Origin of the sequence: Bacillus sp. AFS073361, from assembly GCF_002567005.1 — a bacterium.
In the GTDB taxonomy this organism is placed as follows: domain Bacteria; phylum Bacillota; class Bacilli; order Bacillales; family Cytobacillaceae; genus Neobacillus.
Map to the genome: position 1 here is coordinate 1 of NZ_NUZU01000009.1, position 42,655 is coordinate 42,655.

Here is a 42,655-nt window from a genome sequence, read left to right on the forward strand (position 1 = left end):
TGGAGAGGAAATCAACAGACCATTTTATACACGAAACCTAAATTCAGGGACTTTTTCAGTGTCCTCGTTTCTTCGGGGTTATTTTTTATTTGTTTTTCATGATAAAATAGCAAGGGTGAAAGTAGGTGTTCGAGAAAATGAAAAACCAAATGATAGAACCAACAGAAAATTATGTCCGCAATGAATTAGGGGAAGATGCTACTGGCCATGATTGGTTTCATGTGGACCGTGTTCGAAGAAATGCCCTACATATTTGCAAGGAAGAAACGGCAGGAAATCCGTTCATTATTGAAATGGCGGCCCTCCTCCATGACATATCAGATGAAAAGCTTAATGAAAGCTGTGAAAAAGGGGAAGAAAAACTGGAATCCTTTTTACAAACCTTACCGCTGACAGATAATGATAAAAGACATATAAAACAAATTATCGCAACGATTTCCTTTAAGGGTGGACAAACGACAACACTGTCCACGATTGAAGCAAAAATTGTTCAGGATGCTGACCGTTTAGATGCGATTGGAGCCATTGGGATTGCTAGGGCGTTTGCCTACGGCGGCAAAAAAGGGCAATCCATCTATGACCCGAGCATTTCAGTAAGAAATGAAATGACGGTAGAAGAGTATCGAAAAGGGAAATCAACAAGTGTTCATCATTTTTACGAAAAATTGCTTAAATTGAAAGACTTACTAAATACAGATACGGCACGAAAAATGGCAGAAAGTCGTCAACAAATGATGGTCACATTTTTAGGACAATTTTACCAAGAATGGGATGGACAAGTATGAAAATGCTCACAGTTGAAAATGTTTCAAAAACATATGGGGAAAAACAACTCTTTAATTCTATTTCCTTTACAATTGGGGAAAAAGAACGCGTCGGTTTAATCGGGGTCAATGGGACCGGTAAATCATCACTTTTAAAAATTATTGCGGGACTAGATACACCGGACGAAGGCAAACTCATCACGAGCAAAGATTATTCAATCACATTTTTAAACCAGCAACCGGAATTAGATGGGGATAAAACCGTCCTTGAACAAGTCTTTGCCGGGGAAGCACCCATTTTAAAACTGATGCGCTCCTATGAAAAAACTTTATTGGACCTTTCCGCTTCACCAAATGACACAAAAGTGCAAGAAGACCTTTTTCGTTTGCAAAAGCAGATGGATGCACTAAATGCCTGGGATGCGAGCACGAATGCCAAATCAATATTAATGAAATTAGGAATAGAAGATTTTACAAAAAGAATTGGTGAGATGTCCGGTGGTCAGAAGAAGCGTGTCGCATTAGCACAAGTTTTGATTGCTGAACCAGATTTACTTATTTTAGATGAACCAACCAACCATCTAGATTTTGATTCAGTGAAGTGGCTGGAAGAGTACTTAAGCAGATATAGCGGGTCGATTTTGCTTGTCACACATGACCGTTACTTTCTGGACCGAGTGGCCAATCGAATGTTTGAATTAGATGGCGGGCAAATATATAGTTATAAAGGCAATTATGCGGCCTTTCTAGAGGCAAAAGCGATTCGTGAAGAGAATGAAGCTGCGACTTTTGAAAAAAGAAAAAATCTTTTCAGAAGAGAACTTGAGTGGATCAGGCGCGGTGCAAAAGCAAGAACAACAAAACAAAAGGCCAGAATTCAACGATTCGAAGAGCTCGATGATAAGGTTTCAAGTGGAAAGCCAACCGCTGAGAAACTTGATATCACTTTAAATGGCAGCCGATTAGGCAAACAGGTTTTCGAACTGAAGGATGCATCCAAGCGATTTGGACCAAAAACGATCTTACATCACTTTGATTTGCTTGTGAAGCCTGGGGATCGAATAGGTATTATCGGGAAAAATGGGACAGGTAAATCAACATTGTTAAATGTTCTTGCCAAACAAATCCCGCTTGATGAAGGGGAATTCATCATGGGTCAGACCGTGAAAATTGCTTATTATACCCAGGAAAGCGAAGACATGGATGAAAATAAGCGGATGATTGAATACATTAAGGAGACAGCCGAAGTGGTAAACACATCGGATGGGAAAACAATCTCAGCGGCCCAAATGCTCGAACGCTTTTTGTTTCCGCCATTTACGCACGGAACACCAATCCGCAAGTTATCGGGTGGAGAAAAACGACGTTTGTACTTATTGAAAATACTAATGACAGCACCAAATGTGCTTCTATTGGACGAACCTACAAATGATCTTGATACACAGACACTGACCGTTCTCGAAGATTATTTAGAGGATTTTCCAGGAGTGGTGATTACAGTTTCCCACGACCGCTATTTCTTAGATAAGGTAGCTGAGCAGCTTCTCGTTCTACAAGGGGAAGGGGCAATCGAATCCTTTTATGGAAATTATACAGAGTATCTTGAAAAGGAAGCAGCATTAGAGGCACAAAAAACAGTCACTGTTACCGCTAAGCCAACAAAACCAATTGAAAAAGAAAAAAAGAAAAGAATGACCTATTCAGAGAAAAAAGAATGGGAATCCATTGATGAAGACATCGAGACAACCGAAGCCCGCTTGGAAGAAATAGCTTCTGAAATGGCAAAGACAGGCAGTGATTTTACCAAGGCACAAGATTTAATGAAGCAAGAAACTGAATTGAACGAGAAACTCGAGCATTTAATTGAGCGCTGGTCATACTTGGCCGAACTTGCGGAAAAGGAATGAGGTGGTCGTGTTGAGAATTAAGGCGATTGAACCAACGCCAAGTCCAAATACAATGAAAATCATACTAGATGAAGAACTTCCCATGGGGAAAAGCCATAATTATAAAAAAGAAACTGCTGCCGATGCACCAGCTAGGATTCAAACCATCCTTCAAATTGATGGTATAAAAGGTGTTTATCATGTAGCAGATTTCCTTGCCATTGAACGAAATGCGAAATATGATTGGAAGGAATTATTGCCGCAAGTACGCCAAGCATTTGGAGAAAAAGCTGAGGAAATTAAACGAAACAATCAGATCAACGAACATTTTGGTGAGATCAAAGTTGAAATCCAAATGTTTAAAGATATACCTATCCAAGTAAAGTTGACGGACGGCACAACTGAAAAGCGGTTTGGCATGCCGGAATACTTTTTAAACGCTAGAGAACGGGCACAGCTGCCTGATGACCATTATCTTTTACTTAGAAAGTGGCAAAATCAAGGCGTCCGCTATGGAGATTTTGATCAGATCGGCCAGGAAGTGGTGGACGAACTAATTGCCGCCTATCCTGAGGTACGGCTTGAAGAATTGGTTGCAAAAGCTCAATCAACGGATCCTAAGCCGGAACAAAAATATAGTAAAAAACGCAAAAAAGTATCGGTAGAAGAGTTAAATCATCCGGATTGGCAAATTCGCTATCAGGTTCTGGAACAAATGGATGACCCTGAATTAGAGGATTTACCTGTCCTTGAAAAAGCATTATCCGACGAAAAGGCTTCGATCCGAAGGTTAGCAACCGTTTACCTCGGTATGATCAAGGAAAAGAAAGTACTGCCATTACTATATAAGGCACTGAAAGATAAAACGGTGACTGTTCGCAGGACGGCAGGTGATTGTCTATCAGATTTAGGCTTTTCGGAAGCCACAGACGAAATGATGCAGGCATTACAGGATAGAAGCAAGCTTGTCCGCTGGCGGGCAGCTATGTTTTTATATGAAGCAGGCGATGCAAAAGCACTTCCAGCATTAAAAGCTGCCGAAAATGATTCGGAGTTTGAAGTCAGTTTGCAAATAAAAATGGCAATCGAAAGAATAGAAGGCGGCTCAGAAGCAAAGGGTTCTGTTTGGAAGCAGATGACGGAAGCCAGGAAGAGCGTTGAATAAAATTGCAAATAAGCAGTAGATTAGGTATTCTAAAGTGTATGAACCGAAACGGAGTGATTAAAATTGTCAAATGCATATGAAGAATATATGAAACAAATGGTTTTACCGATGCGTGAAGAATTAACAAGAGCTGGTTTTGAAGAGCTCTCAACAGCACAAGAGGTAGAACAATTTATGGAAAATGTGAGTGGTACAACGCTTGTTGTCGTAAATTCCGTATGCGGTTGTGCGGCTGGGTTGGCTCGTCCTGCGGCAACTCAAGCTGTCCTAAATAGCGAGAAAAAACCGAATCATATCGTAACCGTGTTTGCTGGACAGGATAAAGAAGCAACCGCAAAAATGCGTGAGTATTTTGAAGGAATTGAACCATCATCTCCTTCAATGGCATTATTAAAAGATAAACAAGTTGTTCATTTTATTCCAAGACATGATATTGAAGGAATGCCGATGGAATCAGTAATGCATAATTTACTTGGGGCATTCGAAGCCCATTGTTAATTATTAATTAGGATGTCAGCCGACATCCTCTTTTTTTTTTGTGTTGAAGACGGAAATTTTTCCAATTATATGAAAAAAGCAGTATAATATTTTTATAGTAACTAATTTGAAATAATAATAGAAAATTGATAAAGAATAAGGTGATTAATAATGAATAATTGGGTCCGTAAAACGTTATTTGTACTAGTATCCGTTTTAACATTTGGACTTGTTACACCAACACAATTAATGGACCATATAAAAGCAGAGAATTTCACCGATCTTGATACGTTTGAATCGCCGTCAACAGAAAATGCATATGGACAACTGAACAATTTTGAGGAAGAATCCGAGTTTAATAGAGACAAATTTATAGAAGATCTGATGAAACAAGCAGAAATCCAGTCTTATCAGAAATTTGGTACCAAAATAAAACCTGTCATCGAAAATGAATTCAAAGAAATTATTTTACCGAATATCGAAAGTGCGCTTGAGGATATGGCCATTCAATTTCCTGAAGAAGATTTAAAAAATCTCACTATTACAGAACAACCCGGAGCAGGCCATTCGGAGAAAATATTTAATATTAAAAATCGAGGTACTGATAAAGATGTCCTTCGTTTCCATGTGAGACGGGATAATCCGCCACAAGAAGGCTACTGGTTTAATTTTCATTATCACACCTATCACGATGATTTTCAGAACCACCATGAATTGGGCGCCATTTATTGGGCTAAAAATACACCACCCAAATGGATGAGTTAAGTGATTTGCTAATAAGCACAAAAAAAATTTATTATAATAATTGAAACCTTTTTATGACAAACTCGTAAATAGACTATTACTTAAATTGGAGGAATGAAAAATGGCAGTAAGTTTATCAAAAGGTCAGAAAGTTGATTTAACAAAAACCAATCCAGGATTAACAAATGTGGTCGTTGGACTAGGTTGGGACACGAACAAATATGATGGCGGCAATGATTTTGACCTAGATTCTTCCGTTTTCTTATTGGGGGAAAATGGGAAAGTAACGAATGAAACTGACTTTATTTTCTATAATAATCCTCAAGGGGCAAATGGTGCTGTAGTACATACTGGTGATAATCGAACAGGCGCTGGCGATGGTGATGACGAGGGTGTAAAAGTAAATCTTACAACGATTCCTGCTAATATTCAACGCATTGCTTTTACTATTACAATTCATGATGCCGATAGCAGAAACCAAAACTTTGGACAGGTTTCAAATGCCTATGCCCGTATCTATAATGAAGCTAATGGGGAAGAATTGATTCGCTATGATTTAGGTGAGGACTTCTCGATTGAAACAGCCATTGTTGTCGGTGAATTATATCGCCACAATGGTGAATGGAAGTTCAGTGCCATTGGCAGCGGTTATCAAGGCGGATTAGCAGCACTTGCTACAGACTTCGGCTTACAAATTGGTTAATTATTAATTGTAAAAGATCCAGTTTGATACTGGGTCTTTTTACAAAAACTTTCTTAACAACTTGGGAGGAATTATTCTAAATGTCAGTTATTAATCATATCTTGGACACATATGCACAATTTTTTGATTTAGATATGTGGGGTAAGATATTAGTAGATCCGGTCAGCTGGGGACTTATTGGAACACTTATTATTTTAGAAGGTTTGCTTTCTGCAGATAATGCTCTTGTTTTAGCCGTAATGGTGAAACACTTGGAGCCTCAAAAGCGGAAAAGAGCTTTGTTTTACGGTTTATTAGGAGCATATATATTCCGATTTATCGCAATTGGAATTGGAGTATACTTAATCAAGTTTTGGGTCATCAAAGCTCTTGGGGCTGCGTATCTTGCTTGGTTAGCGATTAAGTATTTCATCGATAAGCGAAAAGGCGATACTGGTCATGATGAAGAGGAAGCAGAAGGAATTAATCAAGGTGGCTTACTAATCCGTTTATTTGGTACTTTCTGGGGAACCGTAGCAGCTGTTGAATTAATGGATATTGCTTTCTCCGTCGATAGCGTTCTTGCTGCATTTGGGGTCAGCAACCAAGTTTGGATTCTGTTTGTAGGTGGTATCCTCGGTGTGTTAATGATGCGAGGTGTCGCTGGTGTATTCCTTACCTTAATTGACAGAATTCCAGAACTTGAAACCACTGCTTATATCTTAATCCTGATTATTTCTATTAAGATGGCATTAACTTTACCGTTATTTAACATTCATATTGAATCATTACATTTCTTTATCATTCTCGCTATAACATTTGGCGCTACCTTTATTGTTCACTTCATGAATAAAAAGAAAGAAGCCAGTAAACAAAACCAATCATAAACTATTGATTAAAAAGGGGAGCTGACGAGAGTCCGTCTCCTCTATTTTTTAGCTTTAAAAGAGGAGAAATTGGTTATGGAATTTTTTACATACTTTTACGAGGATGAAATTAAACGCTTCTTCTATCAAAAACCGCAGACATTTACTAAATATTCTAACCTCGAACTCCTATCCTATGGTTTGGGAGCTACTCTTTATATGCCAGCAACACGCCCTAATATTCATCAAGAAATATTATCTAAAAAGCATGAAGGATTAACCTCTCTTGTCATCGACTTGGAAGATGCCGTAGGGGATCACGAGGTAATGGATGCGGAGGCAATGCTCATCCATGAGTTGGTAATGTTACATGCAGAAATGAATAAGGGATTCCTAAGCTATAGGGATCTCCCACTAATGTTTATCAGAATTCGAAATCTCGAGCAGTTTAAAAGGGTAACCGCTCAATTAACTGATGCCATTCATCTTCTAACAGGGGTAGTGCTTCCAAAATTCAGCGCCGAAACAGGTGAAGAACTATTATTAGAGGTAAGTCGAATTCATACTAAGCAGCATCCATTTTATGCTATGCCGGTTTTGGAGACAGCTAAGGTCATCCAAAAAGAATCAAGAATGGAAGAATTAATAAGTATAAAAAACCTGCTTGATCGCTTCAAGGAACATATTCTAAATGTCCGGATTGGGGCGACCGATTTTAGTGGATTATATGGAATACGCCGAAGTGCAGATACAACGGTGTATGATATTGCTGTTTTGAGAGATTGCATTTCTGACATAATCAATGTCTTTCAACGTTTTGACAGTCCTTACGTTGTTTCTGGTCCTGTCTGGGAGTATTTTTCTTCGAAAAAAAGAATGCTCAAGCCACAGTTAAGGCAAACCCCTTTTCGTGAAAGGTATGGCGATGAAGGGCTGAAATGGCGGGCGAGGTTAATTGATGATCATATGGATGGATTAATTCAGGAAATCCTCATGGATATCGCAAACGGGCTAACTGGAAAAACGATCATCCATCCCACACATATCAAAGTCGTTCAAGCCCTTAATGTGGTTTCCTACGAAGAATTCATTGATGCCAGCAATATCATTGCAGCAGCAACAGGGGAAATTGGTGTAATGAAAAGTAATTTTGAAAATAAAATGAATGAGATTAAACCTCACTATTATTGGGCTAAGAAAACCATCTTAAAATCAAAGTTATACGGGGTGCTGCATGAAGAATTCACAACCATCGACCTTATCAAAAAAGAAGTATACGTATAATATTTTAGAATCGATTGAAACCGAGATAGAAGTGACTAAAAATCCGTATGAGTTATCCATCCAAGAGTTATTTACCATGGCGGCAAGGATAAATAAGAAGCGTTCGTTCCTTTTCGTAAGTAAGGTGCTTGGTAAACATATCCCGATAAATCCCCATAAAGGGCTGTTGACTGCTGCCCTCCTAGGTGCCAGATATTTAGAAATGGTTCAGGGAATCAAATATGTAGAAACGGAGAAACTATTAACCTCATTTTATAGAGAAGAAATATACAAGAGTAGGGCGTTTATTCCTACACATGTTAGTCCAGTTGTGATTGGCTTTGCTGAAACGGCCACAGCGCTGGGGCATGCCTTCTTTGATTGTTTTCAAAACGCCGAATATTTCCATACCACTCGGGAAGAAATCAACCAGATGAGACCGGAAATTACCTTTGAAGAAGAGCATTCTCATGCAACATCCCACCGCTGCTATATTCCGTTAGAGATGATTCAAAATGAACGAGAAATAATCCTTGTTGATGATGAATTGACCACTGGTAAAACGGCCTTAAATATTATCAAATCCATTCATAATAAATTCCCGAGACGTGTTTATACGATCGTTTCCATTTTGGATTGGCGTTCAGAACAAGATCGAAAAAGATTTCAACAGTTTCAACAGGAACTTGGTATAAAAATTAATGTCGTAAGTTTGATAACGGGTAAGGTACAGGTGAAGCAGATGCGAGAAATAGCAAACCACTCGCCAATCACCGAAAGGAAAAAGTATGCCAAGGCAACCGTAGAATGGGTTGACATATCTTCTTTTTTTTCGAAAACAACCTTATCAGTGGATAACCCAATGAATCAATCAGCATTTATTTACGAAACAGGTCGATTTGGTCTGAGTAGTTCAGAAAATAATAATCTTCACCATATAGCCTCTCTAGCTGCGGCGAAATTGAATCAAAAAAGATCGGGGAATAAGACTCTTTGCTTAGGAACGGGAGAGTTTATGTATCTTCCCATGAAACTCGCATCTCTCATGGGCAATGGGGTTTTTTATCAATCGACCACCCGCAGCCCTATCTTCATCGAAAACAAAGTGGGTTATGGGGCAAGGTTCGGTGTATCTTTTCCAAATCCGGAAGCCCTATCGATTACACACTTTGTTTACAACATCCCTCCAGGATTCTACGATGAATTATTTGTTTTCATGGAAAGAAAAGTAGAATTAGAGAGTTTACAGCCGCTTCTGAAAGAACTAGAGAAATTACAAATAAAGATGATTAGGCTCGTCTATTTTTCTAATAATCGAGGGGAACAAAATGAAAAGCACAACCAATAAACCAGCAAGCATCGGAAGTTATAAAGCGGAGGACGTTCAATTTCTATTAAAGGATTTAAGTGAGATTTCTCTAGAGGATACCACAGAGAATCGAGAAATGAAGGTTCAATCAGGTGTTCACTACAGTGAATCGTTACCTATCGAGTACCAGCCGCCAAATGCCTATGTGGAATTATTCTGGTCCACTCTCAAGGAGTATAAGAAAAAAGTGGCCTTATGCATTGGGATTGTGGCCGAACGAATCTATCAATCGAAAGGTGATAAGACTGTGCTCGTGTCCCTTGCACGTGCAGGAACACCGGTTGGAATTTTGATAAAAAGATATATACACTTGAACTACCATGTTTCAGTGCCGCATTATAGTATATCTATCATTCGTGATAGAGGGATCGATGAAAATGCCTTGAATTACATTTTAACTCAACACCCTAATGCTGAAATTCAGTTTGTTGATGGATGGACAGGTAAGGGGGCCATTTCGAAAGAATTGACAAAAGCCTGTCACGAGTACAAAAAAAAATACGGGGTCTCACTGGATGACACATTGGCAGTTATTGCTGATCCCGGCTACTGCACGACATTGTTTGGAACAAGGGAAGATTTTTTAATCCCAAGCGCTTGTCTTAACTCAACCGTATCTGGGTTGGTAAGCAGAACCGTTTTAAATGATCTATATATCGGCAAGGATGATTTCCATGGAGCTAAGTATTACCAGGAATTGATTCCCATCGATGTTTCCAATCAATATATTGATTTGATTAGTAAGGAATTTGGAACCATTTCTGTGGAAGCTGCTGAGGTCGCTCGAAACATGGTTGACGAAAGAATAGAAACGGGATTCCTAGGGATGGAGGACGTCAAACGAATTCAAACTGAATTTGGAATTGGGAGCCCTCATTTTATTAAACCAGGGGTTGGCGAAACAACGAGAGTATTACTTCGCAGGGTTCCATGGAAAATTCTGATGCGTGATCCTTCAAGTCCATTCGTCAAACATATTCTTATGCTCGCAGAAGAAAAGGGAGTAGAAGTCGTACCATATCCAAACTTAAAGTATTTATGCTGCGGCTTAATTAAATCGGTTAAGGAGAGTAATGTATGATTTTTGCATCTGACCTTGACCGTACATTGGTTTATTCAAACCGGGCGATTGAGGATCTAGGTAACGATGATCCAAGCCTTCTTAAACCAGTTGAAAGAAAAGACGATAACTGGGTTGCCTATATGACTGAAACATCCTTTTCAGCATTAAAAGAGTTAGCAATGAATAGTTTATTTATTCCAGTTACCACAAGGACAACGGAACAATTTAACCGTTTTCATATTTTTAAGGATGACATTGCAATTAAATATGCAATCACTTCAAATGGGGCCAATATCATTTATCAGGGTATGTTGTTGAAAGAGTGGTCAGCACATATTATCAACCGTATGACGGAGGAATCAGTTACCCAAAAGGAACTGCTTGCTAAGTTAAAAAAGGAAAGTTTTCAATTTGATGGGCAAATGAAGCAGGCAGAAAATTTATTTTTCTATTTCATCTTAAACAGTCTTCCACCTGCTTCTGATCTCCAAGTGATTCATAAAGTGGCAGTTCTAAATGGATGGAGAATCTCCTTACAAGGGAGAAAACTCTACTTTATCCCTCGAGCAATTAGCAAAGGAGACGCACTTGAATATATCTCAAAACGAGAAGGAATGAAAGTAATTGCTGGTGCGGGGGACTCCATACTAGATTGGGACTTTCTGAAAAACTGCCACTATCGTTTTGTCCCGGCCCATGGGGAACTGGCAAGGGTGTCAGGCACCAATGATTATACTCTGACAAAAAATAAGGGGATCGGTGCAGGGGAGGAGATTATCCTACAATTTCTACAACTGCTTCGTCTTACAGTTTAATTTTTTTCTCTTTTCGGGTAATAACGAAAAAATAAACACAGGAAAATAAACTATACGTTCCTAAGCAGAATAGGACTGACAAGGCTAATGATTGCAATATTGGAGATAGTAGAAACGTAAAGATGAAACTGAAAACAAATAAATCTAGATAAACAAAAACATCTGAAACCATTACATCCATAACGGTATCCAATTCCTCTTGTATCTGCTCCATCCGCGGCCGCTTATATAAAAAACGCATTTGAGTCACCTACTTTAGTGTGAGTACTCAATAGTATGTAAGGACAAGGAAAAAGGTGAAGAATTAGGGAAATACATGTTGTATGAAACATTTTTTAAGGAGTTTCGTATAAACAAATGAACCAATTAAATAACTGTGATATGATGTTATGGAAACCTTACATAATTTTCTAAACGCTTGAAAAAAAAGCTTTCGCTTCTAGAGGGAAGGGATTATGAATGAATCCATCATATAATCAGTTAAAGGCCCAACCTGTTGCCCTTTCATATGAAAATTGGCAGGCTTTGCTGAAGAAATCATTGCCAGAGCGGCCAAATTATTCATTAGAAAATGGCACTATTCACATTGGGCAAGTAATTGGGAAGTTCCTTGGAATACCTATCGACCAGGACCACTATTATAACGAGCTCTTTGATTATGTGAATAATCCGGAATGGGATTTGCATTTATTAAGTGAAGAATCACTGGATAAAACGATTAATAACCATCACTTTCAATCCATTCAAAAGGTCATCAATATCCATCGAGAACAAAAGCTGTCCATCAACCGATTTACCGCTTTTCTTGAAGGGGAACAGCTATTGTTGAAATCAAGGAACCCAGTTATACATCGGAAACTGCGCGAAGCGATGATTGCAACATTAGAGATGTTCGCTAAGAGTGAAAAAGACGGGTTAGTTAACCATGATTTAAGGCGGGTCCTGGTTGATCTTGTGAAATGGTCTATCAATCATTTAGAGCCAGTTTTGGAAAAGTGCGATCCACAAAAAGAAATGCCCAAATTTTTGTGGTATGGCGATTTTAAGAAAAGTCACCAATATTTTATATATTATTTAATAAAGCTAGGCTGTGATCTGGTCATTTTTCATCCTGAAGGTAAGGATATCTTGGAAGGGATGATTCAAGAGGCGGTATTCTCTCATGAATACCCTAATCGCATCCTTGCAGAACCATTCCCTAGGGCAAAGCGGACTCGTAAAGCAACGGTTGCTTACCGTGCTTCCAAAGAAATTGAGACCATTTTAAACCAAGAGGGTTCTGGCCTTTACAAGCCATGGCAATTAAGGGATTACACACCGTCTTCAATTACGTTAAAAACCACGTATGATGAACTTTTTATCCTTGGCAAAGAAATAGCAATGATTCGGCCTGATTTTGAGGTGCGGAACGGACAAGTTAAAATTCCTTCCATCTTTGCTAAGATTCAGGGAGTGAGTAAGAATCGTAAAGAGTACTGGGACCGCTTGCAATCACTGAGTGAATTAGAACATAGTTTACTGATTCGACGTTTGCCAATCACGATGGAAAGCACGAGTGACTTTCGCTTTCATTATCGAAATGCCCACGGTAAGGACGGCTTGATTAACCCTGAAATCATGATGAAGTCACATTATTGGCCCTACTCATTCCTTTCCACCGGCTTACAAAAAGGAATTGCTAACGCAGTCAGAAGAATATGTGATAAACCAGGTTTAAAGCCCCTGCCAACGGAAACGATAGAAGACGTAAAAATGTATTTATTTACCCAGGCCTTGTTTATGCCTAAACCGATTATTCAGTTGATTGAGAAATTTGACTACTCCCAACATGTTCCGAAGTTAATCATTTTCAATAATGAAATGGCCGGTATGCTGTCAAGATCCGATGCAGCTCTGCTTTTACTCTTAAATCAATTTGGGATTGATATCATCCTGTATAATCCTCCTGGCCATAATGATATTGAAAATTTTCTTGACGAACGGTTATTTGATAAGCATTGGCTCGAAGATGTTGTTTTTGAATTGGAGTTTAAGGAACCGTCCATTTTCAAAAAAGGGCTTTTCCAAGGAATCTTAAAAAATTTAAGGGGAGATTAATAAGTGAATCTTACGCCTAATCCATCAAGCAGCTTAACGCCAGCAGGTGCAGATGACATCCTTACAGAAACAAAAGTCTCTGACATTAAACTTGCGCTTCGAAAAGAACCTGAAATTCAAAATTTGGCCCGGACGATTGATGAACGTGACCAAATTCAAGTGTTAGAGTTTGGGAAGGAACCTGCTGTACAAATTTCCCGTTTTTCTGACCAGATATTAAATAATATGCGGACAACGAAAGTAGAGGACTCAGGGGAACTTCTTAAACAACTGGGCCGCATCATGGATAAGTTTGATGCAAAGGACTTTCAAAAGACGTCAGGCGGACTTTTTGGAAAGCTTTTCAAAAAGGGTGAAAAGATGGTCGAAAAACTGTTCGGCAAGTACCAAACGATGGGGTCTGAAATTGATAAGGTATACATAGAAATATCCAAATATCAGCATGAAATGGTTGATTCAACCAATATGCTCGAACAAATGTATGAGCAAAACTATCAATACTATTTGACCCTTGAAAAATATATTGTTGCGGGTGAAATAAAAGTAGAGGAATTAAAGAATGATCAACTTCCACAGCTTGAAGCCCGGACAGCTGCTGGTGATCAGATGGCTTCCATGCAATTGGACTCGCTCAAAAATGTTATTGAGTTATTGGAACAGCGCATCTATGATCTGGAAATGGCAAAAATGGTTGCTCTGCAAACTGCTCCTCAGATTCGTCTTTTACAAAGAGGAAATACGAAACTGATTGGCAAAATTAATTCGGCATTTGTCACGACCATTCCGATTTTTAAGAATGGGTTAATTCAAGCGATGGCAGCAAAAAGACAAAAGCTAGTGGCTGATTCGATGAGTGAATTAGACCGCAGGACAAACGAAATGCTTCTTAAGAATGCGCAGAACATTTCGCAGCAAAGTACCGATATTGCGAGATTAGCTGGTGGTCCAAGTATTAAAATTGAGACGATTGAAGAATCGTGGAACATTATCATAAAGGGTATGCAGGAGACCAAGGCTATTGAAGAAGAAAATAAACGAATGCGGGCTGAAGGCACCAAACGTTTAGAGCAGCTGCAAGATAACTTTAAAAAATTGAAACAATCTTAATATAAAAATTGCTAATAGGAGTGATTAAATTGGCTATCAATTTACAAAAAGGTCAGCGTGTGGATTTAACAAAAAGCAATCCGGGATTATCTAAAATCATGGTCGGTTTAGGATGGGATCCAGTTCAAAGCGGCGGTGGCGGCGGCTTATTCGGAGGTTTGTTTGGCGGTGGCAGTGCAGCTAATGTAGACTGTGATGCCTCAGTAATTATGCTGGGCGCAAACGATAAGCTTCAAAACAACAAGGATGTTGTATACTTTGGAAACTTGCGAAGCAACGATGGCAGTGTACAACACTCAGGAGATAATCTAACAGGCGATGGTGACGGTGATGACGAGCAGGTAATGATCGATTTAAGCCGTGTTCCGGCCAATATTCAGAAACTTGTTTTCGTTGTAAATATTTATGACTGTGTTAAGAGGAAGCAGCATTTTGGAATGATTAAAAATGCATTTATCAGGGTCGTAAATCCAGGAAATAATCAAGAGTTACTTCACTACAACCTAACAGACAATTACAGCGGTTTAACATGCCTGGTGACAGGAGAAATTTATCGTCACGGCAATGAATGGAAGTTTGCAGCTATTGGAAGTGGGACAAATGCAGCAAGCCTTAGTGAAGTCGTTCGTTCCTTTAGTTAAGTAAGGTAAAAAGTTCAAATTGAGGTGATTCCTTTTGGGTATTAACTTGTCAAAGGGGCAAAGAATTGATTTAACAAAAACAAACCCAGGCTTAACGAAAGTAGTTTGTGGTCTGGGCTGGGATACGAATCGTTATCATGGCGGAAATGACTTTGACTTGGATGCATCGGCGTTTTTAGCTGATGCGAATGGAAGAGTCGTTAACGATTCGGACTTTATTTTTTACAATCAACTCGTTCACCCTTCTGGTTCAGTGGAACATACAGGAGATAATCGAACAGGTGAAGGTGACGGCGATGATGAACAGATCAAGATTGACTTCAGTAAAGTTCCATCACATATACAGCGAATCGCCATTACCGTAACCATTCATGATGCGGATGCAAGATTTCAGAATTTCGGTCAAGTTTCTAACGCTTTTGTCCGTCTTGTTGATGAAGAAACGGAGAATGAGGTATTGCGCTTTGATCTTGGCGAGGACTTTTCCGTCGAAACAGCTGTGGTATTTTGTGAACTTTATCGTCATAATGGTGATTGGAAATTTAACGCAATTGGCAGTGGTTTTGCTGGTGGATTAGCAGCCCTTTGCCGAAATTATGGTTTAGAAGTGTAACTTGAAGAAGCTGCCGTTATGGCAGCTTCTTCCCTTTTTTTATCCAGTAATTCCATATAATTTTCTGAAACCGCATTCGTGTTCCCATGTTATAATTCAAGTAATCTATGAATGACAAGGGGATGATAGGGTGCGAAAAACTATCGTTTCAGTATTAATCGCTGGTTTGTTTCTATCATCAATCACTACTTCGCAGGCTTCTGGTGTCGGTGTTTTGCTTGGTGATTATTCTACGAATTCTCTGCTCTACCAATCACTTAAAGTCAATCAATCATTATCACTCCTCGATCAAATTATTGTCTTACCTAAGCAAAGTTTTGATCAAAAAGAAGCAGCAGAAATAATTAACCGAATTGACTCGATTCCTGACTCTATATTAGAAAAAATAATTAATAACGGAATCAGCATGAAATTATTTACTGGAAAACTTACGGATAATCCAACGGCAAGTCACCTGAAAGGGAAAATTCCTAGGGGGTATACCAATAATGTAACCTGGGATGATGTCCCTGGAATTGGTGGTTCTAAAGTGGTATTAGTTAAAATCGGTGCGAGCGATAAAGGACAAGGACACGGTTCGATAAATTTAGAATTACATGAACTGGCGCATTCCATCGATCACTATGTGTTCAATGAAATTAGTGGTTCGAAAGAATTTATGAATTTGGTGGAAAATGAACATGAACAATTATTTCCAGGAAACAGCTATTTTCAATATCCAGAGGAATATTTTGCAGAGTCATTCGCGCTGTACTTTTTAAATTCTGATTCAAAAGAACTATTACGGATGAAAGCACCGAAAACATTTCAATTTATGAAACAGCTATCGCTTCACTAATTAGATTTTGATTGTTAAAATAGATGAATATGTGCGATAAGGGAGTTGTCCGGGATGAAGCAATATTTAGATTTATGTAAGCATGTCCTTGAAAATGGAAACGAAAAGGGCGACCGAACAGGTACGGGCACGATTAGCACCTTCGGTTACCAAATGAGATTTAATTTAGCGGAAGGCTTTCCGCTCATGACTACGAAAAAACTGCATTTAAAATCAATAATCTATGAACTACTTTGGTTTTTAAACGGAGATACCAACGTTGGATATTTACAGGAGAATGGCGTCCGTATTTGGAATGAGTGGGCCGATGAAAACGGTGAATTGGGTCCGGTCTATGGCCACCAATGGCGGTCATGGACAGGGGCTGACGGTAAAACTGTTGATCAAATTAGCGAACTCATCGACCAAATCAAAACAAATCCTAATTCCAGAAGACTTCTGGTTAATGCTTGGAATGTGGCGGAAATTGACAACATGGCGCTGCCACCGTGCCACTGCATGTTCCAATTTTACGTGGCAGACGGTAAATTGTCCTGTCAGCTGTACCAACGGTCAGCAGATGTCTTTCTTGGCGTTCCGTTTAACATTGCATCCTATGCGCTTCTAACAATGATGATCGCCCAAGTATGTGACCTAGAACCAGGCGAATTTATCCATACATTCGGTGATGTTCATATTTATCAAAATCATCTCGAACAAGTAAAGTTACAAATGGGGAGAGAGCCTCGTGCTTTGCCTGTCCTGAAAATAAATCCGTCCGTTAAAGATATCTACTCTTTTGAGTATGAAGACTTTACACTTGAAGGCTATGACCCACATCCACATATAAAAGGAGTGGTGAGTGTATGATTTCCTTTATCGTCGCAATGGACGAAAATAGAGTGATTGGGAAAGATAATCAACTTCCTTGGCATTTACCTGAGGATTTAAAGTTCTTTAAGCGGGTTACAATGGGCCACCCCATTGCGATGGGAAGAAAAACGCATGAATCCATTGGCCGTGTTCTTCCAGGCAGAGAGAATATTGTGATTACCCGCCAGGCTGATTACCGCAGTGAAGATTGTACGGTTATTACCTCCGTTGAGGAGTTTGTCAAGTATTGCCAGAAGCAAAACGATGAAATCTTTGTGATTGGCGGAGCAGAAATATTCAAAGAGACATTCAGTGCTGCTGACCGGCTCTACATTACGCTTATTCATGATAAATTTCCAGGCGATACATTTTTTCCTGAGTTTGATTCAAGCGAATGGGAATTAGCTTCTCTTGAAAAAGGCCTAAGAGATGATAAAAATCCGTATGATTATGAGTTTAGAATATATAATCGAAAGTCTAATGTGTAAATAACAATTAAATGATTGACTTCATTAGTTGTAATTGTTAAATTGTCAGTAGTAATTTATAATGTGATAAGAAACACTAAATATTACAATGATGTTTAGTTGATATTGTGAAATTACTATGAATTATTGATGATAACTTACCTAAATTGAATTTTAGGTAATATAATCATAGTAGCAATAACATAACAATTAAAGGGGCTGTACATCCATGTTTTCAAATATCGGAGTACCCGGATTGATTTTGATTTTAACACTTGCATTAATTATTTTCGGACCTAAGAAACTTCCAGAAATCGGACGTGCTTTCGGACAAACCTTAAAGGAATTTAAAAAGTCTACTCGTGAACTCACAGATGATGTAATGAGCGACATTGATGAAGAAAAGAAAAACTTGACTAAATAAGGTGTGAGATTTCCGTCTTACGCCTTTTCTTCTTTATAAATATCCTTTTGACTAAGGAATTTCATGGTACATTTCGTATATAATCATAACTGAAGTTGTTTTACCTAGAGTACAAGCACGTGCTCTTTTTTAATCTTTTGATAATGGCAGGGGAAGTACATGGATGATAGAGAATTAAATTTAGTGGATCATTTAGAAGAACTGCGCAAACGGATTATTATTTCTGCACTTGCCTTTGTAGTTTTTTTTATTGTCGGTTTTATTTATGTTGATGATATCTATAAATGGTTTGTTGGAAATGAAAAATTACTAGTTCTCGGCCCTAGTGATATTATGTGGATCTATTTTATGCTGGCAACCGTAATTGCCGTGGCAGGAACCATTCCTGTCCTCGCCTTACAAATTTGGCTGTTTGTCAGACCAGCATTGAAACCGAATGAAAGAAGAATAACCCTTTCCTATGTTCCAGCTTTATTTTTCTTATTTATTATTGGACTAGCCTTTGGATATTTTGTCATTTTCCCTATGGTGTTAGACTTTTTAGTGAACATAGGTAAAGATATGTTTGTCACAAACTTCACAGCCGAAAGATATTTTAGTTTTATCTTAAACATGACGCTGCCATTCGGGGTATTATTTGAACTTCCAGTTGTTGTTATGTTTTTAACTTCGCTGGGTATTATCAATCCGTTTGTTCTTTCAAAAATTCGTAAATATGCTTACTTCGTGCTTATTATTATCGCGATCGTCATCACGCCACCAGACTTTATGTCTGATTTTGTGGTAACCGTACCACTTTTATTGCTTTATGAAATCAGCATTAATCTATCAAAATTTGTTTACCGTAAACGGTTGAAAAAGCAGCAAGAAGAGGAAACAGAAGAAATGGTTGAAGCGTAAATAAGCTGGAATAGCAAAAAGTGAGCCCTCATTTCAATAGGAATGGGGGCAATTTTTTAGCAATTGTTCAGTTCTTTCATCCAGGACTGAAATTTAAAGTAGTTACGGTTTTCATGAAAGTCTTCTATTTTAACCAACCTTGATGAGAAAACCAGCCCATCATATTGACCTGTTTTTATTATTGGGTAATAACTAATGACTATTAAAAAATTCATAAATATTTCTCATTCCAAGCAGAATAAGACACATTTCGAACCGCATTGGGTGTATAATATACACAAACGGGTGAAAAAGAGGATTGATATTTTGTTATTCAAGAGCCTAGAGTTCAAAAATGATATTGGACAGAAGGTTAAAATTATTGAAATTCCTGTATTGGAGGAAGATAGCGCTTATAAATTTATGATCCAAGTCCGTTTACAGACGTATGTTACGTCGCTCTACGAGGAAAAAAGCTTGAAAAAATGCTATTCCTTTAAAGATTATTTGAAAAAGATCATGAAATGGCCTGATTATGAACGCTTGTTTAAAATAGGAGAATTAAAGAATAACGCTTAATGCATTCAGAGCATCGCAGGGATTCCCCCAGCGGTGCTTTTTAATTTTAGGCTGTGTTAAAGGTTAATGTTGATTTTNNGGCACGCCCGCGGAAAGCGATGTGCCTGGAATGGAAATCAACAGACAAGTTTAACACAGCCTAATTTTAAAAAATCATCAAAAGTGATGTATGTTATTCCTTTCCACTGCACTTAACTGTATAATACAAAGCAGTACTGGTAGGGAAGTGACTTTTTTGAGCAAAATTAAAATTGTAACCGATTCAACAATGGACATGCCATTAGATATAGCAGAAAAACTTGGTATTGTAGTAGTACCATTGTCCGTAACTATAAATGGAGAATCATACTTAGATAGAGTAGACATAGATGTGGCTGAATATATTCAAGTGATGAACCAATCTAACGAATTACCTAAAAGTTCGCAGCCGTCGGCTGGAACCTTCCTTGAAGTGTACGACCGGCTCGGAGATGAAGGATATGAGGTTTTATCGATCCACATGACAGGCAAAATGAGCGGTACCGTTCGTTCAGCTGAAAGCGCTGCACAGATGACAAAAACTAAAGTCACCGTTGTTGACTCGAAGTTTATTTCGTTGGCGCTCCAGTTCCAGGTTAAGGAAGCAGCGGAAATGGCGAAGCAGGGAAAGAGTATGGAGGAAATTCTATCACGCCTAGACAAGATACGTGAAAATACTAAACTTTATATTATGGTCGATACACTTGAAAACATGGTGAAGGGCGGCCGAATTGGAAAAGGGAAGGCATTTATTGGCTCGTTATTAAATATCAAGCCGATTGCCTCCCTTGAAGGGGCTGAATACAACCCCGTTGCCAAGGTTCGAAGTCATTCGCAGGTGGTTAAATACTTGGCTAAACAATTTACGGAAGATGTGAAAGAGAAAACCATTCTTGGTGCAGGCATTGTTCATGCCGAAGCGATTGAACTATCTTCTAAACTAAAAGCAGCAATCTCAGAATTAACAGGCTATCAGGATCTTTCAATTGATTATACAGGTCCTACCATTAGTACCCATACTGGGCCTGGTACAATCGCTTTAATGTATTATTTTGAATAAATTTATCAAACGAAGGGTGTCAGGCACCATGTGAATTTTTTCGCATGGTGCCTGACACCCTTCTGTTTTTTCTTTTGGATAATATTAGTTGTTCTGGTAAAGATAAAAAAAATTGAATGGTTAAGGTGTTGCTTATGTTTAAGCGGAAATCGGAAAATAAACGATCAGAGGATAAGAAACCGCATAGTTTAAATGTGGATGATCTTAAGAAAGAATTGGAAACAGCGATAGGCGATTGTTCAGATCTGAATTTTCGAACCTTAAATAAAAATGGGAAGAAAATTGTCTATTGCTTTTTAAGCAGCCTCATTGATAAAACAAGCTTTGATGAATTTCTCTTGTCACCTGTCCAGCAAAGTACACAAAATGAATGGACAACGGAAAGTCTTGCACAGATTCTCCCGATTGCTGAACTTTCGGTTGCTAATCAATTAAAAGAAGTTGTTTCCTCCTTAATAGAAGGAAAATCGTACATTTATATCGATGGTGAACCATATGGGATACTTGCCAATGTCGGTTCAACTGTGGAAAGATCCCTTGAAAAGGCAGAAACCGAGTCACTTGTTTATGGGCCAAAGATTTCTTTTACCGAATCTCTAATTGGTAATTTAAATATTATTAGGAGTAATTTAAAAGATCCACAATTGTGTATGGAAGATATCACAATTGGAAAAAGGGTTAAGACCCCTGGAAAACTTGTCTATGTTAAGGATATCGCAGATGAAGAAAATGTGAATACCTTTCGGCAGAGGGTTACGGATTTAGAATATGATTACATACCGGATACGACGGTCTTAGGGCAGTTAATCGAGGATAATAGCTGGACGATTTTCCCGCAAATTATGTCAACCGAACTGCCAGACCGGGTCACTCTTTCCTTGATGAGGGGGCGAGTGGCAGTATTAATGGACCGGTCCCCGTCGGCTATTTATGGTCCAACACCCTTCCTTAGTTTCTTTGAATCAACCGAAGATGTCTATATGCGTTGGAATATGGGCTTTTTCTTACGGATGCTGCGGATTATTTCAATTTTTCTTTCAGTCTTATTGACTCCAGCTTATGTGGCTGTTTTGACCTATCATTATGAGGTTATTCCATCAGCACTGCTCATTTCTCTTGGTCAATCAAGGGCAAATGTTCCATTTCCACCAGTCCTCGAAGCCCTTCTCTTAGAATTTGTCATCGAACTTTTAAGGGAGGCGGGCGCAAGACTCCCTACTAAAGTAGGTCAAACAATGGGTATTGTTGGCGGTATCGTCATCGGACAGGCAGCGGTACAAGCAGGATTTACAAGTAATATCTTAATTATCATTATTGCACTTAGTGCCCTTGGGTCTTTTACATCACCTAGCTATTTAATGGGTACTGCCATTCGGATGGTTCGATTTCCAATCATAATTTTAGCCGGTTTTTGGGGGGGGATTGGGATTATGTTTTCGTTTTGTTTTATTCTAGTTCACCTATTAAGATTAACCACCATTGGGAGGCCATACCTTACCCCTATCTATCCCTTTAGGTGGAAGGACTTAGGGTACAGTATTATCAAATTTCCGACTCAATATTTATCCTACAGGCCGTTAACAAACCGTCCTGTGGACAAACAGCTTTTTCCTAAACATAAAGGTGTTGAAAAAAAGGATGTAGATGAATAGGAGCGGTCAGGATGAAAATAAATGTGAAGCCAAAAGAAGGATTATTGGTTAATGCATTCCTGGTCATGTTTTTTATACACTCTGCACAAACAGGCGTAGGAATTGTTGGATTACCTAGAATTGTCTATATAGCAGCAAAACACGATGCGTGGATCTCTGTTTTTCTCGGAGGACTATTTTCAGCTTTTGTCTTAGCGATGATAGTTCTCATGCTTAAAAAATATGAAAGTGCAGATTTATATGGAATTCAAGTAGATGTGTTTGGAAAATGGCTTGGGAATGCATTGAATGTTTTTTATATGATGTATATGACCATAAGTTTTTTTGTGATCTTGATGAATTATATTGAAATTATCCAAGTGTGGATTTTTCCCGAAATGCCCACATGGCAAATATCGCTTGCTCTGATCCTCCTTACCATTTATGCAGTGAATGGCGGTATTCGTATCATTGTCGGTGTAGCTTTTATGTCTGTCTTAGGGACTCTTTGGATGGTTTTTATTCTAGTTGTACCAATGCAGTATGCTGATCCTAAAAATTTGCTGCCTCTTTTAAACACAGATCTGAAGCACATTATCAATGGGGTCTATAAAACCTCTTTATCACTTATGGGCTTTGAACTAATTATGTTCCTATATCCATATGTAAAAGATAAAAAAAAGATATTTATGTACACACAAATAGCGAATTTATATACAACGGTATTTTTCACGGCTGTGACAATGGTGTGCATTACATTCTTCGCTGAAAACGGGTTGGCTCGGACTATTTGGCCTGTTTTATCAATGTTTAAAATTGTTAGGTTACCAAACTTAGAACGGTTTGAATTTATTGCCGTATCTTTTTGGATGTTAGTCATCTTGCCAAACATGTGCGCCTATTTGTGGGCGGCATCTAAGGGGTTTAATCGAATTATTAATTGGAAACAAAAAAAGGGGATTTGGATTATCGGTATCCTCGTATGGGGTGGCTCGTTTTTTATTAAAGCAAGGTATCAAATGAATGAATTGTCTGATTTTGTTGCGCAACTCGGATTTTTATCTGCCTTCTGTTATCCTGTACTCCTTTCAATGCTGGTATTGATGAAAAAATGGTTCCTAAGGAGGAAGAAATCAAGTGCAGAAGCTTCCTAAATGCAATCTAATTCTTTGGACAATATGTTTGATGACGATGATTCTCTGTGCTGGTTGTATACAGCAAAAGCCACTTGAAAAATTGGGATTAATTACGACCTCAGGTTATGATTTAGCAGGAAAAAATAAAATTAAAGGAACTGCGGTTGTTCAGAAATTTGATCCGATGACGCGAGCGGCAACGAAAGTAATTACATCTTATGCTAAAACAACCAAAGGTTTAAGACAACAAGAAAATCTTCAATCCAATCAGAAGCTTGTTTCAGGACAACTTCGTTCGGTTACCTATAGTCGAGAACTGGCAAAAAAAGGTATTATTCAACTGGTGGACACGTTAAATCGAGATGCCGCAATTGGAAATATGGTCTATTTAACAATAGCTGATCAAACGGCTTCAGAAATTATGCAAATTGAAAATAGAAATAAAGGGAATTTAAACCTAGGGACATATATGTACAATTTAATCAAACAAAATGTTGAGGGCGAACAAGTTATTTCTCCGACACTGCATGAGTTTAACCATAATTATTATGATATTGGCAGGGATCCTGTGCTGCCTATCCTAAAAGTTAAGGGAAAAGATGTGATTATTTCTGGGGTCGGCCTTTTTCAAGATGACCGTTTAGTGGATGAATTAAAGCAAGGTGATCTTTTTTATTTAAAAATATTAGTGGATAAATATAAAGCCGGAACAAAAGAAATGGGATTCAAGCCGGAACAATTAGAAAAACTTATCCTAAAAAATGAAAATTACACCAGGAAACCTATATTTAGTAAAATCTATGTTACTGTTGATAATATTCGGAGTAAGACTAAAATTAAGTTAGTCAATAAAAAAAAACTCCACTTTCGAGTAGATGTTAAATTGGATTCAAGGGTATTAGAAATGACTCAAGCCTTGGATTTAGGTAAACCTGCTTCCGTAAAATTTCTTCAAAAAAAGTTTGACCAACAGATGAAAAAGAAGGTTGAAGAATTACTGCTTCGTTTTAAGGAATTAGGAATTGATCCCGTTGGACTTGGAAATGAATATGAAGCACATCTCAGAGGAAAAACAATCACAAAGGAAGAGTGGGACAGGGTATATAAGGATGTAACATTTGATGTGCACGTCAAAAATACAATAGAACGAACCGGTGTAATTGATTAACAAACCAAATCCTTTCTTCTTTTTAAATTCTTTGTTAAACTAATCACGAAATGGAATAGAATAAAGGTTGCAGGTGATCGTATGAAAGCAAGGTTTTTATTAATTATCGTGGTTCTATCTACTTTGATCATGACGGCATGTGGACAAAAAGAAATAGAAAATGCAGTCGATTGGCCTGTAAAGGAGTTTACAGCTACTAATCAAGACAATAAATCCTTTGGTTTAAAGGATTTAAAGGGAAAAGTATGGATATCAGACTTTATTTTCACCAGCTGTGCAGATGTCTGTCCACCGATGACAGCGAATCTGACGAAATTACAAAAAATGGTCAAGGATGAAGGATTGAAGAATATTGAATTTGTTTCATTCAGTGTCGATCCAACGGTAGATACGCCGGAAGTAATGACACGTTATGCCGAGCAATTTCAAGTCGATTTTAATAATTGGACCTTCCTGACAGGGTACTCACAGGCATATATTGAAAACTTTGCTTTGAAAAATTATAAAGCATTGGTTAAAAAGCCTCAAGAGGGAAATCAGGTCATCCATGGGACTTCCCTTTATTTAGTAGACCAGGAAGGACATATTCGAAAATCTTATGATGGGTACAAGGATGTTCCATTTGATGAAATAATTGAAGATATGAAAACATTACAATAGACCTTTGGACGGGTCTATTTTTTTTGGCAGGAATAGGATATAGTACATATTGTTTTGAATGATTAAAGCCGTGCTATAATAAAAATAATTTAGAAGGTAGGTGAAATGAAGATGAAAAAGTTGTTCCCCCTTCTAATTCTCTCGGTATTATTCCTATGTTCATGTAATCCAGTTGACCAGTTGACACTACATTCTGAAAAGAAAACTGCTGCACAAGCCTTTGCACAAGTTCCCGCTGATTTTGTTCCCCGTAAATTAACTGTCTTAGCTGCGGGCGATTCACTTACCCAAGGGGTAGGCGATAGTACTAACAAAGGCGGCTACTTGCCATATTTAGAAACGATGCTTGAAAAAGAAAAGGGAATCAAGGAAGTTAATTTCTATAATTATGGTGTGAAAGGCAATCGAACAACTCAACTGTTAAAAAGATTGAAAACATCAGAACTGAAAGGTGCGCTTAAAAAGGCAGATTTGGTTATCTTAACAATTGGCGGAAACGATATCATGAAAGTAGTTAAGGATAATATTGCAAACCTTCAACTATCTAAGTTTACTGCTGAAAAAGAATCCTATTATAATCATTTAACGCAAATTTTGGACCTTATTCATCAGGAGAATCCCCATGCACAGGTGGTTTTAGTGGGATTGTACAATCCATTTTCTAAGTGGTTTTCAGAAATAAAAGAGTTGGATGAGATTGTAGCTGACTGGAATAAAACGGGGCAATTGGTCATTTCCAATTATCCAAATGCCTATTTTGTTCCAATTGAAGATATGTTTTTAAATGCAACAGAAGACCTTTTATTTACTGATAATTTCCATCCAAATGACAAAGGCTATGAGTTGATTGCACAAAGGTTGAATGAGACCTTAGAAGAACAAGTATTACCTGGATTGGATAAGCCCCCATATATGGTTAATACAGAGGAGAATTAGATGAAAAACAAATGGAAAATTGGATTCCTCATCTTGCTGGGAATCAACCTTTTGTTCGCTATTATTATTTTGTCCCTGATGATGTTCCCATCGGAAGGCCCGGAAACCAGCAAATCGAAGGGGCTGGTGGGTGAACATGTTTCCTTTCATGTTAAATCCAACAAGAATGATTTAAATCAGTTAATTAATCATTATCTTAAAGAAGAGGCTTTGGGATCGATTGACTATCAAGTCGTTCTGGGGGATGATGTAGAACTGTATGGTACTTTACCGTTTTTTAGTGAAGAATTAAATATGAAATTAACGTTTAAACCGAATGCCCTTGAAAATGGTGATTTGGTATTAAAGCAAAAATCAATGACAATCGGGAGTTTACACCTTCCCATTTCATATGTCCTAAATTTTATTAGTAATAATTATAAAATCCCAAAAGGTGTTGAGATCAGACCTAAAGATCGATTGATTTATATTAATATGCAACAATTGAAATTAAAAAGTGATATTAAGCTAAAAGCGGACAAATTTGACCTGAAAAAGGATGACATTAGGTTTACGATATTAGTACCAGTGAAATAGGTGCCTCGTTATACTAGAGGCACCTATATTTAATCCTTAATTTTGATGAATTGGAATGCTGGTTCATTGTTAGTAAGTCCAACGAACACAATCGTATAGCTTTCATTTGGTAAAAATTGAACTCTGGACATCGGTAAGAGTACGTTTTTTGTGTCTGCCTCCCTAATCTCCAAATCTACTGTCATTGGTGTTAATCCTAAATAATCAGTAGCCTGCTTATAAGAAACTTTTGGGAAAACCACATCCCTGTCTTTCACTGCAATATCTAATGGCGGGGTATCTGGTGATAAGTTGATAAAGCGAACTTTTGATTCATTTGCTGGGACTGCTGGTTTATTCTGAAAAACTAACAAACGCATTTTCTTCACAGTGTCAATGGTTGCAAGTGTGTACGAGTTTCCAGGTTCAACGGTAATCTTTTTATTTAAAACACTGTCGACCATATTTCCCGCTGGGTAAATATCAATATGATGTTTTCCTGCTTTTAATGATAGGTAACTACTTACATTATTAAATGGTAAGCCCCTTATCACTCGGTGCCCATCAATATAAATATCAACGTTTGGGGAGTCAGGAGAGGTATGAAGAACGCGAATAGTCGCTTCTCCTTGGACTGGTTGGGGATTTGTTCTCATGAAGTTCATCGCTTTATTCATATATTGGATGTGCTTTAGGTAGTAATGCATGTGTAAATTTGGAAACGAATATTTATAAAATTGAGCCAACAAGTCATACATAGCTGCTTTTTGAAGATAATCGGGATAAGTTCTTTCCTCGGACATATTATCAACTCCTATCTAATGGATTACATCATAATTTATTCAAGCTTAAATAGGTAGGTGTCTAACTTCTTTTGCACAAATTTGAGATTTTTTTCCTCTTTATATTTACAAATGGAAATATTACACATATACTTAAAACAAATATATTTGAAAGTGGGTGACGTGCAATGTTAGATGAAACAATGAAAGCAATCAGTCAGTTGAATATTGTTAGTTGCACAGCCCAATGTCTACCTCGTTAGGGTTCCTTTGTACATTTATTCCAATAGTGAATAAACCATGGGCTGTGTGTGCCTATGGTTTTTTATTATGTAAAAATAATGATTCGCTGGAGGAAAATAAATGAATTTAGTAGCAATGGGGTTAACTGAAACGGTAAAACAACATTTTGATCATTTAAATACAAATGAAGAAATAATTCTAGGTCGTGTCGCACTTGAACATAAACATATGTATCGGGTCTGGACAGAGCAGGGGGAATTATTGTGTGAGGTATCCGGGAGATTTAGTTTTAATGCCCTTAACCGAGAGGACTTCCCAGCTGTTGGTGATTGGGTTGCACTAAAGCCGAGGTGCAACGAAGGTAAAGGAACGATTTTAGCCATCATGCCGCGGAATAGTAAGTTCTCAAGAAAGTCAGCAGGCTTAACATCAGAAGAGCAAATAGTGGCCACCAACGTCGACACAGTGTTTCTGGTCAATTCATTAAATGATGATTTGAATTTAAGGAGAATTGAACGCTATCTATTGCTTGCATGGGAAAGTGGGGCAAATCCTGTAATTGTTTTGAGTAAAGCAGACCTTTGTCAGGATCTTGATCGTAAGTTAGCTGAGGTTGAAGCAGTAAGTATGGGAGTTCCTGTGCTTGCTGTGAGTGCAGAAACGGAGAGTGGTTTAGAGAAATTAGAACCATTCTTGCAGCCGGGAAAAACAATTGCTTTGCTTGGATCCTCAGGTGTAGGAAAATCAACATTAACGAATCGCCTATTAGGTGAGGAAAAACAAGTGGTTCAGGATATCCGCTCGGCAGATGGTAAAGGACGTCATACTACGACGCACCGTGAACTAATCCCTCTTCCCAATGGCTGTGTCTTGATTGATACGCCAGGAATGAGGGAATTGCAGCTTTGGGAAAGCACGGACGGTTTATCGGAAACCTTTTCAGACATAGAAGAACTAGCCACCTCGTGCCGCTACCGGGATTGTCATCATATGAATGAGCCTGGCTGTGCGGTGGTGAGGGCGATTGAAGAAGGATTGGTAGCAGCTGAACGGTTAACAAGCTACAATAAACTGCAAAAAGAATTAGCATTTATTGAACGAAAGGCGGATAAACGGGCCCAAGCTGAAGTTAAAAGGCAATGGAAAAGTTTGAACAAACAAATGAAACAGCAACGAAAAAGCTATTAAAGGAAAGCTGAACAAGTTAGTCGAAATTGACCATGACTTGCTCAGCTTTTTTATGGTCCTTGAAATTGTATTTTTACTAAATCTTTCTGTATACTTTTAATCAAGAAAATATAGTTAAAGGGGTGGGACCTTGGAAAAGTCATTTCAAGTTGCAACATTTGCTGGCGGTTGTTTTTGGTGTATGGTGAAACCATTTGATGAACAGCCAGGAATTAAAAGTGTTATTTCTGGCTACACAGGGGGAACGGTTGAAAACCCGACATACCAACAAGTATGCTCAGATACAACCGGCCACTTTGAAGCAGTCCAGATTACGTATGATCCAGAGATATTTCCCTATCAGAAATTACTGGAGTTATTTTGGCAGCAAATCGACCCGACCGACCCAGGCGGGCAATTCTATGATCGTGGGCAGTCATATCAAACGGCGATTTTCTATCATGATGAGAACCAAAAAGAACTTGCTGAACAGTCCAAACAAGCATTACAAGAAAGCGGTCGTTTTAGTAAGCCGATTGTTACACCAATTTTGCCTGCAAAGACCTTCTATCCAGCTGAAGACTATCATCAGCTGTATTATAAGAAAAATCGGGCCCATTATGAGTCCTATCATGTAGGCTCGGGACGTGCGGGCTTTATTCAAAGTCATTGGGGGGAGAAATATGAAAAGTAAAGACCAATTGAAAAAGGAATTAACTCCAATTCAATATGAAGTTACGCAAAACAATGGCACCGAACCACCATTCCGAAATGAATATTGGAACGAAACGCGAGAGGGCATCTATGTGGATCTTGTTTCGGGGAAACCGTTATTTAGTTCATTGGATAAATTCGATGCTGGCTGTGGGTGGCCGAGCTTTACAAAACCGATTCAAGATGAAGAAGTGATTGAAAAAGCTGACTTTAGTCATTTTATGACACGGACCGAAGTAAGAAGTAAAGAAGCCGATTCCCATTTAGGACATGTATTTAACGACGGACCAGCGCCAACTGGGTTGAGGTATTGTATTAATTCTGCCGCTTTGCGGTTTATTCCAAGTGATAAACTCGAAGAGGAAGGGTACGGAGAGTTCGCAAAGCTATTCGAATCAAAATAAAAAGCCGCGCTATGCGGCTTTTTTCAATTTTACTGGCTGATGACCTATTTTGACTTTTGTTTAGAAGTTGATGTCATCCCGCCTGAAAGAATGAATTTCATCGCATCCTCGGGCTTAACGTCAATAATTTCGACTTGTTCCTTGGGAATTAAAAACGTGAACCCGGCCACTTGAAAGGTTTGTGGAATATAAACGGCCACATGGTCTTTTAAAGGAGAATAAAAGTCCTCTAATTGTTCAGAAGTAATAAAACCGAGACTGCGCATTTCGGTTCCTGGAATCACAACTAAGGCCACTTTAGAAAAAGATTTTTTCTCACCAAGAAAGGATTGCACGGTGTCCTTAATAACGGAATAGATTGTTTTAACAACTGGAATTTTATCGAGAAGCCGATCAATTAACCTGATGATCTTTCCTGAGATATATTTTGTGGATAGCCAGCCCAATATTGTAATTAAAATAAGGGTCGACAGTAAGCCAATGCCAGGGATGTAATCCTCTTTTAAATACGGCCTCAGTGTATTTCCCAATAAACCGTCTAAAAATAGAAAGGTTTTGTAAATGACATAGACCACGAGGATAATAGGGACAATCGTTAAAATACCGTTAATAAAGTTTTTCACTATCGATTTCATCGTTTCACCTACAATTTTTATCATTGTCTAACATAATATAGGCGAATGCACATGCGGGTCAAGTACCTACTACATATTGTATCAGTGTTAAGAAACAATTTTGCGAGGAGTGAATGTGCATGTTTTACGGACATGGTGGTTTTGGTGGTTGTGGTTGTGGATACCCTGCATATCCAGTAGGAGGCTGCGGAATCGGCGGTGGGTTTGCGTTAATTGTCGTTCTCTTTATCCTATTGATCATTATCGGAGCAAGCTGGGGCTGTTAATAGTGAACTAAAGGCTGACTCAAAACGAGTCAGCCATTTTCAATTCTTTGCAATTTTTTATATTACCCAATCGTTACTTTTTCCTTCGGATATTTGATCTTTTCCTTACTTCCTTTGCCTCTTAAAATAAGTAAACAAGTAACAATTCCGACTCTCCCAATAAACATAAGGATAATAATTAGAATTTGGCCAAATGTAGACAAACGAGGTGTTAACCCCAGCGATAACCCATTCGTCCCGAAAGCAGATGAAACCTCGAAGATAACCTCAAGAACAGTGCCGTTTTCAGTAATCGATAATACTAAAATAGAAAATAAACATAATAGCGCACCTGTCGTGATGACAATAAAGGATTTCAGAACATCCTCACTTAACAATTCACGTCTAAAGATCTTGATTGAACTTTTTCCTTGAGCATAAAATACAATGGCTAAAATGATAATAGCAAACGTAGTCGTTCGGATTCCACCGCTTGCACTACTAGGAGAGCCTCCAATAAACATTAAAATGGACAAGAACAGTTGGTTGCTCGGTGTTAAGTCATTAATATTCATGGTTGCTAAGCCCGCACTTTTGGTAGTCACCGAATTAAATAACGAGTAGAAAAAGGATTGATGCCAACTTTTATCTGTAAAAAAGTGTTGACTATCAAAAATATATATAACTATAGCTCCAATTACGGTAAGAAGGACAAATGTTATGGTTGTTAACTTTGTATATAAAGTAAAATGAAATTTCTTCCTCCTATTAAGGTTTATTAAGAATTCATAAACCTCCACCATCACTGGAAAGCCAATCGCTCCCACAATCATCAATACAATAATAACCGACTGTACATAATAATCCCCGCTAAATGGACTGAGTGACTCATCTGTCAAATCAAATCCCGCATTGGTCGTGGCGCTGATGGATGCGAAAAATCCATGTTTAAATGCAGATAATATTCCGTCGTAATAATTCAAAAAACGAATCCCTAAAATGATTCCACCCACAAATTCAAACGAGATAAAAATAATTAATATTCGTTTTGCCAATTGGACCAGTCCAGAGAGTTTCGATTGATTTTGATCAATCATAATCAATTGACGTTCTTTTAAGCCTACCTTTTTGCCAAGCATAATCCAAAGGAATGTACTTAAAGACATGACCCCTAATCCACCCAATTGGAGAATTAAGCATAGGAGGAAAATTCCAAAGTTGCTAAAAGTATCTTTAATGGAAATCACACTTAACCCGGTAACACTTATAGCACTAGCCGAGGTAAACATGGCATCAATAAAGCTGAGTTTAACATCCTCGCGGTGGGCCATCGGGATTTTTAATAATAGTGTTGAAATGACTAAAGCAGATAAATAAAAAATAACGATTAATTGTACCGTTGAAATCTCTTTTGTTTTTAACTTTATTTTTTTGATTGCGCTCATCGGATTCATTCCTTCTGTATTCTAAAAGTAATTCTATATGAATCAATATGAAATGTAAAAGAATCCTTTTATTTAACAGACTTGGTTTCTGCTTTTCTTTGTAAATAACACGAAAGAAACATATCAACCATTCATACAATTTCTATAAGGACGGCTTAACTTATAAAGGAAGTGAATCCCTTTGGATCGAACTTTTCTCATAAAACCAATTCTCGATGACAAATATCCCGTCATTGACTATGGCCAAGGAATTTATTTATTTGATACAGATGGAAAAAAGTACTTAGACGCTGCTTCCGGTGCCGTAACAGCTAATATTGGTCATGGTGTTCCAGAAATCATCGAAGCAATGAATGAACAAGCGAAAAAGGTTTCATTTGTGTATCGCTCCCAATTTACAAGTAAGACAGCTGAAAATTTAGCGGAAAAGATGGCAGATATGCTTCCTGGTGATTTGAATTGGTGCTTCTTTGTGAACAGTGGTTCTGAGGCTACTGAAACGGCGATGAAAATGGCGATTCAGTATTGGCAGGAAAAGGGGGTGCAAACGAAATCAAAGGTGCTTTCAAGATGGGTGAGTTACCACGGGATAACCCTTGGAGCACTATCCATGTCAGGGCATACAGGAAGGAGAGCAAGATTTGTTCCACTTTTAGAGGATTTCCCAGTTATTCATCCCCCTTATTGCTACCGTTGCCCATTTAACCTCGATCCAACAAATTGTAATTACCTATGTGCCCATGAGCTAGAAACGGCGATTAAGCGAATCGGCGCTGATCAAATTGCGGCTTTTATCGCTGAACCAGTGATTGGTGCTGCAGGAGGAGCCATATCCCCACCCTCTGGCTATTACAAAATTTTAAAGCAAATTTGTGAGGAGAATGACATTCTTTTTATTGCAGATGAAGTCATGACAGGGTGTGGCAGAACAGGTACCATGCTGGCATGTGAACAATGGGGAATCATCCCTGATATTGTCGCCTTAGGAAAAGGGATGGGTGCGGGGTATGCGCCGATTGCCGCCGCTATTGCTAGTGACAAAGTTATCGAACCGATATTGGCTGGTACAAAAGTCGTAATGAGTGGTCATACCTTGAGTGCAAATCCGCAGGCATGTGCGGCTGCTTTTGCGGTCCTTCAATATTTAGAGGAAAACAATATCATTCAGGAGGTTGAAAATAAGGGGAATTATTTACGGGGCCAACTTGAAAATTTAAAGCAACACTACTCATTTATTGGTGATGTCCGCGGCAAAGGATTATTGCTAGGAATCGAGTTTGTTCAGAATTCTGCAACCAAAACCCCATTCCCTAGAAGCGCGCATGTAACACAAAGAATGGTTGAAGTGGCCAAGGAAAAAGGGCTGATTGTCTATCCAGCTGGTGCAGGAATGGATGGAATAAATGGTGACTCAATCATTATTTCTCCACCATTAACCATCACACAAAAAGAGATGGATGATCTGGTCAAATTACTAAAAGAAACATTTAGGGACTTCTTAAAGTCAACAGAATGAATGAAGAAAGGGGGGAAACTGGAATGGAAAATCCATTTGGAAAGGTAACTTCATTAGAGGCAGTCATGGAATATTTCCATGATGGAATGACATTAATGTTTGGCGGGTTTGGAGGGGTAGGCTCACCTCCTGACATAATTGATGGCATTCTTGAAAAAGGAGTTCGTGATCTTACATTAATAGGGAACGATACAGGATTCCCGCATATTGGCATTGGAAAATTAGTGAGCCAACAAAGAGCATCGAAAGTTATCGCATCTCATATCGGTTCCAATCCGTTTGCAGGACAGTTGATGCATGATGGAAAACTAGAGGTGGAATTTTCTCCACAGGGAATATTAGCTGAAAGAATCCGTGCCGGTGGTGTCGGACTGCCTGCGATTCTTTCTGATATCGGTTTGGACAATGAATTGGTTGTGAAAGACAAACCCTATATTTCTTTAGCAGATAGGAGGTATTTGCTTGAAACGGCCCTAACTGCGGAGGTGTCCATTGTTTATGCGAAAAAAGCCGACGAGTATGGGAATCTAATTTATGACAAAAGTGCCCGCAATACTAATCCACTCGTTGCCATGGCAGGGGATATCACAATTGCGGAAGTAGAAGAAATTGTTCCTTTAGGCACTCTTTCCCCCGACGCCATTATTACCCCTGGAGTGTTCGTGGATTATGTGATTTTGTCGAAGGGGGTCAATTGGAAATGGGCATGGGAGTAGATGTTCGAAATCAAATGGCGAAAAGAGCCGCAGAGGAAATTCATACCGGTATGGTTGTCAACTTAGGAATTGGTATTCCATCGCTTGTTCCGAATCATCTTTCAAGTGAGACAAAAGTGATGTTCCATGCGGAAAACGGTATTACCGGGATGGGTCCTAGCCCAAGTAAGGGTAAAGAAGATGAAAACTTATGTAATGCAGGAGGATTTCCAGTTACTTTGACTAAGGGCGGGTCTTATTGTGACAGTGCGATTTCGTTCGGGATGATTCGCCGGGGCAGAGTGGATTTAACCATTTTAGGATCGCTGCAGGTAAGTAATAGAGGAGACCTTGCTAACTGGATTGTCCCCGGGAAAAAAGTTCCAGGAATGGGCGGAGCCATGGAACTTGCGCAAAAAGCGAAAAAAGTCATTGTGGTTATGAATCACTGTGACAAACAAGGGAATCCCAAAATTGTTTCTTCTTGCACATTACCGTTAACTTCATCCGCCTGTGTGGACTTAATTATAACTGAATTAGCTGTTTTCAGGGTAACGGAAGAGGGTTTGCTATTAACAGAATTATTTGCCCCATACAGTTTAGAAACGGTTGTCACTAAAACTGGATGCGAATTCAAAATACGGGAAACTGTTCGTATGATTCCATATTAAGCAGAAGCGTTCTGAAGGAGTGAATCGTTTGAACAATAATGAAATGCGAATCAAACAGTGGATTAAAGAGAATCGAGCTCGTGGAGCGCGATTGTTACAAATAATGGTGCGAGAAAATAGCACTCGGGGAAACGAAAGTAGTACACAAGCAATTATCATTGAAAAATGCAGACAGTTAGGCTTAACCCTTGATATTTGGGAAATCGGCGGTAATGAGTTGACATCCCACCCAGCTTATTGCTGTGATCGAAAGAGTTTCGAAGGAAATCCAAATCTGGTGGCAGTGTTAAAAGGGACTGGCGGCGGGAAGTCGATGATTTTAAATGGCCATATTGATGTGGTCCCAGTTGGGGATGAAGCAAGTTGGAACCATGACCCGTTCAGTGGGACAATTGAGTGTGGCAAGCTGTATGGCAGAGGCGCGACAGATATGAAGGGCGGCAACGCAGCGTTATTAATGGCGATGGAGTCAATAATTGCGAATGGAATTAAACTGAAAGGTGATGTAATTTTTCAAAGTGTGATAGAAGAAGAAAGCGGCGGAGCTGGTACCCTTGCAGCTGTATTAAGAGGTTATCATGCGGATGGGGCCATAATTCCTGAACCGACCAATTTGAGAATATTCCCGAAACAACAAGGATCCATGTGGTTTAGAATATCTGTCAAAGGAAGGGCAGCACACGGGGGTACGAGGTACAAAGGAATCAGCGCGATTGAAAAAGCGCTCTTAGTCATTCAAAGATTACAACAATTAGAGAAAGATAGAAATGCAAGAATGACCGATCCACTCTTTGACAAAATCCCCATTCCAATACCCATTAATATCGGAAAGCTTTCAAGTGGCGAATGGCCTTCTTCGGTGCCTGACACCGCAGTGATCGAAGGCAGGATGGGCGTATCTCCGGAGGAAACGATTCAATCTGCACAGCTGGAGATGGAAAAGTGCTTGAGTGAATTAGGTAAACATGACGAGTGGCTCCTTGAGAATCCACTGAAATTAGAATGGTTTGGCGGAAGATGGCTGCCGGGAAGTCTCGAAAATGATCATCCTTTGATGGCAGAATTGACGAAGAGTTTTATAGAAGTTAAGGGGGATAGCCCGATCATCGAGGCAAGCCCATGGGGAACAGATGGCGGTATTCTTTCCACGATTGGTAATACTCCCGTTGTGGTATTCGGACCAGGAATAACAGAAACCGCGCACGATACCAATGAGCACATTATCCTCGAAGATATGTTTATTGCTAGTGAGATTATCGCGTTAACCCTTTTAAAATGGTGTGAGGCAGCTGAATAAGGAGCAGATTTTTTCCTATTTTATTCCCATAAAATTGATATAATTGATATAGAAATGTCTGGCTTTTTTAGGGCCAGACATTTCTTCAGAATGCTGGAAAAATAATCGAAATGAGGTGAACTCGATGAATCAAACAGCATCCACTATTTTTCTAGAAGAGGACCATTATTTCCTTGAGATTTATCTTGATCCATTTAATAAACGTATCCGTGTAGATGATTACCGCGGCAATACAAAATTGTTGATAGAGAAGGTCGAAGAACTCGTTCTCAAATACAAAGCTGAAAAATTAATTGTTAAAGTCCGTCGTGAAGATTACTTCACTTTCTTGGAAAAAGGTCTTCAGCCAGAAGCCGTGGTAGACCGTTATTTTCTTGGCTCGGATGCCCATTTTTTCTCAAAGTTTTACACCCTGGACCGTAAAAAAAATGATCATTGGGTGATTGAGGATGGAATGATTCATAGTATTTATCAATTAGACTCCACCGTTCAAAAGGCATACCCTCCGAAAGATTATGAATTAAGAAGGGCTGATGATAGTTGCGCCGAGGAACTTGCAGCACTATACAGTCAGGTTTTTCAAATTTATCCAACTCCATTACATGATCCCGAATATATTAAAAAGACAATGGAGGAAGGAACAATTTATTACACTTTCTTCCATTTAGGAAAAATTGTTAGTGCAGCTTCTGCAGAGGTTAATTCTCTTTATAAAAACGCAGAATTAACGGATTGTGCTACATTGACGGAACATCGAAAATACGGGTTGATGAAAATTATTCTTCAGGAACTAGAAGGAGAATTACAGAAAAATGGAATTTATTGTGCTTATTCCATTGCAAGGTCATTATCCTTTGGGATGAATGCTGTCTTATTTCAGCTAGGCTATTCCTACCGGGGAAGGTTTATGAACAATTGTTATATCTATGATAAGTTGGAAAATATGAATATGTGGGTAAAAAATCTGGCAAACTGCTAAAATTTCGGCCTGCTGTGCCAATTTTTCGGCACCATAAAGTAGAAAATGAAGGGTGGTGAAGGTATGGTTTTATTAACCACTTTAACGCAAGAAGTTTTAACCGCGATTCTAAAATGTATCGATGAAGGGATTCATGTAGTTAATACAGAGGGGAAAACCATTTTTTACAATGAAGTTGCGGCCACTCACGATGGCATGGATGTGAAGGAGGTCCAGGGAAAGTATTTACTTGACGCATTTCCTTCTCTAACTGAAGATTCGAGTACCTTGCTAAAAGTAATTAAAACGGGAAAGCCCATTTATAATCAAACACAGGTCTATATGAACTTGCATGGGACAAGGATTGATACCATGAACACCACCTTGCCGATCTTTCTCGGAAATGAAATTATTGGTGCGGTTGAAATCGCGAAAGATTATTCGCGGATGAAACTGCTCGCGGAGCGACTATTAGATTTACAAAAAGGATTAAATAAAAGTAGTAGAAAGAAGGCGTTGAAACAAGTTACTTATACTTTAAATGATCTATTGACGGTAAATCCAGGGTTTCAAAGGATGAAAGATGGGGCAAAGAAACTGGCAAAATCAGATGCTCCTATTCTTGTCTATGGTGAGTCGGGTACAGGGAAAGAATTATTTGTGCAAGGCATGCATCATGAATCCCATCGGTCCAATGCCCCGTTTATTGCCCAAAACTGTGCTGCCATCCCTGAAACACTATTAGAAAGTATCCTTTTTGGCACAGCAAAAGGAAGTTATACCGGTGCCATAGATCGCAAAGGACTATTTGAACTAGCAGATGGTGGTACGTTATTCCTGGATGAACTACATACGATGCCGATCGAGATCCAGGCGAAGCTCTTACGGGTTTTAGAGGATGGGATGGTAAGGAGGGTCGGAAGTTCACAAAGTATTTTGGTGAATGTCCGTGTGATTGCCGCCATGAATGTATCCCCAAGTAAGGCCCTCCAAGAGCAAACACTAAGAGCTGACCTTTATTACCGCCTAAATGTCTTTACCTTTTCTCTTCCCCCTTTAAGGGAGCGAAAAGAAGATATTCTTTTTTTAACAGCCTATTTTATTAAAGAATTTAACCAAAAACTCCACAAAAATATTAATGGATATGAGAAGAAGCTAGGGCTCTTCCTGACGAATTATCACTGGCCAGGGAATGTACGGGAATTAAAACACACAATTGAATATATGATGAATGTTTGTGAAGCAGGAGAGCAGTTGCGTTATGAAGATTTACCGAGTTTATTAAAACATCTTACTGGCACAGCCACAATTGACAGCGGCGAACAAGAAAATCTATCATTAAGGAAAAATCTCGAAAGATTAGAGAGGGATCTGATCATGAACGCCCTTGAATTATCTGAAGGAAATATTAATCAGGCTGCAAAGCTGTTAGAGATTCCTAGACAAACCTTACAATATAAATTGAAAAAAATAATAGACTAAGCCGCCGATTTTTCGGCGTATTTTTTTTGGCCAAAAACAACTAAAGTGAGTTCTAAGCCTTTTTATGACATTGGTATAAATCTTGCATATTATTTTAGTGAAGCAAGATGGGAGGAACTGACAATGAAACAATTTTTATATAAACCAAGCAGGCATTGGAAAGATATAGAGTTGTGGAAAGATGTGACCGAGGAGCAGTGGAACGATTGGCTTTGGCAGTTAACAAATACGATTCGAACGTTAGATGATTTGAAAAAGGTAATCAATTTAACGCCTGATGAAGAAGAAGGCGTAAGAATTTCAACGAAAACCATTCCCTTAAATATTACACCATATTATGCCTCCTTAATGAATCCAGACGATCCGCGCTGTCCAATCAGGATGCAATCAGTCCCGATTTCAAAGGAAATTTACAAAACCAAATATGATTTGGAAGACCCATTATATGAGGATGAAGATTCACCAGTCCCAGGATTAACACACCGTTATCCGGACCGGGTTCTTTTCTTGGTAACCAATCAATGTTCGATGTATTGCCGTTACTGTACAAGGAGACGTTTTTCAGGTCAAATTGGCATGGGGGTTCCTAAGAAGCAGCTAGATGCGGCCATTTCCTATATTAGAAAAACCCCGCAAGTTCGTGACGTTTTGATTTCAGGGGGGGATGGCCTGCTGATAAATGATAATATCTTGGAATACATCCTTAAAAACCTGCGAGAAATCGATCATATTGAAATAATCCGAATCGGAACACGAGCCCCTGTTGTGTTCCCACAGAGAATTACCGAAAACCTTTGTAATATTTTAAAGAAATATCATCCAATTTGGCTCAATACCCATTTTAATACTTCGATTGAAATTACAGAGGATTCTAAAAGAGCTTGTGAAATGCTGGCAAATGCCGGAGTTCCGGTTGGGAATCAGTCTGTTATCCTTGCTGGAATAAATGACAGTGTGCCTATTATGAAGAAACTCATGCATGATCTTGTCAAAATCCGCGTCCGCCCGTATTACATTTATCAATGTGATTTATCAGAGGGGATTGGTCATTTCCGTGCACCTGTCTCCAAAGGACTGGAAATTATTGAAGGTCTCCGCGGCCATACTTCTGGCTATGCAGTTCCAACTTTTGTTGTCGACGCACCTGGCGGGGGAGGTAAAATTGCCCTTCAGCCAAATTACCTAATCTCTCAAAGTCCGGAAAAGGTGATTCTCCGGAATTTTGAAGGGGTGATAACCTCCTACCCTGAACCGGAGAATTATGTCCCGGGAAGGGCGGAAGAATATTTTCAAGAGGTTTATCCGGATATGGAAGAGAAGCGTTCGCTTACAGGAATCGCAGGTATTATGAATGACCAGCATTTTAACCTTGTTCCTGAAGGGTTAACACGGCTAAATCGACGCAAAGATTATAACCAAGACCCTGCCCACACCACATTAAAGGATAAACGCAGCAAACGGGATGAATTAAAGGATAAGAAATTTAAGGCAGTGACGCAGAAAGAAATGGAAGGTCAGAAACCAGCCAATAAAGGAAAATCACCTGAAACAATGAAGGATTAGGAGGGGTGTAAATGAAAATTGAATGTGAGTGGTGTAATAGCTCAAATGTGGTGAGGTTAACAGATTCTGTGTTTTGGGAATTACCTGATGGGACACGGGCAATTGAAATATCAGAAACCCCTACCCATTCCTGCCCTGACTGTAAGATGGTTTATCAAAGTGAACCAATTGTAAAAGAAATTGAAAATCAGTTGTATTTAATTGATTGTAAGCAGCTTGGAAAAGTGGTCAGCTTTGAAGAATTAATGGCGATTCCGAGATTACTAAAGAAAAATTATTTTGATTTTTCATCATAACGAAGCAGCTCCACTAGCTAATTACTTTTAAACTATTTCATTCCAAAACGCTGGACGCCTATCATTGAATCCGTTATAGTATTTCTAAGAAATCTGGATGAGAAAGGCGTTTCGAAATGATCAAATCCTTTTACCATTTTTTAATGAAATATAGGCATCCAGCTCCAAAGGATGACATTAGTTTATTTGCGAATCATGCGTATTTAGATCATAGTTTTCCTAAAGTCTCGGAGGACTACGATGAAATCAGCTCTTATTTGGAGCTGAACGGTCATTATTTAGAATCCATGTCTGTTTTTGATGAGGCATGGCAGCAATATTTGTTAACTGAACGAAAAGAATAGGAAATTAGAATCGTCTCTTGATGGGGCGATTTTTTCATTTTACAAATGCCATGCGCTTTTATGTAAACGGTGCATATACTATTGTAATCAAAACTCACGACTTATTATTGAGAGGATGGGAGGAAATGGCAAATAGAAAAAAACCGAAGTTTAAGATCGGTGATACGGTCGTGATTACCATATATGGAACAGTTGGCAAGGTGACAGATGTAAAGTGGCTAGATGGGAAGTATGTATATGAAGTAAATAAAAGTGACGGATTATTCATTGAATCCGCCTTACAGTTACTTTCAGAATTTGAAGGCGTTGTGATGGAGAAAGAACAAATTGACATCGAATATAATTTTTTCTTCGGTGATCTAGTTCAAGTAAGCGGTTATGGCGCAGACTTGTTTAAAGTCGTAGGCTTCCGAACAGAAATTTGGCGCTATAAGGAAGATGCCTGGGAAGATGTCATTTATGAGTTATCACGGATTAGTGATGGTGAATGGCTTGAAGCAGGTGAAGAAGAATTAACACTTGTAGCCGATGCTGAAAATGCTGATACATTCATTCAAAAACTAGGTCTCCTATACTTAGTGAATAAGCAAGAAAAGGTAGTCGAAAATCCTAAAGTCCAGAACATGATCAGAAAAGCAGAATTTGAAGAAATTGAAAGAAAAAAAGAAAAGAAGGAACTAATTGACAATTTATTGGACATATTTAATGATTACCGAATTTTATATGAAATGTTTCAGGATCAGGAATATTATCAAGTCATGCGTGTGATTATCAGAAAATTAGAAAGTCTCGTCAGTAACGATGGCAAAAGCCATGTATAATTACCACTTTGAAATTTCAAAAAGTAAATAAACAACAAACGGGATACCTGCCCATTTAATGAGGGAAAACATTCCATCTAAAAACTTTTCCATTAATTGGAGAGTGAAACTATTCTCCCGATTCACATCATTAATCCATGCCTCTAATTTTAATTGTAAATTTGACATTCAAATCCACCCCTTGGAAAAATTCTTTTCATTCATCCTATGCTTGTCCAATCAAAAAAAGACATCATCCCCAGCTAAATTTTCCAAGTTTATTTTAGAAATTTGTTCACAACCAATGGATATTCCGTTTGCTCCTAAAGTATCTAGCATGAAAAAGCCAAGTACATCATACATTCTCTAAAAAGGGGGGCGATGCTATGAGAGAAATTGAAGTTTTTATTGATACCGAAGAGATTGCCGAATTTTTCTTTCATGAGCTTGTAAAAAGGGGATACGTTCCTAGCGAAGAAGAGCTAGAAGAAATTGCAGACATCACCTTCGAGTATCTAATTGAGAAGAGTATTATCGACGAAGAAGAAGATGATGAATAAAAAAGAGGAAAAGAAGTTTTCCTTTATTATAGATTAATACGAAAGACGAGCATTCAATGCTCGCTTCAGATTGTAGACAAAAG

48 protein-coding genes are annotated in these 42,655 nt (G+C 38.6%); 43 read left to right on the top strand and 5 right to left on the bottom strand.

The window, feature by feature from the left end; translation table 11 throughout:
* The first annotated feature begins 137 nt into the window (after positions 1–137).
* From COJ96_RS05290 to COJ96_RS05340, 11 genes are all read left to right on the top strand, one after another.
* Positions 138–785, top strand: coding sequence for an HD domain-containing protein (locus COJ96_RS05290; protein WP_098571938.1), 648 nt, complete (start codon positions 138–140; stop codon positions 783–785).
* Entirely contained in the window at positions 782–2,671 is a 1,890-nt protein-coding gene (locus COJ96_RS05295) for an ABC-F family ATP-binding cassette domain-containing protein (protein WP_098571939.1), read from the top strand. The genes COJ96_RS05290 and COJ96_RS05295 overlap by 4 nt, the downstream gene beginning before the upstream one ends.
* A gap of 10 nt (positions 2,672–2,681) precedes the next feature.
* Positions 2,682–3,815 carry a conserved virulence factor C family protein gene (locus COJ96_RS05300; protein ID WP_098571940.1) on the top strand — a complete coding sequence of 378 codons (1,134 nt, stop codon included), beginning with the start codon at positions 2,682–2,684 and terminating at the stop codon, positions 3,813–3,815.
* A gap of 63 nt (positions 3,816–3,878) precedes the next feature.
* Positions 3,879–4,313, top strand: coding sequence for a BrxA/BrxB family bacilliredoxin (locus COJ96_RS05305; RefSeq protein WP_098571941.1), 435 nt, complete (start codon positions 3,879–3,881; stop codon positions 4,311–4,313).
* Between the two features lie 150 nt (positions 4,314–4,463).
* Positions 4,464–5,057 (top strand): YpjP family protein, encoded by a 594-nt coding sequence (locus COJ96_RS05310; protein ID WP_098571942.1) that lies wholly within the window; start codon positions 4,464–4,466, stop codon positions 5,055–5,057.
* A 100-nt stretch (positions 5,058–5,157) separates the two neighbouring features.
* A complete protein-coding gene (locus COJ96_RS05315) occupies positions 5,158–5,739 on the top strand; it encodes a TerD family protein (protein WP_026563843.1) in 582 nt (193 codons plus the stop codon).
* A gap of 80 nt (positions 5,740–5,819) precedes the next feature.
* Complete coding sequence (locus COJ96_RS05320; RefSeq protein WP_098571943.1) at positions 5,820–6,605, top strand: TerC family protein; 786 nt, start codon at positions 5,820–5,822, stop codon at positions 6,603–6,605.
* A gap of 75 nt (positions 6,606–6,680) precedes the next feature.
* Entirely contained in the window at positions 6,681–7,868 is a 1,188-nt protein-coding gene (locus tag COJ96_RS05325; protein WP_098571944.1) for an HpcH/HpaI aldolase/citrate lyase family protein, read from the top strand.
* Positions 7,819–9,195 carry a phosphoribosyltransferase family protein gene (locus COJ96_RS05330; protein WP_098571945.1) on the top strand — a complete coding sequence of 459 codons (1,377 nt, stop codon included), beginning with the start codon at positions 7,819–7,821 and terminating at the stop codon, positions 9,193–9,195. Before COJ96_RS05325 ends, COJ96_RS05330 begins: the two co-directional genes overlap by 50 nt.
* Entirely contained in the window at positions 9,176–10,297 is a 1,122-nt protein-coding gene (locus COJ96_RS05335; RefSeq protein WP_098571946.1) for a cysteine protease StiP family protein, read from the top strand. The genes COJ96_RS05330 and COJ96_RS05335 overlap by 20 nt, the downstream gene beginning before the upstream one ends.
* Complete coding sequence (locus tag COJ96_RS05340; protein WP_098571947.1) at positions 10,294–11,094, top strand: HAD family hydrolase; 801 nt, start codon at positions 10,294–10,296, stop codon at positions 11,092–11,094. Before COJ96_RS05335 ends, COJ96_RS05340 begins: the two co-directional genes overlap by 4 nt.
* On the opposite strand, the gene COJ96_RS05345 is transcribed toward COJ96_RS05340, so the two are convergent.
* Entirely contained in the window at positions 11,084–11,335 is a 252-nt protein-coding gene (locus COJ96_RS05345; RefSeq protein WP_098571948.1) for a hypothetical protein, read from the bottom strand. The two genes, COJ96_RS05340 and COJ96_RS05345, sit on opposite strands and share 11 nt — an antisense overlap.
* A 218-nt stretch (positions 11,336–11,553) precedes the next feature.
* On the opposite strand from COJ96_RS05345, the gene COJ96_RS05350 reads away from it, so the two are divergent.
* The 17 genes from COJ96_RS05350 to COJ96_RS05430 all read left to right on the top strand — a co-directional run bounded on the left by COJ96_RS05350 (position 11,554) and on the right by COJ96_RS05430 (position 26,776).
* On the top strand, positions 11,554–13,191 hold the full coding sequence (locus COJ96_RS05350) for a YceG family protein (protein ID WP_098571949.1): 1,638 nt from the start codon (positions 11,554–11,556) through the stop codon (positions 13,189–13,191).
* A 3-nt stretch (positions 13,192–13,194) separates the two neighbouring features.
* A complete protein-coding gene (locus tag COJ96_RS05355) occupies positions 13,195–14,298 on the top strand; it encodes a toxic anion resistance protein (RefSeq protein WP_098571950.1) in 1,104 nt (367 codons plus the stop codon).
* 29 nt (positions 14,299–14,327) lie between these two features.
* The gene (locus tag COJ96_RS05360; RefSeq protein ID WP_098571951.1) at positions 14,328–14,939 is read left to right on the top strand and encodes a TerD family protein; all 612 of its coding nucleotides are present in this window, start codon (positions 14,328–14,330) and stop codon (positions 14,937–14,939) included.
* Between the two features lie 34 nt (positions 14,940–14,973).
* A complete protein-coding gene (locus tag COJ96_RS05365; protein WP_098571952.1) occupies positions 14,974–15,552 on the top strand; it encodes a TerD family protein in 579 nt (192 codons plus the stop codon).
* A 130-nt stretch (positions 15,553–15,682) separates the two neighbouring features.
* The gene (locus COJ96_RS05370) at positions 15,683–16,390 is read left to right on the top strand and encodes an anthrax toxin lethal factor-related metalloendopeptidase (protein ID WP_098571953.1); all 708 of its coding nucleotides are present in this window, start codon (positions 15,683–15,685) and stop codon (positions 16,388–16,390) included.
* A gap of 54 nt (positions 16,391–16,444) precedes the next feature.
* On the top strand, positions 16,445–17,239 hold the full coding sequence (locus COJ96_RS05375) for a thymidylate synthase (RefSeq protein WP_098571954.1): 795 nt from the start codon (positions 16,445–16,447) through the stop codon (positions 17,237–17,239).
* The gene (locus tag COJ96_RS05380) at positions 17,236–17,730 is read left to right on the top strand and encodes a dihydrofolate reductase (protein WP_098571955.1); all 495 of its coding nucleotides are present in this window, start codon (positions 17,236–17,238) and stop codon (positions 17,728–17,730) included. The genes COJ96_RS05375 and COJ96_RS05380 overlap by 4 nt, the downstream gene beginning before the upstream one ends.
* A gap of 208 nt (positions 17,731–17,938) precedes the next feature.
* The gene (locus tag COJ96_RS05385) at positions 17,939–18,133 is read left to right on the top strand and encodes a twin-arginine translocase TatA/TatE family subunit (protein WP_098571956.1); all 195 of its coding nucleotides are present in this window, start codon (positions 17,939–17,941) and stop codon (positions 18,131–18,133) included.
* 159 nt (positions 18,134–18,292) lie between these two features.
* Positions 18,293–19,033 carry a twin-arginine translocase subunit TatC gene (gene tatC / locus COJ96_RS05390; RefSeq protein WP_098571957.1) on the top strand — a complete coding sequence of 247 codons (741 nt, stop codon included), beginning with the start codon at positions 18,293–18,295 and terminating at the stop codon, positions 19,031–19,033.
* A gap of 306 nt (positions 19,034–19,339) precedes the next feature.
* The gene (locus tag COJ96_RS05395) at positions 19,340–19,591 is read left to right on the top strand and encodes a DUF2535 family protein (protein WP_098571958.1); all 252 of its coding nucleotides are present in this window, start codon (positions 19,340–19,342) and stop codon (positions 19,589–19,591) included.
* Positions 19,592–19,826: 235 nt separating this feature from the next.
* Positions 19,827–20,669, top strand: a complete 843-nt coding sequence (locus COJ96_RS05400; protein ID WP_098571959.1) for a DegV family protein — start codon at positions 19,827–19,829, stop codon at positions 20,667–20,669.
* A 134-nt stretch (positions 20,670–20,803) separates the two neighbouring features.
* Positions 20,804–22,321, top strand: coding sequence for a spore germination protein (locus COJ96_RS05405; RefSeq protein ID WP_098571960.1), 1,518 nt, complete (start codon positions 20,804–20,806; stop codon positions 22,319–22,321).
* Between the two features lie 11 nt (positions 22,322–22,332).
* The gene (locus tag COJ96_RS05410; RefSeq protein ID WP_098571961.1) at positions 22,333–23,454 is read left to right on the top strand and encodes a GerAB/ArcD/ProY family transporter; all 1,122 of its coding nucleotides are present in this window, start codon (positions 22,333–22,335) and stop codon (positions 23,452–23,454) included.
* Complete coding sequence (locus COJ96_RS05415) at positions 23,438–24,604, top strand: Ger(x)C family spore germination protein (protein ID WP_098571962.1); 1,167 nt, start codon at positions 23,438–23,440, stop codon at positions 24,602–24,604. The genes COJ96_RS05410 and COJ96_RS05415 overlap by 17 nt, the downstream gene beginning before the upstream one ends.
* Before the next feature lie 81 nt (positions 24,605–24,685).
* Positions 24,686–25,264, top strand: coding sequence for an SCO family protein (locus COJ96_RS05420; protein ID WP_098571963.1), 579 nt, complete (start codon positions 24,686–24,688; stop codon positions 25,262–25,264).
* A 105-nt stretch (positions 25,265–25,369) separates the two neighbouring features.
* Positions 25,370–26,200 carry an SGNH/GDSL hydrolase family protein gene (locus COJ96_RS05425; protein WP_257148443.1) on the top strand — a complete coding sequence of 277 codons (831 nt, stop codon included), beginning with the start codon at positions 25,370–25,372 and terminating at the stop codon, positions 26,198–26,200.
* Positions 26,201–26,776: a YpmS family protein gene (locus COJ96_RS05430; RefSeq protein ID WP_098571964.1), complete on the top strand. Its 576-nt coding sequence runs from the start codon at positions 26,201–26,203 to the stop codon at positions 26,774–26,776. It abuts the gene before it with no gap.
* Positions 26,777–26,805: 29 nt separating this feature from the next.
* On the opposite strand, the gene COJ96_RS05435 is transcribed toward COJ96_RS05430, so the two are convergent.
* Positions 26,806–27,558, bottom strand: coding sequence for a DUF4397 domain-containing protein (locus COJ96_RS05435; protein WP_098571965.1), 753 nt, complete (start codon positions 27,556–27,558; stop codon positions 26,806–26,808).
* Between the two features lie 342 nt (positions 27,559–27,900).
* On the opposite strand from COJ96_RS05435, the gene rsgA reads away from it, so the two are divergent.
* The 3 genes from rsgA (at position 27,901) to msrB (ending at position 30,065) form a co-directional block, all read left to right on the top strand.
* A complete protein-coding gene (gene rsgA, locus COJ96_RS05440) occupies positions 27,901–28,968 on the top strand; it encodes a ribosome small subunit-dependent GTPase A (RefSeq protein WP_098571966.1) in 1,068 nt (355 codons plus the stop codon).
* A gap of 181 nt (positions 28,969–29,149) precedes the next feature.
* Positions 29,150–29,641 (top strand): peptide-methionine (S)-S-oxide reductase MsrA, encoded by a 492-nt coding sequence (gene msrA, locus COJ96_RS05445; protein ID WP_373561656.1) that lies wholly within the window; start codon positions 29,150–29,152, stop codon positions 29,639–29,641.
* Positions 29,631–30,065, top strand: coding sequence for a peptide-methionine (R)-S-oxide reductase MsrB (gene msrB / locus COJ96_RS05450; RefSeq protein WP_098571968.1), 435 nt, complete (start codon positions 29,631–29,633; stop codon positions 30,063–30,065). The genes msrA and msrB overlap by 11 nt, the downstream gene beginning before the upstream one ends.
* A 44-nt stretch (positions 30,066–30,109) precedes the next feature.
* Here msrB and COJ96_RS05455 read toward each other — a convergent pair whose 3' ends face one another.
* On the bottom strand, positions 30,110–30,700 hold the full coding sequence (locus tag COJ96_RS05455; protein WP_098571969.1) for a DUF502 domain-containing protein: 591 nt from the start codon (positions 30,698–30,700) through the stop codon (positions 30,110–30,112).
* Between the two features lie 191 nt (positions 30,701–30,891).
* Between COJ96_RS05455 and COJ96_RS29560 the strand changes: the two genes are divergently transcribed.
* Entirely contained in the window at positions 30,892–30,966 is a 75-nt protein-coding gene (locus COJ96_RS29560) for a YjcZ family sporulation protein (protein WP_142332963.1), read from the top strand.
* 62 nt (positions 30,967–31,028) lie between these two features.
* Here the strand turns inward: COJ96_RS29560 and COJ96_RS05465 are convergent, their stop codons facing one another.
* Positions 31,029–32,381, bottom strand: a complete 1,353-nt coding sequence (locus tag COJ96_RS05465) for a TrkH family potassium uptake protein (protein WP_483861179.1) — start codon at positions 32,379–32,381, stop codon at positions 31,029–31,031.
* Between the two features lie 190 nt (positions 32,382–32,571).
* Between COJ96_RS05465 and COJ96_RS05470 the strand changes: the two genes are divergently transcribed.
* The 10 genes from COJ96_RS05470 to COJ96_RS05515 all read left to right on the top strand — a co-directional run bounded on the left by COJ96_RS05470 (position 32,572) and on the right by COJ96_RS05515 (position 42,033).
* Positions 32,572–33,906, top strand: a complete 1,335-nt coding sequence (locus COJ96_RS05470) for an aspartate aminotransferase family protein (RefSeq protein ID WP_098571972.1) — start codon at positions 32,572–32,574, stop codon at positions 33,904–33,906.
* Positions 33,907–33,929: 23 nt separating this feature from the next.
* Complete coding sequence (locus COJ96_RS05475) at positions 33,930–34,622, top strand: CoA transferase subunit A (RefSeq protein ID WP_098571973.1); 693 nt, start codon at positions 33,930–33,932, stop codon at positions 34,620–34,622.
* The gene (locus COJ96_RS05480) at positions 34,607–35,272 is read left to right on the top strand and encodes a 3-oxoacid CoA-transferase subunit B (protein WP_098571974.1); all 666 of its coding nucleotides are present in this window, start codon (positions 34,607–34,609) and stop codon (positions 35,270–35,272) included. Before COJ96_RS05475 ends, COJ96_RS05480 begins: the two co-directional genes overlap by 16 nt.
* A gap of 43 nt (positions 35,273–35,315) precedes the next feature.
* Positions 35,316–36,569 (top strand): peptidase, encoded by a 1,254-nt coding sequence (locus tag COJ96_RS05485; RefSeq protein ID WP_098571981.1) that lies wholly within the window; start codon positions 35,316–35,318, stop codon positions 36,567–36,569.
* Between the two features lie 124 nt (positions 36,570–36,693).
* On the top strand, positions 36,694–37,548 hold the full coding sequence (gene ablB / locus COJ96_RS05490; protein ID WP_098571975.1) for a putative beta-lysine N-acetyltransferase: 855 nt from the start codon (positions 36,694–36,696) through the stop codon (positions 37,546–37,548).
* Positions 37,549–37,611: 63 nt separating this feature from the next.
* Positions 37,612–39,009 carry a sigma-54 interaction domain-containing protein gene (locus tag COJ96_RS05495; protein ID WP_098571976.1) on the top strand — a complete coding sequence of 466 codons (1,398 nt, stop codon included), beginning with the start codon at positions 37,612–37,614 and terminating at the stop codon, positions 39,007–39,009.
* A gap of 123 nt (positions 39,010–39,132) precedes the next feature.
* Positions 39,133–40,572, top strand: a complete 1,440-nt coding sequence (gene kamA, locus COJ96_RS05500; protein ID WP_098571977.1) for a lysine 2,3-aminomutase — start codon at positions 39,133–39,135, stop codon at positions 40,570–40,572.
* Positions 40,573–40,583: 11 nt separating this feature from the next.
* A complete protein-coding gene (locus COJ96_RS05505) occupies positions 40,584–40,868 on the top strand; it encodes a YokU family protein (protein WP_098571978.1) in 285 nt (94 codons plus the stop codon).
* Positions 40,869–40,987: 119 nt separating this feature from the next.
* Entirely contained in the window at positions 40,988–41,212 is a 225-nt protein-coding gene (locus COJ96_RS05510; protein ID WP_231507623.1) for a YozE family protein, read from the top strand.
* A gap of 125 nt (positions 41,213–41,337) precedes the next feature.
* Positions 41,338–42,033: a hypothetical protein gene (locus COJ96_RS05515; RefSeq protein WP_098571982.1), complete on the top strand. Its 696-nt coding sequence runs from the start codon at positions 41,338–41,340 to the stop codon at positions 42,031–42,033.
* Here COJ96_RS05515 and COJ96_RS28465 read toward each other — a convergent pair whose 3' ends face one another.
* Positions 42,034–42,201, bottom strand: a complete 168-nt coding sequence (locus tag COJ96_RS28465; RefSeq protein WP_180229994.1) for a hypothetical protein — start codon at positions 42,199–42,201, stop codon at positions 42,034–42,036.
* Positions 42,202–42,398: 197 nt separating this feature from the next.
* Between COJ96_RS28465 and COJ96_RS05520 the strand changes: the two genes are divergently transcribed.
* On the top strand, positions 42,399–42,572 hold the full coding sequence (locus COJ96_RS05520) for a YozD family protein (RefSeq protein ID WP_098571979.1): 174 nt from the start codon (positions 42,399–42,401) through the stop codon (positions 42,570–42,572).
* The last annotated feature ends 83 nt before the right edge of the window (positions 42,573–42,655 follow it).

What these genes read in the sequence shown, in the direction of transcription:
- COJ96_RS05290 (WP_098571938.1), top strand. Translation starts at nt 138, where the DNA reads ATGAAAAACCAAATGATAGAACCAACAGAAAATTATGTCCGCAATGAA.
- COJ96_RS05295 (WP_098571939.1), top strand. Translation starts at nt 782, where the DNA reads ATGAAAATGCTCACAGTTGAAAATGTTTCAAAAACATATGGGGAAAAA.
- COJ96_RS05310 (WP_098571942.1), top strand. Translation starts at nt 4,464, where the DNA reads ATGAATAATTGGGTCCGTAAAACGTTATTTGTACTAGTATCCGTTTTA.
- COJ96_RS05315 (WP_026563843.1), top strand. Translation starts at nt 5,158, where the DNA reads ATGGCAGTAAGTTTATCAAAAGGTCAGAAAGTTGATTTAACAAAAACC.
- COJ96_RS05320 (WP_098571943.1), top strand. Translation starts at nt 5,820, where the DNA reads ATGTCAGTTATTAATCATATCTTGGACACATATGCACAATTTTTTGAT.
- COJ96_RS05325 (WP_098571944.1), top strand. Translation starts at nt 6,681, where the DNA reads ATGGAATTTTTTACATACTTTTACGAGGATGAAATTAAACGCTTCTTC.
- COJ96_RS05330 (WP_098571945.1), top strand. Translation starts at nt 7,819, where the DNA reads ATGAAGAATTCACAACCATCGACCTTATCAAAAAAGAAGTATACGTAT.
- COJ96_RS05335 (WP_098571946.1), top strand. Translation starts at nt 9,176, where the DNA reads ATGAAAAGCACAACCAATAAACCAGCAAGCATCGGAAGTTATAAAGCG.
- COJ96_RS05340 (WP_098571947.1), top strand. Translation starts at nt 10,294, where the DNA reads ATGATTTTTGCATCTGACCTTGACCGTACATTGGTTTATTCAAACCGG.
- COJ96_RS05345 (WP_098571948.1), bottom strand. Translation starts at nt 11,335, where the DNA reads ATGCGTTTTTTATATAAGCGGCCGCGGATGGAGCAGATACAAGAGGAA.
- COJ96_RS05350 (WP_098571949.1), top strand. Translation starts at nt 11,554, where the DNA reads ATGAATCCATCATATAATCAGTTAAAGGCCCAACCTGTTGCCCTTTCA.
- COJ96_RS05375 (WP_098571954.1), top strand. Translation starts at nt 16,445, where the DNA reads ATGAAGCAATATTTAGATTTATGTAAGCATGTCCTTGAAAATGGAAAC.
- COJ96_RS05380 (WP_098571955.1), top strand. Translation starts at nt 17,236, where the DNA reads ATGATTTCCTTTATCGTCGCAATGGACGAAAATAGAGTGATTGGGAAA.
- COJ96_RS05385 (WP_098571956.1), top strand. Translation starts at nt 17,939, where the DNA reads ATGTTTTCAAATATCGGAGTACCCGGATTGATTTTGATTTTAACACTT.
- tatC (WP_098571957.1), top strand. Translation starts at nt 18,293, where the DNA reads ATGGATGATAGAGAATTAAATTTAGTGGATCATTTAGAAGAACTGCGC.
- COJ96_RS05405 (WP_098571960.1), top strand. Translation starts at nt 20,804, where the DNA reads ATGTTTAAGCGGAAATCGGAAAATAAACGATCAGAGGATAAGAAACCG.
- COJ96_RS05410 (WP_098571961.1), top strand. Translation starts at nt 22,333, where the DNA reads ATGAAAATAAATGTGAAGCCAAAAGAAGGATTATTGGTTAATGCATTC.
- COJ96_RS05420 (WP_098571963.1), top strand. Translation starts at nt 24,686, where the DNA reads ATGAAAGCAAGGTTTTTATTAATTATCGTGGTTCTATCTACTTTGATC.
- COJ96_RS05425 (WP_257148443.1), top strand. Translation starts at nt 25,370, where the DNA reads ATGAAGATGAAAAAGTTGTTCCCCCTTCTAATTCTCTCGGTATTATTC.
- COJ96_RS05430 (WP_098571964.1), top strand. Translation starts at nt 26,201, where the DNA reads ATGAAAAACAAATGGAAAATTGGATTCCTCATCTTGCTGGGAATCAAC.
- COJ96_RS05435 (WP_098571965.1), bottom strand. Translation starts at nt 27,558, where the DNA reads ATGTCCGAGGAAAGAACTTATCCCGATTATCTTCAAAAAGCAGCTATG.
- rsgA (WP_098571966.1), top strand. Translation starts at nt 27,901, where the DNA reads ATGAATTTAGTAGCAATGGGGTTAACTGAAACGGTAAAACAACATTTT.
- msrA (WP_373561656.1), top strand. Translation starts at nt 29,150, where the DNA reads ATGGTGAAACCATTTGATGAACAGCCAGGAATTAAAAGTGTTATTTCT.
- msrB (WP_098571968.1), top strand. Translation starts at nt 29,631, where the DNA reads ATGAAAAGTAAAGACCAATTGAAAAAGGAATTAACTCCAATTCAATAT.
- COJ96_RS05455 (WP_098571969.1), bottom strand. Translation starts at nt 30,700, where the DNA reads ATGAAATCGATAGTGAAAAACTTTATTAACGGTATTTTAACGATTGTC.
- COJ96_RS05475 (WP_098571973.1), top strand. Translation starts at nt 33,930, where the DNA reads ATGGAAAATCCATTTGGAAAGGTAACTTCATTAGAGGCAGTCATGGAA.
- COJ96_RS05480 (WP_098571974.1), top strand. Translation starts at nt 34,607, where the DNA reads ATGGGCATGGGAGTAGATGTTCGAAATCAAATGGCGAAAAGAGCCGCA.
- COJ96_RS05485 (WP_098571981.1), top strand. Translation starts at nt 35,316, where the DNA reads ATGCGAATCAAACAGTGGATTAAAGAGAATCGAGCTCGTGGAGCGCGA.
- ablB (WP_098571975.1), top strand. Translation starts at nt 36,694, where the DNA reads ATGAATCAAACAGCATCCACTATTTTTCTAGAAGAGGACCATTATTTC.
- COJ96_RS05495 (WP_098571976.1), top strand. Translation starts at nt 37,612, where the DNA reads ATGGTTTTATTAACCACTTTAACGCAAGAAGTTTTAACCGCGATTCTA.
- kamA (WP_098571977.1), top strand. Translation starts at nt 39,133, where the DNA reads ATGAAACAATTTTTATATAAACCAAGCAGGCATTGGAAAGATATAGAG.
- COJ96_RS05505 (WP_098571978.1), top strand. Translation starts at nt 40,584, where the DNA reads ATGAAAATTGAATGTGAGTGGTGTAATAGCTCAAATGTGGTGAGGTTA.
- COJ96_RS05515 (WP_098571982.1), top strand. Translation starts at nt 41,338, where the DNA reads ATGGCAAATAGAAAAAAACCGAAGTTTAAGATCGGTGATACGGTCGTG.
- COJ96_RS28465 (WP_180229994.1), bottom strand. Translation starts at nt 42,201, where the DNA reads ATGTCAAATTTACAATTAAAATTAGAGGCATGGATTAATGATGTGAAT.
- COJ96_RS05520 (WP_098571979.1), top strand. Translation starts at nt 42,399, where the DNA reads ATGAGAGAAATTGAAGTTTTTATTGATACCGAAGAGATTGCCGAATTT.